This is a genomic window from Kaistia nematophila (assembly GCF_026343855.1).
In the GTDB taxonomy this organism is placed as follows: domain Bacteria; phylum Pseudomonadota; class Alphaproteobacteria; order Rhizobiales; family Kaistiaceae; genus Kaistia; species Kaistia nematophila.
On record NZ_JAPKNK010000002.1, the window covers coordinates 339,446 to 396,137 of the forward strand.

Sequence of the window (56,692 nt, forward strand, 5' to 3'; positions counted from 1 at the left end):
TGATCGTCGCCGCCGGCCTGATCAAGCCGTTCGGACGGCTCGTCTCCTCGATTCCGACGGTGCTGGCGAGCGCGATGCTGGCCGGCATCCTGCTCGGGCTCTGCCTCGCCCCGGCCAAGGCGGTCGGCCTGGAGCCCGCGCTGGCGATTCCGGTCGTCCTCGCCTGGGCCTTCGTCGGGCGTATCCGCAAGATCTGGGCGGTGCCGGCCGCCGTCGTCACCGCGGTCGCGTTGATCATCTGGACGGCGCCCACCGGCGGCTGGTCGATCGACCACATGACGCCCGACATCACGTTTGTCTGGCCCGTGTTCACGCTGCAGGGCCTGGTGTCGCTGGCGATCCCGCTCTTCATCGTCACCATGGCGTCGCAGAACCTGCCGGGCATCGCCGTCATGAAGGCGAATGGCTACGAGCCGCCCGTGCAGATCGTCTTCGTCTCGACGGGCATCGCCAGCATCCTCGCCGCGCCCTTCGGCGGCCACACGATCAATTTCGCCGCGATCACCGCCGCCATGTGCGCGGGCCCCGACGCCCATCCCGATCCGGCGCGGCGCTGGGTCGCCCCTGTCGCCGGCGGCCTGTTCTATCTGGTACTCGGCCTCGGCGCGACGCTCGCCGCCGCCCTCCTCGCGGTGGCGCCGCCGGTGCTGATCCAGGCCGCCACCGGCCTCGCTCTGCTCGGCGCCTTCGCCGGCGCGCTCGCGGGCGCAATCAGCGTCCCCGCCCACAGGGATGCGGCAATGGTGACCTTCGTGACGGCCGCATCGGGACTTTCCTTTTTCGGGATCGGTGCTGCATTCTGGGGCCTGATCGCGGGCGGAGCATTCATGCTCCTCAACAGAAAATGGAGCCGATGAGCGTCGCAGGTGTCATTCTCGCCGGAGGCAATTCGCTCCGCATGGGCCGCGAAAAGGCCTTCGTCCGGCTCGGCGACAAGCCGTTGATCGAGCATGTGCTGGAGCGCTTCGCCCCGCAGGTCGCGCCGCTCGCGATCAATGCCAACGGCGACACCGATCGCTTCGCATCCTACGCGCTTCCCGTTCTCGTCGATGACCGGCCGGATACCGGTCCGCTCGGCGGCATCCTCGCCGGCATGCGCTGGGCGGCGGCCCTGCCGGAGCGGCCGGATTTCGTCGCCACCGTGCCGATCGACTCACCCTTCCTGCCGCGCGACCTGGTGGCGCGCCTGCTGGCGGCGCAATCCGGCCAGCCGCTGATCGCCATCGCCGCCTCGGGCGACCGTGACCACCCGGTTTTCGGTCTCTGGCCCGTCAATCTCGCCGACACGCTGGCCGAATGGCGCGAGACCGCCAGGAGCCAGGGCGTGCGCGCCTTCCTCGCCGCCTGCGGCTTCAGCGTCGTCGGCTACGACATCCCGGCCGACGGTCCGGATCCGTTCCTGAATGCGAACACGCCTTCGGAACTCGAGGCGGCGACCCGCTGGCTGCCCACGGAATAACGGCCGTTCCCCCATCTGCACGGCCAGCAGTTGCAGCCCGCCCGGAAATGGTGGGATATACGCCGAGGACGGACGCTCGCCTCTGGCGGGCAAACCGGACGCAGTAGAAAAGCGTACCTCAGAGGGAATGCACATGCGTATCGTCAAGCAGGCCGCCATTGCGGCCCTGGCCCTGATGGCCGTCACCGGCGCCGTTCAGGCCAAGGAATGGAAGAACATCCGGGTCGCCGTCGAAGGCGCCTTCCCGCCGTTCAATTTCGTCGGCGCCGACAACCAGCTCGGCGGCTTCGACGTCGATATCGCCAAGGCGATCTGCGCTCAGATGAAGGCGGAATGCACCTTCGCCGTGCAAGACTGGGACGGGCTGATCCCCGCGCTGCAGGCCGGCAAGTTCGACACCATCATCTCGTCCATGTCGATCACCGACGAGCGCAAGAAGGTCATCGACTTCTCGCGCCCCTACTACCAGTCGCCGTCCTCCTTCATCGCGCCGAAGACCGCCGGCATCAAGGACACGTCGCCCGAGGCCCTGAAGGGCAAGACGATCGGCGCGCAGTCCTCGACCGTCCAGGCGGCCGAGCTCGAGCAGAAGTACAAGGATTCCGACATCAAGCTCTACCCGACCCAGGACGAGGTCAATCTCGATCTGGTCGCCGGCCGCATCGACATGCTGTTCGTCGACAAGCTGCCGGGCCTCGACTGGCTGAAGACGGCCGACGGCGCCAATTACGAGTTCGTCGGCACGGACCTGCCCACCGATGGCGTCGGCGCCGGCGTGCGCCAGTCCGACTCCGACCTGCGCGACCAGATCTCGGCAGCCATCCTCGCCATCAAGGCGGACGGCACCTACGACAAGATCAACGCCAAGTACTTCCCCTTCTCGATCTGGAAGGACTGAGCCACGCGCCTCGCCGGGCCTCGCTGAGGTCCGGCGACCGCGCATTCTTCGCTGCACCCTTGGGGGACGGGCCGCGTGCATCTGCTGGAGTTGCTTAGTTTCGGGCCCGATGGCTGGGGCAACCAGTTGCTCGCGGGCACGTGGCTCACCATTCGCCTCGCCCTGGCGACACTCCCCTTCGGACTGGCGCTCGGCCTGCTGATGGCGCTCGCCAAGCGTAGCAGGAACCGCTGGTGGCGCGCCTTCGGCAATGCCTACACGACGGTCTTCCGCGGCCTGCCCGAACTGCTGACGATCTTCATCGTCTATTTCGGCGGCCAGATCGTCCTGCAGAAGTTCGTCAGCCTGTTCAGCGACGCGCCGGTCGAGATCAACGGCTTCGTCGCCGGCATGGTGGCGCTCGGCGTCGTGTTTTCCGCCTATGCGTCGGAGGTCTTCCTCGGCGCCTTCAACAATATCACCCGCGGCCAGTACGAGGCGGCCTATGCGCTCGGCCTGCGGCCCGGCGCGACGCTGCGCCTCGTCATCGTGCCGCAGCTCGTCCGGCTCGCCCTGCCCGGCCTCGCCAATCTCTGGCTGATCCTGCTCAAGGACACGGCGCTGGTCTCGGTGATCGCGCTCGAGGATCTCCTGCGCAAGACTCAAATCGCCGTCCGTGTCACCAAGGAGCCGTTCCTGTTCTTCGGCGTCGCCTGCCTCATCTATCTCGCGCTCTCCATGGTGTCGTCGATCGGCATCGCGGCGATCGAGCGCTGGGCCAATCGCGGCGTCAGGAGAGCGTCATGAACTGGGACGCGCTCGCCACCTACGGCCCGCGCATGCTGCAGGGCCTCGTCGTCACGCTGCAGCTGGTCGTGATCTCGATCACGCTCGGCGCGCTGCTGGCCTGGCCGGTGGCGCTGGCCCGGATGAGCCGCAGCCGTATCCTGCGCGGCCTCTCGTTCGGCTACATGTATTTCTTCCGCGGCACGCCGCTGCTGGCGCAGACCTTCCTCGTCTATTACGGCGCGGGACAGTTCCGGCCGCAGCTCGAGGCGATCGGGCTCTGGTGGCTGTTCCGCGACGCGTTCTTCTGCTGCGTGCTAACCTTCACGCTGAACACCGGCGCCTATCAGGCCGAGATCCTGCGCGGCGCCATCCGCGCCGTGCCGATCGGGCAGAGCGAAGCGGCGATGTCGCTCGGTCTGTCGCCGGGCCTCATTTTCCGCAAGATCATCGTGCCGCAGGCGCTGCTGATCGCGCTGCGCCCGCTCGGCAACGAAGTGATCCTGATGGTGAAGGGCTCGTCGGTGGCGGCGATCGTCACGGTGTTCGACCTGATGGGCGTCACCCGCCTCGCCTATTCCCGCACCTTCGATTTCCAGGTCTATCTCTGGGCGGCGGTGCTCTATCTCATCGTCGTCGAGACGATCCGGCGGGTCTGGGACAAGCTCGAGCACCGGCTGACCCGACACCTGCGCTCCGCATAGAAAACGCGACAGGCGGAGGCCGCCCGTCGCGTTCGAAAGGCCCGCGAAGACGGTCGACAGCGACCTATGCCGTGCCCTTGTCCTTTTCGAGCGGGATGTAGTTCAAGGGCAGCGCGGTCGCATACTTGATCTGCTCCATTGCGAAGGCCGACGACACGTCGGCGATGTCGATGCGCGAGATCAGCCGCTTGTAGAACAGGTCATAGGCCTCGATATCAGGCACGACGACGCGCAGCAGATAATCGACCTGACCGCTCATCCGATAGAATTCGACCACCTCGGGAACGTCGCGGATGACCTCCGCGAACCGTTTGAGCCATTCCTCGTTGTGCTGGCTCGTGGTGATCGAGACGAACACCGTGACCTTGGCATTCACCTTCTTAGGGTCGAGGACCGCGACCCGCTTGGTGATGACGCCGTCTTCTTCCAGCTTCTGGATACGTCGCCAGCAGGGCGTCGTCGAAAGTCCGACTCGCCGACCGATTTCCGCGACAGGGATGGTGGCGTCTTCCTGCAGGATTTGCAGGATTTTTCGGTCGAGCCGATCGATCATTCGGGAATCCTCTGCCTTGGAACTCGGCGACGGAGGCAATCTTTTCTAACCAAGACTGATACCGTTGCTGAATTGAGAAAATTATTCTTCGATCAATGCTCAGATCGGCCGAGTTTGTCAACTGTGGCCGCTCAGGCGCCCGGCCACAAGGCGCCGCAAGGTCGGGATCAGATCTGCTTCGAACCACGGATGCCGCTTGATCCAGCCTGAGTTGCGCCACGAAGGATGCGGGAGCGGCAGCACCGGCAGCGGCGACGTCTCGTCGAGGATGGCACGCCAGTCGGCGACGGTCTCCGTCAGGCCGCGTCGCACGCGGCTACCGAGATGGAACTTCTGGGCGTGCAGCCCGACGGCCAGCACCAGATCGATCGCGGGCAGTTCCGCCAGCAGCGCGCTGCGCCAGGCCGGCGCGCATTCGCGGCGCGGCGGCAGGTCGCCGCCCTTGGCGTCCAGTCCCGGAAAACAGAACCCCATCGGCGCAATGGCAATCCGGCTCTCGTCATAGAATTCTGCGGAGCCGATCCCCATCCAGGCGCGAAGCCGATCACCCGACGGATCGGTGAACGGCATGCCGGAGGCATGGACGCGCGTACCAGGCGCCTGGCCGGCGATCAGGATCCGCGCCGTCGCCGAGGCGCGCACGACCGGCCGCGGCTCATGCGGCAGGGGCCGACCGAGCGGATGGTCGACGCAGATGCGACAGGCGCGGATATCCGCGAGCAGCCTATCGAGTTCCGATTTCGACGCGGCGGCAGAATTCAGCATCGGCTTAACCATGTTCATCAAGCCGGCATTAAGCATTCGAAACCCAAATTCGACAACAACCTAGAGTGCTTCCTTCCAGGAAGTCGAGAGATGCAGGGCCTGACCACAGCGACATTCGAACAGGAAGATCTGCCGCATCCGTCCGGCTGCCACGAGCGGCGGCGCGCGGCCGCTTCGGCCTGCCCGGAAGTCGCATTCAAGACCGGTGCTCCGGCCCCAGACTCGTCCGCCATCAATCGAATCCTGCTCGCCGGCTATGCCCGCACCCGGCTCCTCTGCGGCCTTGTCGGCATCGGCGCCACCCTGCTGGCCGGTTTCCTTGTCTCCGCCTGGCTACCGCCGGCTTCCACCGTAGTCTGGACGGCAGTCGCGCTCTGCGCCCAGACTTTGCTGACCGTTCTCTGCCTGTGCTTCCGCAAGCCGAACGGGCTCTCGTCGCGGCTCTGGACGAGCCTGTTCGTCTTCGCCGAGTGGCTCTGCGGCCTGAGCTGGGCCTGGCTGCTGGTTCTGCTCGTTCCCGAGCAGCGCGTCGACCCCGCCGTCCTTCAGCTTGGCGTCATGCTGGCGGTGATATCGGCGGGAACTACGTTCGCCGCGGCGCTTCCCGCCGCCGCGACCGCTGCGACGGCGCCGGTGGCGCTCACCATGGTCGTGCTGTTCGCCGCGCGCCAGGCGCCGCTCTATCTGGTGCTAGCCTTCCTCGCGATCGCCACCGAAATCCTGTTCCTGTCGCTGTCGCAGCGCCTGCATCGCTCGCTCCGCAACGGCGTCGCCGATCGCACCGAACGCGCGCGGCTGACCGGCGAACTGACGGCGGCACGGGCTGCCGCAGCGCATTCGCTGCGGATCGCCGACGAGGCCAACCGGGTTCGATCCCGCTTCCTGGCGACCGTCAATCACGAACTACGCACGCCGCTCAACGCCATTCTCGGCTTCTCCGAGGTGATGAAGAACGAAGTGCTCGGGCCGATGCAGAACGGCACCTATCGCGACTATGCCGCAGACATCCACGCAAGCGGCAGCCATCTGCTGGCGCTGATCGACGAGGTCCTCGACTTTTCCGGGATCGAGGCCGGTCGCTACGAGCGGGAGGAGATCCCGGTTGATCTCGCCGAAATCGCTGCCTCCTGCGAAGCGACGGTCGCGGCCCGCGCTCTCGAGCGAGGCCAGAGGCTCACCGTCGAGGCCGAACCCGATCTGCCGAAGCTCCGCGCGGATCCGCGCGGCCTCCGACAGATTCTGCTTCACCTGCTTTCTAACGCCGTGAAGTTCGCGCCGGCGGATGGCGAAATCACCGTTCGCGTCGGCTGGACGGCGGGCGGCGGCCAGTATGTTTCGGTCAGCGATAACGGCCCCGGCATCCCGGCAGCCGAGCTCGCCACCGTGCTCTCGCCGTTCGGCCGGGGCGACCACCCGGTGCGGATGGCAACGCCGGGATTGGGGATGGGCCTGCCGATCGCCGCCGCGATCACCGCGCTGCATGGCGGCAGGTTCGAGCTCCGCTCGGTCCTAGGCGAGGGCACGACGGCCCTTGCCACCTTCCCACGCTCGCGCGTCCTCGTGCCGGAACCGATGGCAGCGGCCGAGCGCGAGGGCAATGTGCTCCTCTGGCGCTCGGCGAGCTGAGCCTCAGCCCTTCTCGGATACGCCGGCCTGGGCGAAGGTCGCCATGCCGGTGTGGATCTCCGCCGCCGCCTTGACCAGGCCAGCCGCCATCGCGGCGCCGGTGCCCTCGCCGAGCCGCATGCCGAGATCGAGCAGCGGGGTCTTGCCCATCGCCGCCAGAAGCTTCGCATGCGGCGGCTCCGCCGAGACATGGCCGAACTGGCAATGGTCCAGCGACGCCGGATCCATCTTGTAGAGCACCGCGGCAGCAGCCGTCGCGACATAGCCATCGACGATCACCGGGATGCGGCTCATGCGGGCGGCGAGGATGGCGCCGGCCATGGCGGCGAGCTCGCGGCCGCCGAGACGGCGCAGCACTTCGAGCGGATCGCCGAGATGGGACGCATGCAGCTCCAGAGCCGCGTCGATCGCGGCGGCCTTGCGCGCCAGTCCCTCGGAGTCGACGCCGGTTCCCGGTCCGACCCAGTCGCGGCCCGTGCCGCCGAACAGGCCGGCGGCAACGGCGCCGGCGACCGTCGTGTTGCCGATGCCCATCTCACCGATCGCCAGGAGATCGATGCCGCCGGCCGTCGCCTCCATGCCGAACGCCATGGTGGCGGCGCAGCCGGCCTCGTCGAGCGCCGGTTCGACCGTTATGTCGCCGGTCGGAATGTCTAGGGCGAGGTCGAACACCTTCAGCCCGAGATCGTAGACGATGCAGATCTGGTTGATCGCGGCGCCACCGGCAGCGAAATTCTCGACCATCTGCTGGGTGACGCTGGCGGGATAGGCGGAGACGCCACGCGCGGCAACACCGTGATTGCCGGCGAAGATCGCCACGAGCGGCCGCGTGACGGCGGGGCGCGCCCTGCCCTGCCAGCCGCCGAGCCATTCCGCCAGTTCCTCGAGCCGGCCGAGGGAACCCGCCGGCTTGGTCAGCTGCGCGTCACGGGCTCGAATGGCGAGCACCGCCGCTTCATCGCGTCCCGGCATCTCGTCGAAGAGAGCGCGGATGTCGTCGAAGGGAAGTCCGGAGGCAGAGCGGGCCATGCGTATCTCGGCTTTTGGTGCGGGGTGGGAGGAAGCGGCACGCCTGGCGAGACGCACACCGGGTGAGACTCTTGGCGGCCGGCCGCGCGGCGATCTATAACCCTCCACCAGCGTACCGCAAGCACCGATGAGGCTGAGTCGGTGCGGCTATCCGCCGACCCGAGGGCAATTCCCATGACGGACGACCCGTATCCGACCCTGTTTCGCGCGTCCCTCTCCGAACTCGCGGCGGCGACAGCCTTCCTGACGCGCCTGCCGGCGACCTGGCTCGGGGTAGCGTCGGACCGTCGACCCGATTTCACGGTCGCGGCCCGCGCCTTCCCCGGTGTCGGGCTCATCGTCGGACTGGTCGGCGCCATTGCCCTGCTGCTCGCCCACGCGCTCGGCCTGCCGCTCCTGGCATCGGCTGCGGTCTCCCTGGCGGCGACCATCGCGCTCACCGGCGCGCTGCATGAGGACGGTCTCGCGGATACGGCAGACGGCTTCGGCGGTGGCACGACGGCGACCCGCAAGCTCGAGATCATGCGCGACAGCCGGATCGGCACCTTCGGCGCCGTCGCCCTCGTCCTGTCGCTGCTGCTGCGTGCCACCCTGCTCGCCAATCTGCTTCCCTACGGCGCCTGGCCCGTCGCCACCGCGCTCGTTGGAGCCGAAATCGTTAGCCGCGCAGCCATCGTCCACCTCTGGGCGGCGCTGCCACCGGCACGCTTCGAGGGTCTCGCCAGCGCCACCGGAAGGCCGTCGCGCGACACCAGCCTGACCGCAATCGCCATCGCCGTGGTAGCCGCTCTGGTCTGCGGCGCCATCGGCACCGGCATCTTTCCGGTCGTCGTCGCTCTCGTCGTCGCCGGGCTCGTGACCTATGCCTTCCAGTTCCTCTGCGCCTCGCAGATCGCCGGCCAGACGGGCGACACGCTCGGCGCCGCGCAGCAGATCGCGCTCGTCGCCTATCTGATGGCGATCGTCGCGGCGACATGATCTCGCCCTGCATCAGCGTCTGCGTTCTCGATCCGCAATCCGAGCTCTGCGAGGGCTGCGGCCGCTCGCTTGACGAGATCAGCCAGTGGTCGCGGATGACGGAGGATGAGCGCCGGGCTGTGATGGAGCGGCTGGCCGACAGGCCGGAAAGGCACGCCAGGGCGGACGCCTGACGCGCAGGCCCTGCCCCTCAGGATGCCCCCAAAAAAACGGCCGCCAATGGCGGCCGTTTCGTATTCTTAACCCCAAAGGACCGCCATTAAGCCGTGGCGTGCGCCTCGGCAGCGGCGCGGCGGCCTTCCCGATTGGCCAGCACGCTGACGATCAGCAGCTGGAAGAAGTGGTAGAGCATGATCGGCGCGATGATCAGGCCGAGCGCCGGCGAGCCGGAGAACATCAGCTTGGCCAGAGGCACGCCGGTTGCCAGTGACTTCTTAGAGGCGCAGTAGAGACAGGCAATGGTGTCGGCGCGGTTCAGGCCCATCATGCGGCACGGGATCATCATCAGGCCGTAGATGATGAAGAACAGCGCGATCACGCCGACGATGATCGCGACGATCAGGCTGACGTCATGGCCGGCCCAGACCCCTTCAACGATCGAGTCGGAGAAGGAGTTGTAGACGATCGCCAGGATGATGGCGCGGTCGGCGAGACGGATCGCCTTGATGTTGCGCGTCGCCCAGGCATAGAGCCAATGACGGGCGATCTGGCCTATGATGATCGGCAGCAGCACCAGCAGCACGATCTTGCCAATAACCGGCAGAAGCGGCATGCCGACGCCGGTCGACGACAGGAACCATGCCATCAGGAGCGGCGTCGCGAACACGCCGATCAGGCTCGACAGCGTCGCGTTGAAGATCGCGACCGGGACGTTGCCGCGCGCCAGCGACGTCATGGCAACGGAGGACGACACGGTCGACGGCAGCGCCGCGAGATAGAAGAAGCCGATCCACACCTCCTCGGGAACAAAGCCCTTGAGCGGCGTACCGAGCACCAGGACGACGATCGGGAACAGCACGAAGGTACAGAGCTGGACGGCGATGTGGACCCGCCAGTGGCGGATGCCGGCGTGCATGCGCTCGGGCGCAAGGGTCAGGCCGTAGAGGAAGAAGATCACCGCCACGCCGTAGGTCGCGATGGCATCCATGTGCAGGACGCCACCGGACTCGCCGGGCCCGGGAACGGCGATCGCTGCGAGGACCACGAGGACCAACGCAATCAGAAAGCCGTCGATCGTGAAACCGCGGATCGTCATATCGGGAGTGCTTTCATTGCAGGCGAGAATCCGCCGGAGCGGATGGGTATGCCATCCATACCGAGCCGTGCCGCCGCGATAAAGACACTTGGTGACACAGCACTTTCGCCTCAGGCGGCCGCATTGGCCGCGACCGAGGCAGCAATGTCGTCGACCGCATCCATGGCGCGATGGAACACGTCGATGCCGGCATGGCGCCCGGCACCTTCGACCGTCAGGATCTGGCGGAAACGCCGCGCACCCGGCCGGCCGTGATAGAGCCCAAGCATGTGCCGGGCCATGTGGCTGACCGGCGTCCCGGCCGCGATCTGCGCCTCGATATAGGGCAGCATCGCCTCCAGGATCGCGCGCGGCTCAGGATCGACCCGATCGATGCCGTAGATCCGGCGATCGGCGGCTGCGAGCATCTCGGGTTCCTGATAGGCGGCGCGGCCGATCATGACGCCGTCGACATGGACGAGATGCCGCTCGGCCTCGTCGAGCGTCTTGATGCCGCCATTGATGCCGATGAAGAGATCCGGCAACCGCGCCTTCAACCGATAGACCCGGTCATAATCAAGCGGGGGGATATCGCGGTTTTCCTTCGGCGACAGGCCCTGCAGCCAGGCCTTGCGCGCATGCACCCAGAGCGCATCGACCCCGGCCGCGACCACGTGATCTGCGAGCGTATCGAGCGCGATCTCCGGATTCTGATCGTCCACGCCGATGCGGCACTTGACGGTAACCGGGATTGAGACGGCCGCCTTCATCGCGGCGACGCAATCGGCGACCCGCTGCGGCTCGCGCATGAGGCAGGCGCCGAACGTTCCGGACTGGACCCGGTCCGACGGGCAGCCGACATTCAGGTTGATCTCGGCATAGCCGTATTCGGCGCCGATCCGCGCCGCCTCCGCGACCTTTGCCGGATCTGAGCCGCCGATCTGCAGCGCGACCGGCTGTTCGGCCGGATCGAACCCGAGCAGCCTCTGCCGGTCGCCATGCAGGATCGCCTCGGCGACGACCATCTCCGAATAGAGCAGCGCTTCCTTCGACAGCAGCCGGTGGAAATAGCGGCAATGCCGATCCGTCCAATCCAGCATCGGCGCCACGGAAAGCTTATGTCTTTGATATTGCGTCATGTTTATGAGTCTTGCCGAAAATCGGGCGTGCTTGTCCCTCTCTATAGGCGATCTCGGCACCGTTTGGCCAATTGGCGCAGCGGTCGCCCTGCCCGGCCGTGACCCGGACCGGCGCCGATGCTATGCCTCGACATTCATGCATCAGGAAGGTTTCCCGCTATGACGCTGCGCGTCGTTTCGCTGAATGCCTGGGGCGGCAAGTTGCATGCGCCGCTCATGCGCTATCTCGCGAACGTCGAGGCCGACATACTCTGCCTGCAGGAGATAGTCCGCACGCCGGCCGCGCATTCCGACTGGCTCGAATATCGCGACGGCGAACACATCCTGCCGCAGCGAACCCATCTGTTCGAGGAAATCCAAGCGATCCTGCCGCATCATGACGGCATGTTCTCGCCGACCGCGCGCGGCGAACTGTTCGACGGCGCCGGCACCGTGCCGTCGGAATTCGGGCTGGCGACCTTCGTCCGCGCCTCGCTGCCGATCATCGGCCAGGCAATGGACTTCATCCACGGCGCCTTCTCGCCCCATGGCTGGGGACCGCATCCAAGGGGCCGCAACGCGCATGGCGTGCGGCTCTACAGCTATGACGGCGACTTTCCGGTGACGATCTTCCAACTGCACGGGCTGCGCGACAGGAACGGCAAGGGCGACACGCCGGCGCGGGCGGCACAGGCCGAAGCGTTGCTGCGGCTGATCGAACGCCTCTGGCACCGCGGCGAAAGGCTGATCGTCTGCGGCGACCTCAACCTGCTCCCCGACAGCGACACCTTCGAGGTGCTGAGCCGGCTCGGGCTCGTCGACCTGGTCACGAGCCGGGGCTTCACGAGCACGCGCACGTCCCACTACGAGAAGGACGGCCGTTTCGCCGACTACATGCTGGTGACGCCGAACGTCGAGGTCGTCCGGTTCGACGTCGTCGCCGAACCGGAAGTCTCCGACCACTGCGCGCTGCGGCTCGACTTCAGATAGCGAGCGCCAGCTTGCGCGGCGCAACCGCCTGGGCGTTCTGCTGCAAGGCCAGTTCCCAGCGCAGGGCGTCGGCGACGATCTGGTCGAGTTGGTCGCGCGCCGGCTTGAAGCCGAGACGCGAGCGGATCAAGTCCGTCGCCGCCACCAGCGACGGCGGGTCGCCCGCGCGGCGGGGCGCCAGGCGAACGTCGAACTCGACGCCCGAGACACGCTTGACCGCCTCGATCACCTCCAGCACCGAGAAGCCGCGGCTATAGCCGCAGTTCAGCGTCAGGCTCTCACCGCCCGCCTCCAGGTGATCGAGCGCCAGCATGTGGGCGGCGGCGAGATCGCTGACGTGAATGTAGTCGCGCACGCAGGTGCCGTCCGGCGTCGGGTAGTCCTGGCCGAAGACGTCGAGGTGGCTGCGCTGGCCGAGCGCCGCCTGGCAGGCGAGCTTGATCAGATGCGTGGCGCGTGGGAAGGACTGGCCCGAGCGGCCCTGCGGATCGGCGCCGGCGACATTGAAATAGCGCAGCACGACCGAGCGGATGTCATGCGCCGCCACCGTGTCGCGCAGCATCCATTCCGTCATCAGCTTCGAGGCGCCATAGGGCGAGATCGGCTGCATCGCCGACGTCTCGCTGATCGGGCTCACCGCCGGTTCTCCATAGACCGCGGCGGTCGACGAGAAGATGAAGTTACGAACCCCACCTTCGACGGCGGCCGCGATCAGGGCCCGCGACTTGACCGTGTTGTTGAAGTAGTAGCCGAGCGGATTGGTGACCGAATCCGGCACGACGATCGAGCCGGCGAAATGCACGATCGCGGTGACGTCGAATTCGCGGATGAGGCGCTTCAGCAGCGCCTCGTCGCCGCAATCGCCCCGCACCAGCGGCACGCCGTCCGGCACCTGGCCGACGAAGCCGGTCGAGAGATCATCGAGGACAAGAGTATCGCGCCCCGCGTCGGCGAGCGCCAAGACCATGTGACTGCCGATATATCCGGCGCCACCGGTGACGAGAACGGTCATTCGGTGTTCCTGCTGTTGGGCTTGAGGGTGATCATGAATAGAAGCTCATCTGGTCCGGCCCGATCTCGGCGAGGGTGACGTTCTCGATCAGGAAGCCGCTGCCGAAGCCGAAATCGACATGCACGCCCTCGGCCGTGTCGTAGGCATGGGCGAGGAAGCCGGAATAGTTGGCGAAGGCGCGCCCCGAGACCGGCTGGAAATAGAGGTGATCGCCCTCGGCGACGCTGAAGTCGGTGATGCGGTCGAACCCTTCGTCATACTGGCCGTCGAAGATGAAGGTATCCGCGCCGGCGCCGCCGGTGAGCGTGTCGTCGCCGCGCGCGCCGCGCAGCCGGTCGTCGCCATCGTCGCCGAACAGCTGGTCGCTGGCGCGGCCGCCGTGCACCGTGTCGTTGCCGGTGCCGCCATGGAAGGTGACGACGCCCGCCGTCGACAGCATCTGCACATAGTCGTCGCCGCTGCCGCCGACGATGTCGAAATCAACGACGTGCAGGGTGCCGTTGGGCCCGTAATCCGGCCCGAAAAGCGTCAGCTTCTCGATGTTCTGGAACGTGCCCCCGGTCGAGGTCGTGCCGGCCTGCATGTCGATCCAATACGAACCGGAGCTCGGCGTCTTGATCTGCAGCGTGTCGACGCCGTCGCCGCCATCGATCCAGTCCGGATTCATGTCGTTCATGTAGATCGTGTCGTTGCCGGCCCCGGCATTGATGCGGTCATAGCCGCCGCGCCCATTGATGAGGTCGTCGCCGGCACCACCATGAATGACATTCGAGCCGGAATCGCCGGCAAGCACGTCGTTGTAGTTGCTGCCCCAGATGTCTTCGATAGAGACCAGCACGTCGCCATGGGCGAAGCCGCCGACCTGGCTCGCCCGCTCGAGACTGACGTCGACGCCGGCGGTCGAGCCGCCATAGTCGACGCGGTCGCGCCCCTCGCCGCCATCCAGCCGATCGGCTCCCGCGCCGCCATCCAGCACGTCGTTGCCGTCGCCGCCCATCAGCCAGTCGGCGCCCTTGCCGCCATGCAGAACGTCATTGCCGCCATAGCCGCGCAGCTCATCATCGCCGCTGCCGCCAAGCAGAAGGTCGTTGCCCGAGGCGCCCGAGACGTAGAACTTCTCGACATTGACGATCTTGCTGCCGATCTCGCCCCAGGGCCGAACATCGATGGTCACGTCGCCGTCGGAATCGACGGCGTCGATCGAAACGGCGTCGTAACCATCGCCACCATCGATCCAGGCGAAATCGATCCGCGCCGAAAAGGTATCGTCCCCCGCGCCCCCGAGCATCACGGTGCCCGAGTTGGCCGGCCCGGCCAGATTGTAGAGGACGTCCTGCCAGAGATGGTCGTTGCCGTCGCCACCATCCATGAAGTCCGCGCCACCAAAGCCGCCGAGATCGTCATTGCCCGCCCCGCCGATCAGGATGTCGTCGCCAGCCGTTCCGAAGGCGATGTCGTCATGGATCGAGCCCATGAACTCCAACCGCTCGAAGCCAGTAGCCAGTTCGCCATCGAGCGCGACATAGTCGCCATCGTCGACGAGCGACAGATCTCCATTCGGCTGATGCCAGACGATGAAGCCGGGGCCGTCGCCCGCATCGGCGCGAAAGTCCGTCGCGTCGACGACGAGCGTGTCGAAGCCGCCGCCTCCGAGCGCGGAGGAGACGCTCGACACGACGATGCGATCGTCGCCGGCGCCACCCTCGATGTGGTCGAGCCCGCCATTGCCGTGGATGATGTCGTCGCCGTCCTCACCGAAGAGACTGTCGGCCCCGGCGGTGCCGTAGATCGTATCGTTGCCGGGTGTTCCGTGAACATCGACCATGACTAGATCCTCCCCTCGCCTGTCCTCGTCAGGCAACCCTGAGCATGCCGGCGTCCGTCTTCTTCGCGGACCGGTCGACCAGCTTGTTGTCGATCCTGTTCTCGATCAGGAATCTGCGTGTTTCGTCATAGACGTTGCCCCAGGCCGCGTTGAACGCGTCGAAGCGCCATTGCTCCCAATAGTCCTCGAGCACGAAAGCGCTGTTGCCGAAGACGTCGTAACTCGGGATCCGGTAGGTCTCGGCGAACTCGGCGGTACGGCTGTCATAGGTGAAGTAGATCGACGGCACGCCGTTCGCGAGCGCCATCAAATTGCCGTGCAGCCGGTAGCCGAGCACCAGGTCCTGCTGGCGGACGAGCGCTTCATAGTCGGCGACGACATCCGAATAGAACAGCCGCTCGCGATAGAGCCGCTCCATCGCCTCGTCGAAATACCATCGCGACGCCCAGCCGTCCGCGCGAAGCGAGGCGATCGCCTCCTCCTTCTGCGCGTCCGTCCCGAAGACGAGCTTCTTCTCCTCCACCTCGCCCTGCGCCATCAGCACGGAATCGAAACGGCCGGCGAGCGACTTCACCAGGTCGCGATGGAACGTCAGATAGCGCTCGATATTCTGCGCATAGGCCGGCGAAACCTCGCGTCGGAGCGTGATGCCGATCTTCTGGATGTCGGCGAGCGGCCCCAGCTTGATGCTGAGGTTCGGATCGAGCCGTCGGAAGGCCGTCGGGCAACCGACGATCCGGACATTGTCGATGCCGAGGTCGCCGAGAACTTCCGCAGAGAATGCACCGCGCACGCCGATCGACGTGCTCAGGTCGGCAATGACCCGCAGCACCTCCTTGGTCGCCTCGGAAAGTTCCATCCGCCCCTTGACCGGAGCCTGTGCGCCGATGCCGAAAGCAAGGACCGGCAGGCCCAGCTTCTTCAGCACGGCGGCGGCATCGTGCCATTCCATCTCGCCGTGAATGTAGTTCGAGCCGCGCAGCAGGACGTAATCGTATTCGTCGCGCAGCCGATCAAGACTGGACCAGTCCGGATTGTCGATCTCGAGAACGCCGATCTTGTCGAAGCTCAGCACCTTCAGCGAGGAATCGAAGACGAACGCGTCTCCGATGTTGTGATAGCGATCGATGGAGCGCTGTATGTTCTGGTACTGGTACCAGCGTACCGAGTCGTGATCATAGATCTCACCGGATGGGATCATTACCAGCAATCGTGCCATATCGGCCTCCTCCTTATCCCCCCAGGGATATTCCGCGCCTGTCTCGGGCGGTTTGCGCGCGATCGCTCACGCGCGTTCGAGTTGGCCGGCCTCGGCGTCATGCGCATGGGCATGGCGATCGAGAACGGCGCGATAGAGAGCGAGATGCTGCTCGGCGCAATCGACATGGCCGAGCGGGCGACGCATCGTGCCGCGCAGGCTCTCCCACACCTGACCGTTTGACAGCACGTCGACGAACCGATCGGCGAGGTCCTCGGGCGAGCCGACGCGGAAGTGCAGTCCGTCCTGCCCGTTCCGCACCTTCTCGGCCATGCCGCCGATGTTGCTGCAGAGCAGCGGGCGGCCGTGGAACAGCGCCTCCTGGATGACGACCGGCGAGTTCTCCCACCAGATCGACGGCACGACGACCCAGTCGACCGTCTGCATCAACTCGGGGAGCTCGCTGTTCTGGTAGGAGCCGTAGAAGCGAACCCGGCTGCCGGCGTCCTCGATCAGCTTCCGCATGCGCGCCTGGAACTCGGGCGGCTGGAATTCGAGGTTGGCGCCGAAAATCATCAGGCGGGAATCTTCGCCCCAGACCCGTTCGGGCACGCGCGCGACCGCGTCGATCAGCACGTCGACGCCCTTGAATGGCGTCATCTGGCCGAAAAACGCGAAACGGCTGCGGCGCTGCTCCGCACCGGGCAGGACCCGCGGCGGCGCCGGCTCGGTCATGGCCAGGCCATTCTCGATGACGAAGAGCTTGTCCGGCGACAGGCCCCAGGCGGCGTAGCGCTCGGCGAGAAAGCGGCTCGGCGAGACATAGACATCTGCAAGCTCAAGCATCGAGCGCACGAAGCGCTCTCGCTTCAGGAAGCCGGCCGGCGCGATGTCCGGAAAGCAGCTGTGGCAATCGGTCGGCGACGCGCGTCGGCAGAGCTGGTTGCTCCTGGTCTTCACCATCTGGCCGTGATGGTGGCAGATCGACAGGAACTCATGGAAGGTGACGATGATCGCCGCATCGGGAAGCGCCTCGCGCACCGCATAGAGCGCTTCGAGGCCGAGCCCGAGGATGTGGTGGAAGTGCACAACGTGCGGATTTATGTCGCGAACGAAACGCACGAGGTCGCGACGGATATCATCGGTGTTGCGGTTCGACAGATAGAAATGATCGAAATCGTCGCTGTGGAACAGGATGTCCGACGCGCTCTGGCGCAGGCTCATCAGCGCCGTGCCGGAATGGCGCGGCGTGGGTGAACCGACCCGCGCAAGATAGACGGATTTGACCCCCGCCAGCGCGTTCAGGCCCTTGTGCAGGTTATGCGAGGCGATCTCGCCGCCACCGAGCGACAGGCTCGGATGACCGTGGCTGATGACGAGGACACGAAGATTCTCGGTCATGCCGCCTCCGCATGCGCCATGGCGGTGAGAGTTTCCGCCCAGCGGGCATTGAAGACAGCCCTGTCGACGCTACGGGCATGCATCTCCCAGGGATTGACGCTGTCGGCCGGCGCCTCGGCGCCCAGCACGCGCACGCCGGGCAGCCACCAGGCCTTCAGCCCGGCCTTGGCGAGGCGCAGTGCGAGGTCGAGGCCTTTCTCGCGATTGCCAAGATAGCCGTAGCCCTCCTGGCCGAGGCTCGCCATCGCCGCCTTTGACAGGATGCAGCATTCGAGATTGGCGGCCGGCGTCGCGGCGGGGGTGATCGCGTCGAGCGTCGCGGCCGGGTAGCCGACATAGTTCTCGGCGAGGCCGCCCTCCTCGCTTGACAGCCGATAGCCGGCCCAGCGGATGGAGTCGTCCTCGTAGATCAGGGCGGGCGAGATGATCGAGAAGGCGTCATGCTCCAGATGCGCGGCGCGCAGACGTCCGAGCCAGCCGCGCTCGGCCGGCACCAGCGCGGCCGAGAACAGCACCACGCGATCGGTCCTGGCGACATCGGCGCCGACGATCAGGGCATCGAATACATCCGAGAAGGCGCTGACCCCCACCAGATCGATCGACAGGCCGTAGAAGTCAGCGAGCCGGCGGATTTCGCCGCGCAGTTCGGCGATCGTCTGCTCGGGACCGGCGAGCACGATTGGTGCCGTCCGGATCTGTGGGTCGAGCGCCATCAGGGCGATCAGCGTCGTGGCATCCGCCGTTTGTCCGTCGAGCCCGATCACCAGCGTCGTGTCCGCGCCGCCCGGGCTCGGCACGCCGACATGCTCGATGCCCTCGACTCCGGCCGGTTTGGTCGCCGCCGACGCCACCAACGGAATGAGCTGCCGCTCGACGATCTCCGAGACGGAGATGGCGCGGGCGCTGATCGACTTCAGCTGGCGGGTGACAGCTTCGCGATAGGAAACCCGCTTCGGTACGACCGGCAGGTAGGCCGGCGGCGCGTGCGGAATGACGAACTCGATGTAAACGGGAGCGCTGCCGTCGGGATCGAAATCCGGCACGAACGCCACGAAGCCATGACCGTGCCGATCGGGGTCGAGCTGCGACAGGAAGGGCGCCTTGCCATCGAAAGCGCGCGTGACATCCGGCCGATCCGTCCGGCTCCAGACCGGCTTCAGGTCGACGGAAGCCTGCCGGCGGCGCAGCCTGATCGCACCGACGCGATGGTCGGGATCGAGCAGCCAGCCGCTGATCAGCAGGCCGCCCTGTTCGATGCGCAGCGCGTGATCGATCGCCATCCTCACAGGAAGGGCGAGAGAGGAAACCGTGTCGAGGCCTTCGTAACGATAGGCCGCATCCCGCAAACGGCCGATGACCTCGGCCGGACCGCGCAGTTTTGGCAGGATGGCGCGGGCGTAGCCGGGCGTATCGCGGGGCGAAGCCAGAAGCCGCTGTTCATAGACATCGGCATAGCGCCAGCCGTCGCGGCTGCGCACATAGACGCGCTGCATGCCGAAGGGATCGATCGGCTCAGGCGCGACCAGCACGGCCGCGAAGCCCTTGCCGCTATTGTTCAGATCCTGGCGGTCAAAGGCGGCGGCGGTGCACTCGGCGATCTGCGGCGTGGCTCCGCCGATCAGCACGCGGCTGACGCCCGGCATCATCTCCTGCGACCATCCCTGCAGATAGACGTCGCCATCCTCGAAAGCGCCGATGATCTCGATGAAGCCGTCCGCCTTGGCGCCGGCCTCGACGAGCGCGGTCATCGCCGCAAGTTTGCGCCGGCTCATCGGCCCCTGACTCAGCATGCCGACGATGGCATCGACCACCGCCGGCGTGCCGGGTCCGGCAAGATCGCCGATGGTGGCAGCGAGCGCGGCCGGCCGCATCAGGTCCGGCAGCACGCGGTAGGAAAGGGCGCGCCCCTGCCCGCGAAACGTCACGGCGTTCAGCCGCTGCCCCTTCAGCGGACCGGTGAAGACGAGCGCCACGAAACCATGCGAGGCCCGCCCCTTGCTGTCGACGAGAGGCCAGCTCACGACCGGCGCCTTGCCCGGCAGAGTCGGATCGGCGTTGAGCATGATCGGCTGCGCGCCGCTCAACGACGGGCCGGAGCCGAGGATGAGGACGAGCGTCTCGTTGATCGGGCATGCGATCGCGGTCTCGACCTTCGGCTGGGCGGTCGCCTCCCGGCGGTGCGATCCGCCCGGCGTCCCCTTGGTCGTGGCGCCCGGCTCCTTGGGAGTTGCCTCCACCGAGCCGGGTTCTTCATCGCCGCGATAGATCATTCGCTTCCGGTCCTGGTCGTGTCAGTTGAGAAAGGCGATCAGCGCCACGCCTGCGCCCACCGCCGCCCCGATCAATCCCGCGAGCAGCAGCAACAGCGGCTTGGCTTCGCCACGGCCCCGCCGCGCCAGCGCGTCGATACGCCCCTCCAGGCCGGCGACGATGCCGTCGAAGCGCATCAGAAACACCTCCAACTCGGAGAGGCGGCTGACGATCTCGGTCTGCGTGGTCTCGATGTGCTCGAGCTGGGCGGGCGGGGCCTCGCCTGTCGCGGCGCCCTCGGCATTGCGCTGGATGCCGCGCTGGTTGAGCTGAAGCTGGCGCTGAGCCGCCATCAGCACTTCGAGCTTTTCCAGCACGCGCGTCAGCGGCGCCGCGATCAACGCCTCCGCCGCCTGCTCATCCAGCGTCGGCGCGTAGAGGACGCGCTCCTCGCCCGTGGGCGAGATCGCCACGATCGAGAGATCGCGCTGGCGGTTGATGACGCCTTCCGGCAACGGAATGTCGAAGGCATGCTGGCCGTCGCCGACGCCGTTGCGGCGCAGGTCGGAGCGCAGCTTGTCGGCTGTCGCCTCCACGAGCTTCTCGGAGCCGAGCGAGACAACGATCTGCATCCGCGCGCTCGGCTGGCTGCGATCGAACGCCCAGCCATAGAGGCGGCCATTGTCGATCGCATCGACCCGGCCTGTCAGGCCGACCGGAACCTCGGTGGCCTTCGGTTTCTGCTGCAGGGGAATGGCTTCCGCGGCGGATGGCATGGCGAGCTCCTTCAAGCCGGGATGTTGGCGTGCGAGAGCGCGCCGAAGAGGGTGAGATAGTCGCGCGCGACGTCATCGACGGTTGGCGGCGACACGGCGTTGGCGGAGAGCCGCCGCCAGAGATCGGGATCAGCGGCCGCCTGGCGCAGGGTCCGCGCGAGGTCGATCGGATCATCGGGCGCAACGGTCAGGCCGTTGACGCCATGCTTTATCATCTCGGCCATGCCGCCAATGCCGCTGACGATGACCGGCCGCCCCTGCTGCTGCGCCTCCTGGATGACGAGCGGGGCGTTTTCCCACCAGATCGACGGCACAACGACCCAGTCCACGGCCGCCATCAGGCTCGGTACGTCCTGCCGACGATAGGGACCACGCCGCACGACATGCGACGACGTCCGCGCGAAGCGCTCGTCGAGCTCGGTCTTGAACGCATCGGCCTGGAACGGCGTACCGCCATGGATACGGAGCTCGAAATCCGTGCCCGACCCGATCAGCCTCTCTGCCGCGTCGAGCAGCACAGTGCCGCCCTTCCACGGGTTGAGATTGCCGAAATAGCCGAAGATGTTGCGAGGAGCACCGTCCTCGCGCAGCGACGGCACCCTGCCACCGTCCGGCTGGCCGTTTGAAATGACGTCGATCTTGTCGGCGTCCAGGCCCCAGGCGATGAAGCGATCCCGCAGGAAGGCGCTCGGCGAGACAAAGCGGTCGACCGTCGTCAGCAGCGTCTTCAGGTAGCGCTCGCGCAGCAGGAACTGATCGGCGGCGACCTCGGGAAAACAGCCATGGCAGCGGTCGGGCGACGCGCCATGGCAGCGCTCGCGCCCGGTGGTGCGCATCATCAACCCATCATGGGCGCAGATCAGGTAATAATCGTGCAACGTCATGACGATTTGTGCTTCCGGCAGGACCCGGCGCACGAGTGCCGGGAACTCCGCGCCGATCAGCAGCAAATGATGGATATGCACAACGTCGGGCCGGAACTCGCGCAGAAGTTCCTCAAGGTCGGGAATCACGCCGTAGAGATCGACCTGGCTCATGAAGAAGCGGTCGAAATGTCCCGCCCAGAGCAGCATCTCGTCGGCACCGCTGCCGATGCCCTGGAAGCTGGTGCCCGGCTTCTCGTCACGATGGATCCGGTTTGTGGCGCCGAGAAAGAGAGCCTCGTGCCCCGCGCGCTGATAGGCGCGGAACAGGTCGTGCGCGAATATCTCCGTGCCGCCCGGATGCAGGTCGGGATGGTTGTGCGCGACGACCAGAATGCGTTCGGCCATGCTCACCCCTTCTTCTCGACCACGAGGATGTCCTGGTAGTGGGCCGCCTTCTGGCCGCGCCAATGCCCAAGGCTCTTCAGGCAGAGCGAAAGGCCCAGTCCCTGTATGACCCGCTCGAAGAAGCCATCATCGAAGCCGACCGCGGAAAGCGGCGCGGTCCGGTCCACCAGCCAGGCCGGCCCCTCGCCCTCACGCTTGAAAGCAAGGCGCGGATCGCGCTGCGGCAACGCGCGCTGCGCCACCTCGTCGAGGATGAAGGCGGTGATGAAAAGACGGCCGCCCGGCACCAGCAGGCGGCGCGCCTCGCGGATATAGGCGGCGATCTCGCGAGGCGGCAGATGGGTCGCCACCGAGACCATGAAGATGAACTCGAAGCTCTCCGGCTCGAAGGAGAGGCGCAGGGCCTCGCCCTTGATGGCGCCCTTGGGGTTGTAAATGTGATGGGCGACATCGATGTGGTCGAAGCGGAAATTGTCGTAGACGGGCGTGATGTGCTGCTTGCACCATGCGACGCCGTCGGCGACCGGATCCACGCCCCAATAGGCGCCCGCCGGCGTCAGGTATTGCGTCAGCGGCACGGCGATGCGGCCGATGCCGCTGCCAATATCGAGCACGCGATCGTCCGGCAGGAGACCACCGAGCCGCACGAGATGGCCCAGGAATTCGGACCCGATCGCCCGGTAGTCGCCATCGCCGACGAAAATGCTGTCGATGGTCGGTTCCGGCAGAAAGCGGTTTGCCTGGACGCCCTGCATCAGCCAGGCAAGCCGGGTCTCGTCGAAATCCGGCCGCAGGGGAGCGTCGCCGACGGATTTCAACACGGTCACGGCGGCGGTCATGCGGCGCTCCTGCGTCCGGCGAACGCCGTTTCCGCGCCTTCCGGCGAAGCACCCGCCTCGCCCATCAGCGCACCAATGACAGCGTCCCAGCGCTGGGTGTGGAGCCAGGAATTGTAGCGCGAGGCGATGCCGCGCACGTAGTCGCCATTGCGGCGCATCGAACGGCGCTCCAGATGGTAGAGCGCGACGCCCGGCTCATAGGCGATGTTCTGGCCGGAGGCCCGGATCTTCAGGCAGATGTCGCTGTCCTCGTAGTCGCCGATCACATAGTCCTCGGTGAAGCCACCAGCCTCGACGAAGGTCTCCCGCATCATGACGAGGCAAGCCCCCGTCACGGCCGGAACCAGGCGGGATCGGTTGGCCGGCGCATGGGCGCCCGGCATTCCCTTGAAGAAATGATGGTTGAGCCAGGTCCCGCGCGCGTCGCGCTGGAAATAGAGGCCTGCATGCTGCAGTGAGCCGTCCTCGAACAGGAGCTTCGGACCGACCGCGCCGATGCGGGCAGAGCCGCCGAGCCTGTCCGCAAGACGGGCGAGCCAGTTGCCGTCGGTCGGGATCACGTCGGAGTTCAGGAGATTCACCACCAGCCCGCGTGCGAGTTCCACTCCGGCATTGTTGGCGCGGGCATAGCCGGCATTGGCATTCATGACCGCCAGCGTCATCGGCATCTTGTAGAGCCGGTAGAGCCCGCCGAGCAGGTGACTGACATCGTCGGCCTGCTCGGGCGAATCGAGCACGAAGATGATCTCGGCCTGGTCGCGCAGGCCAGGGTCTGTGGCGAATGCGGCAATCTGGAAGCGCAGGTAATCGAGCACGCGATAGAGCGGGATCACGATCGAGAAGACGGGCTCGGCGAGCACCGGACCAAAGTGCTCGACCTTGGCGATCGCCGCGGACTTCACGACGCGGCGCTGGATTTCGGCCAACGCCGGGCCCAGCGTCGTCGCCAGCAGGTCACCGGTCGCATGCTGCAGCGGAACCGAGCGGAGCGCCCCTGCCCGCATCGTGGCGGCGTCGATCGGCTGCGGCTTCGGAATGAGCTTGGTTTCGGTGCCGGAGCGCAACCGCATGCGGAAACGCGGCTGCAGGATCGGACCGGCCGGCTTGTCATGCGGCAGATAGGCGATGAAGCCCGTCGCGTCGTCGCGGCCGGCACCTTCCGCCGTGCCGACCCGGCCGGGAAATTTATGCCAGACCGCGTCGAGCGGACGCGTTGCCTCGGCGGTCACATGGTCGATGCCGGCGATCAGCGCCTGGGGATCGCGAAACCAGCCGCCGACGAGCAGGCCACCATCCAGCGAAAGGGCGAGATCGACTTCGGCGCCCGGCTGAAATGGCGCCAGTTCCACCGCCTTGGGCGGCAGCGCGGCACGCGCCTGCATGTCGATGACGGCAAGCCGTGCCTCTTCCGATTTCAGCGACAGCGAACGGACGAGAAATTCGGTGAGAGCGCCGTCATTGCGCCGCGTCCCCCACCAGCGAAGGAAATTGGTCGGTCGCGCCCCCGCCTTGGCGAGGGCACGGATCGCGGTGCCGTTTTCGCCGACGAGAACCAGCGTACCGGATGCGAGCGTGGTCTCGTTGCCCTCGACGAGCAGCGTCAGGCCGAGCCGGCCGCTGCGGTCGGGCTTGCGGGCATAGACCTCGCAGGCCAGGCGGCGAACGCCATGCTCGGTCACGAGATGAGCCGACGAGATCGCGCCTAGATCGGCGCTCGTGCTGAACTCGACCAGGGCGGTGTCGCGCGTCGGCATGCAGGCGAGCGCCGCCGGAGCGTTGCCCGGCTGCAGTTCCTGCGTCACGAACTGCACGGCCTCGGCAAAGGCCGGCGAGCGCGACAGGCGGAAAGCGCCGCACCAGGACGTCAGCAAGGCGGTCAGCAGGGAAACGCGGGCGCGACCATCGAGATCGTCGATAAGGGCGGCGATGTCCGATCCGATGAACGGATCCGCGGGATCGACGTCGATCGTGTCGGACGGACCCAACGTGCCAGCGGAAACGATCAGCCTCAGGGGCGTGCGGGCGCGCAGCGCCCAGAGGATGCGGGTGCCACCATCGACGCGGCCCAGCCGAAGGCTGGCGAGCGGCGCGATGATCTCGCCATCCTGCCGGACGCAGCGTGGCGGAACCGAACAGGGTCCAGGAATGTCCCAAACTATCAGCGACACGTCCGAGGCCAGCTTGATGCTGCGGATCGCGTCGGCATGACCACCGGAAGGCGACAGCGGGACGATTTCCAGCATGCCGGGCACCTCGATATCGCAAAACGCAGGGGAACACTCCTACGGCGTCCGGTGGGAGGGAACCGGACGCCGCAGGCGATCGGCCGACTAGTGTCAGCCGATGACGAAATAGCTGCTCGGATGGTTCTGGACGTCGTGGACATCAACGTTGGCCAGCGTGATCGAGTCGCCGTGGCCAAGATCAATGACAGTGCTCGTGCCGACCTGGGTCGCGCGAGCGGCCAGATCATCTGCGGACGTGATGTCGGTGCCGTTGATGTTCTTCTGGATCTGAAGAATATCTTCACCGGCCTGGAAGTCGAGAACGACGTCGTTGCCGCCACCACCGGTGAATACGAACACGTCCTGGCCATTACCGCCGGTCAGGATGTCGTTGCCGGCGCCGCCGATCAGGATGTCGTTGCCATTGCCGCCATCCAGGATGTCGGCGCCATCGCCGCCCGAAAGGACGTCGTTGCCGTTGCCGCCAAGCAGGATGTCGTTGCCGGCGCCGCCATCGAGGATGTCGTTGCCGTTGCCGCCGTCGAGGATGTCGTTGCCCTCGCCGCCGTAGAGCTGATCGTTGCCGTTGCCGCCGAACAGCTGGTCATGGCCTTCGCCGCCGAAGAGCGTGTCGTTGCCATTGCCGCCGAACAGCAGATCGTTGCCGGCATCGCCGTAGAGCGTGTCATCACCCGCTTCACCGAAGATCGTATCATCGCCGTCGCCGCCGAATACGAAGTCGTCACCGGCATGAGCGAAGATGATGTCGCTGAAGCGCGAGCCGAATAGGACGTCGTCATACGCCCCGCCTTCTAGTGTGGCCATTGAGGTCTCCTATGTCAGTCGCATCTCGCCGCCCAGATCGAAGTATCTCCGCGGCCGTCATATCTGCCGCGACCGCTTCGAGTCCCGAAAGATATGACGCACTGCACTATAAGCGAACGGTAGAGACATTCAACGCCAAAGACAAGGATTCTACTCTCTAGATCGCAATTAAACTAGCGCAATTAAGGTCTTATAGCCGTTTATTTGCACGTTTACTTGTATGTCTATAGAACTAATTTGATTCTAAATTTGAACTATATTCAACGCCAAATTGCTGCGCCGCAGCATTGCGGCACAGTCTCACTCCTCGTGGAAGGCGCTGTTCAGGCTGTCGGTGATCGGCGACAGCAGGTAGTCGATGGCGCGGCGCGGCTTGTTGATGATCATCATGTCCGCCGGCATCCCGGGATAGAGCCGCACATCGGGGGCCGAGGCGAGCGATTCCGGCAGGACCTCGGCGCGCGCGACGAAATAGGCGGAGTTCGTCCGCTCATCGACCTCATGATCGGCGGCGATATAGGTCAGCTTCCCCTCCAGCGGGGCGTGGTTGCGCTGGTTATAGGCTGTAAGGCGGATGCGGACCGGCGCACCGACGCGGATCGTGTCGATATCGGTCGGGCTCACACGCGTCTCGATGATGAGCGGCTCGTTCTCGGGCACGATGTCCATCAGCGGCGCTCCGGCACTGATGGCGGCGCCGATCGTGCGCACCTGCGCGTTGACGATTACGCCGGCCTCCGGCGAGCGCACCTCCAGGCGGCGGAGCACGTCGCGCGAGGCGACGATCTTCTCGTCGACATCGGCCAGCTCGCCACGCGTCGTGGCGATATCCCCCGACACCTGCTGCAGCCAGTCCGAGGCCAGCGCCAGCAGCTCCAGCTTGGCGCCGGCCTTGGCCTGCTCGGCCTTTGCCTTGTTCGCAACGAGCTCGCCGCTGTTGCCGACGAGCTGACTGGCGCGCGAATCGATCTCCAGGAGTTGCGAACGCTTCGACAGCCCCTTGGCCACGAGCCCCGCGATCGTGTCGCGCTGCTCCTGCAGCAGCTCGCTCTGCCGCTTGGTCGCCACGATCTGAGCCGTCAACGCGGCCGTCTCGGCGTCATGCTGCTCGATCGCCTTGCGCTGGACATCGAGGCGGCCGGCCTTGGCGGCGCTGCGGGTCATGAAGAATTTCCGCTCCGCCTCGACCGCATCGCGGGCGGCCGGGTCCGTCGAATCGAGCAGTTCACGCGGGAAATCGACCTGGTCGGCATCTGCCTGCTCGCTGCGCAGCCGCGCCAGCTTCGCGATGAGGGCGAAGCGGCGCGCGGTCAGCTGCTGCAGCTCGGAGCGGGCGCGCGTGTCGTCGAGCAGGATCAGGGGCTGGCCGACCTTGACCACGTCCCCTTCCCGCACCAGCAGCTTCTTCAGTATGCCGCCCTCGTAGTGACTGATCGTCTTGCGCTTGGTGTCGACGATGACGGAACCGGAGGAGACGGAGGCGCTGTCGAGATTGGCGGAATAGGCCCAGCCGGCGAAGCCGCCAAAGCCGATCAGCACCGCCGCGACGCCGGCGATGACCGGCATCCGGAAGTTCGGCTCCTTTTCCAGCATCTCGGTGCGCGCCTGGCGGATCGTCGAGGGATAGACGATCGCCGGAACGGCTTCGCGCCGCGCCCGTTCGAGCTCGGTTCTGGTCTGCTTGGGCAATGTCATCGACGATCTCCGCCTTGCGCGATAGCCGGGCTGGACTTGGGCGGCGCCGGGCGCTCGCCGGTCATCGGCGCGACGATATCCGTGCGCGGGCCATACTGGGAAACCCGGCCGTTCTCGAGAACGAGCAGCTTGTCGGCCACCTCCATGATGGCGGGACGATGTGCGATCATGATGACGATCGCGCCGTCCGCCTTGGCCGTGCGGATGGCGCGGATCAGCGCCGCCTCGCCGGTGGCGTCGAGATTGGCGTTCGGCTCGTCCAGAACGATGAGACGCGGGTGGCCATAAAGGCAGCGCGCCAGGGCCACGCGCTGGCGCTGGCCGCCCGAAAGCGTCAGGCGTGCGTCACCGACCGGCGTGTCGTAGCCGAGAGGCAGGCGCCCGATCATCTCATGCACATCGGCGATGCGGGCGGCCTCGATCACGGCGCGCGGATCGCCCTCGTCCATGCGGGCGATGTTCTCGCGGATCGTACCGTCCAGCAGCGAAACCGATTGCGGCAGGTAGCCGACCAGCTGGCCGAACGAGGACCGCTCCCAGAGATAGACGCTGTTACCGTCGAGATAGACGCCGCCGGCGGTCGGCTTGATGATGCCGACGAGCAGGCGCGCGAGCGTCGACTTGCCCGCAGCGGAAGGCCCGATCACGCCCAGCACCTCGCCGGGCGACAGGCTGAAGGAGATGCCCTTGATGATGGGGACATCCTGTCCCTGCGCCGCGTAGATGAGGCGATCGACAACGAGGTCGCCCTCGGCGACCGTGGTAGGCATGGTCTGGCGTTCGGAACCCTCGCTTTCAAGCAGTTCGCGCACCCGCTTCCAGGCGCCGCTCGCCATGATCCATTGGCGGCTGTTCTCGACGACGCTGTCGAAGGGCAGCAGCAGGCGGCCCATGACGATCGTCGCGGCGATCATCGCGCCGCTCGTGATCTCCTGCCGGATCGCCAGGATGCAACCAAGCGCCAGCACAAAGAGTTGCATTCCGTATCGCAAGGTGCGCGTCACGGTCGAAATGATCTTGCCGCGCCGGTTGCCCGTCTCGAGAAGCTGGAGGGCGCTCAGTTGGGCCATACGCCACTTCGAAGCCAGGGCCGACAACATGCCCATGCTCTCGATCGCCTCGGCGTGACGGATCTGGCCGGCGATGTTGGTGATCGCCTCCACATTCGCCTTGTTCGCCTCGCTCAGCAGGCCGCGCGTGAAGATGTCCATCGCCACGCTGGATATGATCAGGATGAGCACGGAAACGATTCCGGCGATGCCGAAACCGGGATGCAGCATGAACAGCACGGTGAGGAAGATCGGGCTCCACGCCGCCTCGAGCGGCGCGCTGACCGCATGACTGGTCAGGAAGTTGCGGATGTCGGAGAGATCCCGAAGCGCCTGCGCGGCCTTGCCGGCCCCTTCCCGCGCCGAGGCCCGGATAGACGCCGTCAGCACCGGCTCGTTCAGGCGGCGCACCAGCCTTCCGCCCATCACGAGGAAGACCTGCGAGCGGATGAAATCGAGAATTCCGTAGAGAAGCAGCGCGCCGCCCGCCAGAACCGACAGCATCGCCAGCGTGTCCATGCTACGACTGTTCAGAACGCGGTCGTGCACCTGAAGCATGTAGAGCGGGACAGTAAGTTGCAGAACATTGATGAATGCACTCAGGATTGCAGCATAACCCAATCCCGCCATGAAGGAGCGCCGTGCTTCTATAGCCACAGCCTGGGGAACAGTTGCCTTCCCCGACACCTTCGCCGCCGAAACATTTGGCGACGTTGCTTCAATTTTCGGCATAATATTGTATTGCCTTGAAATTGTCATTTCCGAACTTTATCGTTCAGCTTCAAGGGTGTCCAGAACATACATTTAGTCGAATTTTCGGACAAACTTACTGAGTTCTTGATTCGGTATCGTCTATAAGGGTGGGAGATTCCAATCCGATGATGCGGCAATCTAGAATAGTTGGAATTTTGAACTAAATTCAGCAATGCGGGGTCATAATGACGCGAGAGCTTCTGCAAGCGGCGGTAGAAGTTGAAGAGTCGGAGGGCAGCTACTCATCCGGCAATCCGGCCTCCAGCGTGATCACCGTGGTCACCGAGCATGATCGGGGCCATGTCACGCATTTCGAACTGGCAAGGACGATCGAGCGGGTAAACCGCCGCTTCACCGACCTGCTCCGGATCGAAATGGGCAAGCTCGGCGTCGGCGACATCGGTCCTGCCCAGGTCATGGTGCTGTTCACCATCGGCAATGGTGAGCTCTCGGTGCGCGATCTGCTCGATAAGGGCCACTATCTCGGCTCGAACGTCTCCTACTACCTGAAGCAACTCGTCGACCTTGGCTATATCGACCGCGCCGCCTCGCAGCGCGACCGGCGCTCCGCGCGTATCAGCCTGTCGCAGAAGGGCCACGACCTCTGCAACGCGCTTCGCACGGCGGACGACACCTATCACCGCCTGCTTGTTCGCGATGAGGACGAATCGCGCGAGCTCGACAACGCGTATCGCCTTCTCCAGAAGCTGGAGCTGGTCTGGACGAATGCCACCCGCTACGGCGCCTGACGGTCGGCGTCGATCGATGCGTTCGCCACGAGGCCTCCCGGCGTGAGGGTGCTGTTCATTCACCGGCGCGGCGTGGGGCAGTTCGAACACCTCGCCGCCAACCTCGCCGCCAGCGGCAGCGAGGTGACCCTGATCACCGAGAGTGTCGACCGTCGCCTGCCGGGCGTACGGATCGTGCGGCACCGGGCCGAGCCGCCGCCGAGGCCCGGGGTCGTGCAGAGCAGCCCGCTGGCGACGACCGAACACCACGTGCGCATCGGCATGCGTGTCGCGGAGACCCTCGAAGCGCTGGTGCGCGCCGAGGGTGCACCCGACATCATCCTCGGCCACATAGGCTGGGGCAGCATGATGTTCGTAAAAGACGTCGTGCCCCGCAGCCCGGCGCTCGGCTACTGCGAATTCTTCTACAGCGCCGAGGGCGCCGATGTGGGGTTCGACCCGGCCGACGTCATCGATCTCGACGTCCGCCAGCGGCTTCGCCTGCGCAACGCGGCCCAGCTCGTCACCCTCGACGCGATCGAGGCGGGACTGAGCCCGACCGGCTGGCAGCGCAGCCGCTATCCCGAAAGCACCCAGCGCCGGATCGCGATCTGCCATGACGGCATCGACGTGCGCCGGTTCCGCCCCGACACCGGGCGCGGCATCGCCCTCCCGGACGGACGCGTCATCAAGGCCGGCGATCCGATCGTCACCTTCGCGGCGCGCGACCTCGAGCCCTATCGCGGCTTCCCGCAGGCCGTGAAGGCGGCGGCGCGGGTACTGGAGCGCAACAAGGACGCCATCTTCGTCTTCGTCGGCGGCAATTCCAACAGCTACGGCGCCTCCCGCCGTGACGGAAAAACCTGGAAAGACGCGATCCTGGAAGAAACGCCGCTCGATCCACAGCGTGTATTCTTTCCAGGTCAGGTTCCGCACGCAATATTGACGCGTCTATTCCAGATCTCGACGGCGCACATCTATCTCACCTATCCGTTCGTCCTGTCCTGGTCGGTGCTGGAGGCGATGTCCTGCGGCGCGCTGGTGATCGGCTCGGCGACTCCACCCGTGCAGGAGGTGATCCGCCACGGGCAGAACGGCCTGCTGGTGCCGTTCTTCGAACCCGAAGCGCTCGCCGAGACGATTCTGGACGTACTGGCGCGGCCGAAGGCCTTCGTGGACCTCCGGCGCAATGCGCGCCAAACCATCATCGAGCGCTATGCGCTCGACAAGTGCCTGACGCGGCAGCGCTCGCTGATGGCTCAGTTGCTGGGGGCTTCGATGCGCTCGGTAGCCGCGGCCGGCTGAGGCCGGAGATCGGCGACCGGCTCGGCGACGCAGGATTTCAGCGTACCCGTATAGAGCATACCGAGCAGCGGCATCACGCGCGGCCGGGAACCGTCCCCGTCGGCATGGGCGACATTGTCCTTCGGCACATGCCTGGTCACGCCCGGCACGTTCTGCGAGGCCTGCAGGGAGCAGGTGAAACTCGCCGGTTCCTGCAGCAGCGCCGGACCGGGATACAGGAAGTCGCAGCTTAGCATCGACAGCAGGAACTTGAAGGCGCCGTCGCGGACGCCGCCCTTCAGCATGGCCGCCTCGACGGTATCGCTCGCCATCGCGATTTCCAGCGGCGAAATGTCCGGAGCGCAGACATAGGACAGGGCGAGCGGCCGCCCCTTGTCGAAGGTCAGCTTGAGGCGGAAATCGCCGAGATCAGCGGTTGTCGCGGCAAAGCGGCGGTTGCTGTAGACGCGGGGCGGCAGCCCGCAGGTCTCGATCAGCGTCTTGGCGTCGATGATCCGCGCATCGGCGAAATGATAGGGATCGACCGGCAATGGCATGCCGCGCGGCCGGAACGGCGCCGCAAGGATCCGCTCGAGATCATCGGCGATGATGTCGGCAACGATCGTCGTGGCGATCGGCCGGGAATAGTGCCCCTGATCGGCATAGAAGCTCGGATCGGTCACGACCTCGCGGCCGAAGCGGCGCATCAGCTGACGCGACACGTTGACGATCGCGGTGTCATACCAGTCGGAGAGGTAGTGCATGCCCGCGTCGATCGACGGAACCGAGCTGATATAGGAACCGCCGCGCTGGCCGAACACCAGCGATACGATGCGCAGGTCGGGATTGATCGACAGCGCATGGCGGATTACGCCCTCGTAGAAGCGGGCCCAGTGCCGGAACGGCCGGCGCTCGTCGCCATAGACGAAGGCGTCGTTCAGCGCATATTCGATGATCAGAACCTCGGCATTGGCGAGATGATGCTCGTTCGCCTTCAGCTGGAACAGGCCGAAGCCGGAGGTCGTGCCGCCGACGGAGAGATCGGCGATGACATCAAGCGGCAGGCCGCGATGCGCCATCCGCGCCAGCAGCGTCGGCCAATAGCCGGGCTGCATGACCGTGTTTGAGCCGCCGATAACGATAGTCCGGAGCGCCATGCGCGCATTCCTCCCTGCAACTTCCAAACGCGACGAGGACCTCAGTCCGTCACCGGCCTTACGGCGGCGCGGCCGGCCGAAGACAGCCCTCCGCAGCGCCAGACGCTGTAGGGCGTCTTGCTGTCCCAATCGAAATAATAGGCGGCCTCGACCCGGCCGGCCGTGATATCCCGGTCGATGATGGCGCGCAGCTGGTCGACCAGGACGGCGCGCTTCTCGTCGGAGATCGGACAAGTTGGCGAGGTGTTCGCGACACCCCATTCGGTGATCCAGCACGGCTTGCCGGCCCGGTCGACGCCGCAGAAAGAAAGCGCATCGCGCACGAGCGCATCGCGGCGCGCCCGCGTGCCGCCGCTGCCGGGATAGACGTGGATGCCATAGGCGTCGACGAGCGTGTCGAGGCCGCTCGCCTGCATGCGGGCCGTCCATTCCGCCGGCGGGATGATCTCCAGCCCGACGCGCCGCGAAAATGGTAGCGGCATGTCCGAAAGACCGGCCGAGATCAGCTTCGCATCGCGGTTCAGCTTCGAGGCCCGCATCTCCTCGCCGGTCACACGGACGATCGCGACATAGCGGTCGATGCCCTGCGCGACCTTGGCCGGGTCGCCCGGCGTGATGGCGGAGTCGGATTTCGGCTTTCGCACGGTAAGATCGCCGTTGTAGCCGGCCCAGTTGATCTCGTTGCCGGGCTCCACCGCGACGACTGGAATGCCCATGACATCCAGCTTGGCCAAGGCATCGCGGATCACGACGCGATAGCGCTCGGGATCGAGATCGGACAGCCGGTAGGCATCATGGCTGCGGCCCATGGCCGAGCGGCGCTTGGTGCCCTCGGGATAGAAATCGGGATTGTTCAGCGAGATTTCGAGCAGGATGCGCAGTCCGGCCTCATGCGCGATGCGGACCGCATCCAGGCTCGGATCGACCGGCGCGCTCAGCGACAGGCGCACCGAAACGACATCGCTCTTCTTCATCGCGTCGATGATCGCCTGCCGCTCGGCCGGTTTTGCCCAGCCAAGATTGACCCGGTTGAAGCCGAGTTCGGCAGCATCGGCCGGCACACCGAGAACCGCGCCGAGCCACGCCATCGCCCCGGCAAAGGCCGGAGCGATGCGCGACAGAGGACGTGGATCAGGCCGGCTCATGCGCGCGGACCGCCGCGACCGGGGGCTTGGCGACGAGCGACGCCGGCGCCTGCTTGATGCCGATATCGTTCAGCGCGGTTCGGAAATTGGTCTCGCAGGCGTTGTATCGGTCGATTACCGCCGGCGCGTCGATGGTCGACAGGAACTCCTTCAGATAGGCCTTTTTCTGCGGCTCGCGGTTCCAGATCCCTGCCTCGATATGCGGGAAGCCGATGAATTCCAGCATCTCGCGCATGCGATCGTCGACGGCGATCATCAGCGACGGGATGCCGGCCTGCATGGTGATAATGCAGCCGTGGAAGCGGCGACCGAAGGAAAGATCCAGCTGCGACGCCCAGGTGCGCCAGCGATTGGTGTCGAAGAAGACGTGCAGCTCGTTCTTCCGCTGCCACTTCTCCTGGTGCTTGTATTCGAGCGGCGCGACGATGCGGCCCGAGGGCGCGTCATAGGCGGCCGTGGTGTCGTCGCCGACGATGTTCATGTTGTAGACGACGACTTCGTCCTGGATGACGTAGTGCGCGGTGCTGTCGGGCTTCAGCAGCACATGCGCGTCGACGATGGTGTCGGCCACGCTGCCAAGATAGCCGCCGAAGGCGATCTTCTGGGATTCGACCAGGCCGGGATTGGCAATTCCGTTGAGCGCCTGGCGCATGCCATCCGGATTGAAATAGAGCGACGGGCAGCCGGTCGGCCGCACGAACTTCATCCCTTGTTCCTTCAGGAACTCGGAGGTGAAGTAGCCGCGGGTCAGGAAATAGCTCTCCTTGGCGCGCAGCACCTCGAGGAACTTCTGCGTGCCGGCCGGCAGGTCGTCGCGCAGATTGGCCTTGCGCTGGATGCCGATGCCCATGACGACGACCGGCATCTTCAGCTTCTCGAACACCTGCGCTTCCAGATCGGCCGAATAGCCGGGGCGGAGCAGATTGGCCGAGGCGAACACGCAGATGTCGAAGGACCGGCTGATCTCGTCATAGACCTCCTGCGACGCCAGGCTGTTTGCGAGGTGCCAGAACGGCATGTAGACGACGTCATGACCCCGGAGCGCGTGGCCGGCGCCCTCGCCGATCAGGTAGTTGCCGGTGTTGGCGATCTTCTTGACCTGGTCGATGACGTCCTTCTTGGAGCGGATGTCGTCGAAATACGGCCGGTGGCGCACCGTCGCGCCGGTCACGCCGGCCACGGTTCTCTGCAGGTAGGAAGGGATGCCGGTCAGCAAGATGCGCATGACGCTCGTCCTCTGAATGATTGCGTATCCGAAACGGGGCGCCGCCCTGCCCGGCCCGGATGGGCGCGGGCGGGCGGGAAGCGTGCGAACTAGTTCAGGCCGATATCGCGAAGCGCCGTCCGGAAGTTGCTTTCCCGGTCGTTGTACTTCTCCACTACCTGCGGAACGTTCAGATCCGCCAGGTGATCGGACACGAATTCGGCGCGGTCGTTGGCGGCTTCGAGCGCAGACGCCTCGACCGCCGGCAGCCCGGTGAAATTGAGCATCTCGCGCATGCGGTCATCGACGGCGACCATCAGGCCGGGCACGCCGGACTGCAGCGCGATGATGTTGCCGTGGAACCGGCGACCGATGGAGAAGTCCATCGACGAGGTCCAGGCGCGCCACTGATTGGTGTCGAAGAAGGTGTGCAGCTTCAGCTTGCGCTGCAGCTGGTCGGAATGCTTGTAGCTGAGGTCGCCAATCATCCGGCCCGAGGTCGAGTCAAAGACACGACCGTCCTTGTTGGGCTCGACCTTCATGTCGAAGTGCAGGAACTCGTCCTGCACCACATAGAAGTTCTCGCTCTCCGGCTTGCTCAGCATGTTGACGTCGCGGACCGCTTCTTCCGTCGCGCCGAGATAGCCCGAGAAGACGGTACGGCCGCTGCCGACCTTGACCTCCGGCAGCCGCTTCAGCGCCGTGCGCATGTTGTCCGGAAGGAAGTAGACCGACGGACAGCCGGTCGGACGAACGAAGGAGAAGCCGCGCGACTTCAGGAACTCGGCCGTCTCATAGCCGCGCGTCAGGAAGTAGTGCTCCTTGCCCTTCAGCACGTCGAGCAATTGCTGGGTGCCGGCGGGCAGGCCGGACTCGAGATCGGCGCGGTTCTGGATTCCGATGCCGAGCATGACGATCGGCATGTTGAGGTTCTTCAGCACGAGCGCCTCGGCGTCGGCCGACAGCCCCTTGCGCAGCAGGTTGGCGCAGGTGAAGACGCAGATGTCGAAATTGGAGTTGATCTCGTCGAGGCCAGTGCCGTTCACGCAGGCATTATGCAGATGCCAGAACGGAACCTGCGTGGCGCTCGACGGCATGGCGCGCAGAGCGCCCTCACCGATCAGATAGTTGCCGGTGTTGGAGATGTTGCTCAGTTCGCGGAGGAAAGCTTCCTTGCTCTCGGGCTGAAGCTGCTGCTCGCCGTAGTTGACGGTCGCGCCCTTCGCGCTCCGGACGAGCCTCGTATAGTGACCGGGAATGCCTGTGATCAGGATTCTCGAACGCATGCAGACGTACCTTTCCTCAGATTCCGGAGCTGTCAGGCGACGGCCGGAACGTCAATCTCGACGATGGGTTGATCGACCGGGCGGCGCGGCGCACGCGCTTCGATCCGGGGGGTAGACGAAACGGTCCGGTCGCACCATTCGACGAACGGACCGAAGGAAGCCGCCCAGGAACGCCCGGAAGCGGTGAACAGGCCGCCTTCGCGCAGGCGGGCGAGGCGCGTGCGATCGCGCGCCAGAGATTCCACGGCGGCGGCGAGGTCGGCGACGATTTTCAGGTCCGCCTCACCCTCGATGAGCAAGCCGTCGCGGCCGTTGGTGACGAGCTCGTCGACGGCGCCGACGGCGGTCGCCACCGGCACGCAGCCGACCAGTTGCGCCTCCGCGATCATCAGCGGTGCGCCTTCCCAGCGCGACGGCATGATAAGGATGTCACCCCAGGCGAGGATCGCCGCGATCTCGCGACCGCCGAAGATCGGCGGACGGACGGTGACGCCGAGTTCGCGCAGCTTGCCGGTCCATGAACTTGGCTGCTCGGCGAGGATCTCGCCACCGACCGCCAGCGCCTCGAACGGGATATTGCGCGAGCGCAGGTCCTGCAGCGCCGCATGGATGCGGTCGATACCCTTCTGCGGCTCGAAGCGACCCATGTAGAGGATACGGAGAGGCGCATCGGCGGGGCGCGCCAGCCGGCTTTCGACGATCTCGGTCAGGGCCTTCGGCTTGACCGAGATGCTCGGGGCGTTGGCGACCGCGAAGATCTTTTCCAGCGGCACGCCATAGCTGTGCAGGTAGACCTTGAGCTGCTCGGAGCAGGTCAGGAAGGCGTCGTAGCAATGCTCGTGCGCGATGGCGGCGAAGGGCTGGCCGGCCGGACGGCGCAGCGGCGTCTCGTCAACGACATGCAGGTAACATGCGGTGCGCGCGCCCTCCGAGCGCAGCCGCGCCATCAGCGGATGCACTGCCATGACGTGATTGTTAATGATCAGGTCAAAGCCCGAGAGCTGGCCCTTGAGCGCGTTCCAGTCGACGTCGTGATATTCGGCGATGAAGTCCTGGCCAAGAAAGCGGTTGGTGCCGCCCCAGGCAGGGATGCCGTTCTTCCAGAAATGGATGAAGTCGAACGAGTCATCGAACTCGTCGAGCACGTCCATGCGGGCATTGCCGAGCACGAACAGATGCGTTTCGAAGCCTTCGGCCTTGAGCTCGCGCGCTGCCGCGAAGGCGACCTTCTCGGCGCCGCCAAACGAGGCATTGGGCACCAGCAGCGCCAGGGTACGCTTGCTAGACTGCGCGTGACCGAGCGGCAGCACGGGCGAGCCCCCCACCTCGGTGCGAAGCTGCTTGTAGAGCTCCGACAGCGCCGGCAGCCGCGAGCCGCGCCAGGTCCAGCGCTTCGCCGCGACCGCCTGCAGCGGGCTGGTGGCGATCGTGTGGACGAGGTTGATCAGCGACTGCTCCGGCGTTGCGGAGGCGCGCTTCGGCGCCTCGGCCGGAAACGGGAAGCGTACCTTCACCACCGCCACCGTTGGCCAGACCTGGTCGGCCGCGATCGAACCGAGCCATTCGAGAGCGTTGTTGCGGATGGCATCGCGAACGATGGCGGAGGACATGAACACCAGGTCGGCGCGTCCCTTGCGGACATGGCCGGAAGGCTGGATCTCGATATCGATGCCGCGCTCGGCGGCGACGTTGCGGATCTGCACGAAGCAGACATTCGCCGCCTCGGTCGCCCGCTCCAGATGCATGAGCAGGTTGGGCCAGAGCCGCGACTGCTTGAGGAGCTTCAGCGTCTCGACGCTGCCGGCCGCCAGGAAGGGCGGGAAATGGAAATTGTCCGGCTCGGCGGCGCTGCCCCAGAAGGCGCGGATCGCCTCGTCGAAATCGAGCTTGGTCGGCTCCATCGTCGGATCGGTGAAGCAGGCGATGGTGCCGTCGCCCGTGCGCAGCATGGCGTAGCGCGGGGCTTCCTCATGCTCGAAATCGACCAGCGTCGAACGGCGGAACAAAGTCTTGTGGCGGCGGCGCAGGAAGCTCAGGGAGGCGGCGCGGTCGCGGTTCGCTTCCTTGAACCGACTTTCGGCCCTGAGGCGATATTCGAACGCCGTATCGTGGCACGGCACGCCGACGAAACCCGCCTCGATGCAGGACAGCCAGAACTCCCAATCCTCGAAGCCGTTCTGCCGATCGGCGTCGAAGCGCACGCCGGCATGGAATACGTCGATCGAGATCATCGAGCCGGTGTCGCAGATATTGTCGGAGACGCAGTGCGTCAGCCGCGAATAGCCGTCGCCGTAGTGGGCGCCCCAGCGCACCGAAAAGGTGTCGATATTGGTGTAGACCCAGCCGCACTGCTCCGCCTTCAAGCGAGCATAGAGCGTCTCGATGGTCGTCGGCAGAACCCGGTTGTCGGCGTCGAGGAAGTAGACCGCCTTCGCATCCGGCAGGTTCTCGACGATGAAGTCGATCGCGCGGTTGCGCGCCCCGCCCGGGCCGGCGTTCGGCCCGAAGATGACGTGCAGTTCCGGACGCGTCGCCGCATAGAGGGTCAGCGCATCGAACACCTCGCGGCGGGGATCGCCATCGACGGAGACCACCACCTCGACGCGGCATTCGGTGGTCGAGGCGAATGCGGTCTCGAGAGCCTCGACGGCGAGCGCCGCGTGACCATAGAGCGGCATCGCGATGACGACGAGATCCGCAGCCTCACTGCGCATGGGCAGCCTCCCCGCGCGCCTCGACGTCGAAATGACGGACCAGCCGGAAGTCGAACACCTTCAGCCAGGAGAAGTCGACCGAGTCGCCCTTGGCGCGGCTCAGGATGACGAGGTTCATCATCCGCTGCGTCGGGCTGTCGAGCATGATGTTGATGCTGACCGGCTCGCCGGCCGAAACATCGCGCCAGCCGCTGAAATAGGCCGAGCGGCGCGCCGCCCCCTCCCGTTCGAGGACCGCGATCTCGGATCGCAGATTGGCGGCGCTCGGCGCCAGCAGGAAGCCGACGAAGGCTGGCTTGCCCTCGGCATGGTCGATGACCGCCCGCGCGGAGAAGCGAACCGTTCCCGGGGCCACGACATTCGCGACCGCGCCTGCCGAGATTCCCGCCGGCAACGGGTGGCAGACGATCGCATCCTCGTGCTCGAGGAAGCGGATGGTCTGGAAATCCGGCACGATCGGGCTGACCGAAACGTCGGCCACGGCGCGCAATGCGTCGAGCGGCAGGCGATAGTCCTCGATCCGCCGCCCACCGATCAGCGCACTCGGCGCGATCGAGTTCGGCAGCGCCGTCGGGCGGACGCCCGGTACGCCGGAATAGATCTTGAGCGCCAGCGGCCGGTGATCGAGATCGCCATGCGGCGAGCGAGCGCGTGCGGCATAGCGGCGGCTGGCGATCGGATGCCCCAGCGACGGCGCCGGCGGCTCGGCGCCATTGGCCGAAATGCGCAGCCGCAACGTGCGGGGGCTGCCATCGCAGGCCTTCGGCAGCGAGAAGTAGTTCCAGTCCGCCGCGAGCGCCGAGAAGGGCACTACCCACTCGGCGACGCCCTCGCCATTCTCGAGATAGTCGAGCGTGACGATGACTTCGCCGCTGCCGGCGGCCTGATGGCGGAAATGCAGGGCAAAGCCGCTGACGCCGAAGCTGGAGACGGGGAACAATTGCTCGACCCACCCCTCGCGCATCAGCCTGCCGACGCCCTCGTCCTTCGGATCGACGAAGACGTCATGGGCGAAGATCTCGCTCGCCGCTTCCCAGTTGCGGGCGCGGAACGCATCTTCCAGCACGCGGAAATTCTCGAACAGCGTTTCTCGCTCGCGCCGCAGCATGACGAGTTCCGACGCCATGGTCTGGGCATAGCTCGAAATGCGGCCGAGGCCGGATTCGAGCACTGTCCGCACCAGCGAAGCGACGCCATCGACATCGCGGTCGATGCGAATGACCGGCGGAGCGGGAATGGTCGCCATCTTGGCGAGAGCCGCCGAGGCCACCTCGATCTCGGCCGCGCCGGCCGGCGACGCGACGACCGCGAGCACCGGATAGACGTCCCGCATCGTCCCGTCGCTGCGGAAGAGCTCGTCCGTGAAAGTGACGAGATGGGCCAGCGGACCGGCGGCCAGTTCGGCCCGATCGCTGGCACCCGCCAGCACCATCCGCAGGGTAGCCTTGGCCTGCGTGGAGAAGGCCGGCTCGAACTGGCTCTTGATAGGTTTGTTCACGTCGCAGCGTCCGCTCATGCAGAGCAATCCGGTCGGAATCGTTCTAAATACGATCAGACAAGCTTGCTTGTTCTTCAGCTATAGAGATTAGTACCGGCTCATTTTGCGGCGCACAACCGGGATGTAAATAAATATTCAATTCTATTCTTGGGAAGTATTGTTTCAAAATTCGAATAGAATTTCATGCCTTTTCCGGGGCAAATGCCTGCACAATAGCGACATGACGATACGGGATGAGACGACCGGAGATCGGAAGGTGATCCGTGAGGTCATCGCGATCGCATTTTGCAGCGCAGCACACAGCAGTCAGCGCGAAGGCGAGCTGGTCGATGCCTTGCGCGCCGCGGGGGCACTTGCGGTTTCGCTGGTGGCGGAGGAAGACGGAAAGGTAGTTGGCCACATCGCCTTCTCCCCGGTCACGATCAACGGGGTCAATGAAGGCTGGTACGGGCTGGGACCTGTCGCGGTGCTGCCTGCCCTGCAGGGGCGCGGCCTAGGCCGGGCCCTGATCGAAGCGGGACTGGAGCGGATCCGATCCCTGGGTGCTGGCGGATGCGTGCTGCTCGGCGAGCCCGAATTCTACCAGCGGTTCGGCTTTCGCGCTGATCCGCGGTTGAAGCTCTCAGGCCCGCCGCCCGAATATTTCATGGCGCTCCCGCTGGCGACCGGCAGGGCAGCGCCAGAGGGCGAGGTCCGCTATCACACGGCCTTCGACGACGTCTGAGGATTCGACTACTGATGACGCGGCAGGCTGGCGCGCATGTCCTCGCGGGTCAGGACACCGGCGAGGATGGCGCCGAGCAGCGCACAGATCACCAGACCGAGACCGGCCCAGAAGATCACGAAATAGGCACACCCGCCATCGCTGCAGCCGACATTGACGATCCTCTGCAGCAACATGCCGATGCCCACACCGGTGCCAACCCCGACGATGCCGCCGAAGATCAGGCCGAAAAAGGCCGCGAATGCGATACGCATGGTTTTGTCCTGAAACTGGAATCAATTCGCCGGGAGGGATTAGCACCATTCCGGGGCGGTGCCTGTGTCCTCAGTCACGCAGTCTTGTTATAGCTGACGTTCATTTCCGATTGGTTGACGCGACCTTTACGCGCGACGGGAGTTTGTCCATGTCCGAGATCCAGATTGACGTCGTCACCGACATCGTCTGCCCCTGGTGCTTCATCGGAGTCGTCCGACTGCACAAGGTGTTGGCCGAAAACGGAATCGCGGCGCGGGTGGTGCATCATCCCTTCTTCCTGGATCCGAGCGTGCCCCCGGAAGGCATCGACGTCGCAGAAAAGCTGCGCAAGCGATTCGGCGGCGACCCGTCCGCGATGTTCGCCCGGGTCGAGGCGGAAGCCCGCAAGAGCGGCATCGCGCTCGATCTTTCCAAGCAGCCGCGCCAACGCCCGACCGCCGCCGCGCACACGCTGATCCGCCATGCCCTCGAGAAGGGGACGCAGGACGCCCTGGCGACCGCCCTGTTCGAGGCGCATTTCATGGACGCCCGCAACGTCGCCGACCCGGACGTGCTCGCCGAGATCGGCGCGCGGTTCGGTTTCTCCGCGGAGGAAGCGCGCCGGATCGCCACCGACCCTGCCGAACTGGAGATCACCCGCCAGGAAGCGGCGGCCGCGGCCGAGGGCGGCATCAGCGGCGTCCCCTTCTTCGTCTTCAACCGCCAGCTTGCGCTGTCGGGCTGCCAGCCGGAGGATGTGTTCGAGCAGGCGCTCGCCCAGGCGACCGGCGCGAGCGCCGCGGCCGACGCCTGAGCGAACCCGCCATACCGAAGAGGCTCGCATGGTCCGCACGTCCCACATCTTCCCCGTCCTGCGCTATCGCGATCCCAGGGCGGCGATCGCCTTCCTGGTCAAGGGCTTCGGCTTCGAGGTCTTCGCCCTGCACGAGGGACCGGATGGCGAGGTGGCGCACGCCGAACTTCGTCTCGGCCAGAACCTGATCATGCTGGGCGGCTTCAGTCCGGAGCTCGTCGCCAGCGGCCGCACGGCGAGCGGCGGCACCGGCGCCGTCTATGTCTCGGTCCGCTTCGTCGACGGCCATCACGACATGGCCGTCGCCGCAGGCGCCAAGATCACCCGCCCGCTCGAGGACATGGAATATGGTTCGCGGGAGTATTCCTGCCGCGATACCGAAGGCTATGAGTGGTCGTTTGGCACCTACGATCCGCTCGGTGTGGACGGCAAGGTGGCGGACGCCTGATCAACGACGGAAATACTCCGTTCAAACGACCCGGCAGGTCTCGTCGCCGGGCGGCCGACTCCTATTTTCGAAGACATGACTGAATTTCGTGCCCTCCGGCCTGACAGGCAAAAGGAGATCAGCATGACTTCGTACACGCGACTGCCATCCGTCCTATTTGCAGCAACCCTGGTGACAACCGGCCTCCCCTTGGCCCACGCGGTCAACCCGGTATTCCTGAAGGTAACGATCCACGATCTCGACGCCGACGGCGACCTGCCGGACGACGCGGCGCTCTGTCTCCCGGCCGTCAACGGGCTGCCGGTACGGGGCCGCGACCGGAGTCCGGCCGTCGAATGGTCAAACGCACCGGCGGAGACCAGATCCTTCGTCCTGATCATGACCGACCCGGACGTTCCGCTCGACGTGACGCTGCTGCGCGGACCGCGCCCCATTCCCGTCGAAGCGGCACGCGACACCCACTATCACTGGGTGCTCTACGACATACCGGCGACGACGACCTCCCTGCCGGCGGGCGCCGACGGCGACGGCTTCTCCCCGCACGGCAAGCCGGCGACCAGGACCCAATGGGGACAGCGCGGCGTCAACGCCAATACCTGGCTGATGGCCGGCAATCCGCGGCTGAAGGGCACCTATGCCGGCTATGACGGCCCCTGCCCGCCGGAGAACGACCTGAAGCCGCATGGCTATACGATCACCATCTACGCGCTCGACATCGACCACCTGGCCGCCAAGCCGCTGATGGACGGACCGGATGTGCAGAAGGCGATCGAAGGACATGTACTGGCCAAGGGCGAAGCCGTCGGCCACTACAGCCTCAATCCGGCGCTGCGCAAGGCGGTCGCCGAGTAGGGCGCCTCCCGGCAGGCTCAGGGCACGCGGCGGAAGAGACCGGGATAGAGGGCGACGAGCCCGCCCTCCTCCGTCTCGATCTCGGTGCGGAAGGTGCCGTCGACCGCCTCGTAGAGATAGCGGCGCCCGGCCTGCAAACAGGTGTAGCGCTGGCGGTCGAGGGTGATTTCCAGGTCCGGGAAGCGAACATAGACGGCGGTGATCTCCTGCGATTGTCCTTCCGCAAGATTCAGGCGCCGGATCGCCAGCATGTTGGTGACCGGGCTCGCCGAGAGATCGACGTCGCTGGCGCCGACCAGGGCCGGGACCCGCTTGCCGTCGCTGTTGCGCCAGAGGCCGTCGCCATCCGATTGCAGGGTGATCGACGGACCGCCGACCACAGCCACATGCGCTTCGGCGACACGTCCGTCCGGATGACAGGTCAGTTCATAGCGCGCGGCGAAACGCGCATCGCCGCCCGAGAGCAGGGCGCCCTCCGCCACTGCCCCTTTCGGCCGATCACTGAACACCATGTGCTCCAGCCCCTCGCCGTCCCAGCTCTGCCAGCGAACCGCCTTCGACATATTGCCCTGCCTATCGCGCTATTCCGCGCCTTGGTTTGGCCTACCGGTCGATGCCGGCCAAGAGAAGATACTTCTTCTCGACGAATTCATCGATGCCGTGATGCGAGCCCTCGCGGCCATTGCCGCTTTCCTTGACGCCGCCGAAGGGTGCCAGCTCGGTCGAGATCAGGCCGGAGTTGATGCCGACCATCCCGTATTCCAGCCCCTCGCCGACCCGGAAGATGCGGCCGATGTCGCGGGAATAGAAATAGGCGGCGAGGCCGAACTCGGTGTCGTTTGCGGCCCTGATGACCTCTTCTTCGGTCTCGAACTTGAACACCGGCGCGATCGGTCCGAACGTCTCCTCGCGCGAAAGCTGCATGTCGCGGGTCGCCCCTGTCAGCACGGTGGGCTCGAAGAACGAGCCGCCGAGCGCGTGCCGATGGCCGCCGAGCACGATCCTGGCGCCCTTCCCCGTCGCGTCCTTCAGGTGCTCCTCGACCTTGAGGATCGCCTTGTCGTTGATCAGCGGCCCCTGCGAGACGCCGGCCTCGACGCCGTTGCCGACCTTGAGCTTGTCGACGGCGGCCGTCAGCTTCTCGACGAAAGCGTCGTGGATGCCCGCCTGTGCATAGATGCGATTGGCGCAGACGCAGGTCTGGCCCATGTTGCGGAACTTCGAGATCATCGCGCCTTCGACCGCCGCATCAAGATCCGCGTCGTCGAAGACGATGAAGGGCGCGTTGCCGCCAAGCTCCAGCGCCATCTTCTTCACGGTCGTCGAAGCCTGCCGCATCAGCAGCTTGCCGACCTCGGTCGAGCCGGTGAAGTTCACCAGCCGGATCGCCGGGTGGGAAGTCAGCACGCCGCCGATTTCCGACGCACTACCGGTGACGACGTTGATGACACCAGGCGGAATACCGGCGCGGTCGGCGAGCTCGGCCAGCGCCAGCGCCGTCAGCGGCGTCTCGCCAGCCGGCTTCAACACCACGGTGCAGCCGGCCGCCAGTGCCGGCGCCACCTTGCGCGTGATCATCGCGGCAGGGAAATTCCACGGCGTGATCGCGGCGACGACGCCGGTCGGCTGGCGCAGCACGAGGATGCGCGCATCAGCGCGATGGCTCGGCAGCGTCTCGCCGGCGATGCGCTTCGCCTCCTCGGCGTAAAATTCGATGTAGGAATTGGCGTATTCGATCTCGCCCCTGGCCTCGGCGAGCGGCTTGCCCTGCTCCGAGGTCAGGATCATCGCCAGATCGTCCTGATGGGCCCGGATGCGCTCGAACCACTGGCGGATCAGCTTGGACCGCTCCTTGGCGGTCCTGGCGGCCCAGCTCCTGAACGCAACGGCGGCGGCATCGACGGCCTTCGTCGTCTCCTCGGCGCCGAAGCGCGGCACATGGCCGATTACGGCGCCGGTGGCGGGGTTGGTGACCTCGATCGACGGCTCGCCGATCCAAGCCCCATCGACATAGCACTGGTCCTTCACGAGCGTCGGATCGATCAGCTTCAAGGTCTTGACGGTCGACTTGTCCATGGTGCTACTCCCTTACGACGTTTTGCCAATGACCACGGCCGGCAACCGTTCCATCCGCGTTGCGACGATAGCGCGGCAGAGCCGGGACCGCCATGGAACTGTCGCCCCGCCGGACGGAAGCGGGAGCGAGACGGAGGGGCCATTGCCTTCGATCCGATTTGCCGTGACGGCCGCCATGCTGGCCGCCGTCCTGTTCACCGCGATGCCGGCGAGGGCTGAAGCCATGACTCCGGAAGCCACGCTGGAAGCCCTGATGAGCCCGCAAGGGTTGGGACCGGAGCATTTCGGCGCCGCCTTCCTGGCCGCGCTGCCGCTCCCGCAGCTCCAGCCCATCCTTGCCGGCATCCGCCAGGCGAACGGCCCGCTTGAGGGCGTCGATCGCGTCGGCTCCAGCTTCCGCCTGCGCTTCGCCGACGCAACCATCCCGACCACGATCGCCCTCGACGGCGAAGGCCGGATCATCGGCCTGTGGTTCGGCCCGGCGGAGCCGCTCGGCTCGATCGAAAGTCTGGCGGCCGCCATCCATGCCCTGCCCGGCTCGACGGCCCTCCTCGTCGTCAGCGACGGCAAGGACGTGATCGCGCAGGATGCCGACCGGCCGCTGGCCATCGGCTCCGCCGCGAAGCTTGCCGTCCTTGTGGCGCTCCGCGACGCGGTCGCTGCCGGGCGCCTCGCCTGGGACCAGGTCGTACCGCTCGCCCCGTCATGGAGATCCCTGCCATCCGGCCAATTGCAGGACTGGCCGGACGGCACGCCACTGACGATCGCGACCCTCGCCAATCTGATGATTTCGGTCAGCGACAACACCGCGACCGACGCCCTGATCCGCCTCGTCGGCCGGGGGGCGGTCGAGGCGGTCGCGCCCGCCAATACCCCGTTTCTCACGACGCGCGAGCTCTTCACGCTGAAGACAAACGAGAACGCGCCATTGCGGACCGCATGGATCGAGGGCGACGCGGGCGCGCGACGCGCCCTCCTGGCAGAGATTGCGGACAGGCCGCTGCCAAAAATCACCGACCTCAGCGCCGCCGCCACGCACGCGGTCGAGTGGTTCCTGTCGGCCCGCGAAGTCTGCCGTCTGCTCGACGCCACCGCCGAACTCGGCAGCGTCGGCATCAATCCGGGCGTCGCCGAACGCGAGCCATGGAAATCCGTCGCCTACAAGGGCGGCTCGGAGCTGGGCGTCCTCAACCTCTCCACCCGCGTCGTCGGCCATGACGGCCGCGTTCATTGCGTCGTCGCAAGCTGGAACCATGATGCAGCGCTTGACGACCAAAGATTGATCGCGCCCTATCGAGGCATCCTCAATCGCCTTGCCGAGCGGGAGTAGAACGATGCGCCAAGTCACCGTCGCGGCCACGCAGATGGAGTGCGACTGGGATCGCGCCGGCAATGTCGCGCGGGCCGAACGACTGGTGCGGCAAGCGGCGGCCGATGGCGCCAACATCGTCCTGATCCAGGAATTGTTCGAGACGCCCTATTTCTGCCAGGACCAGTTCCACGACCATTTCAACCTGGCCCAGCCCTTCGAGGGAAATCCGCTGATCGCGCATTTCGCGGCGCTCGCGGCCGAACTCTCCGTCGTGCTGCCCGTCAGCTATTTCGAACGCGCCGGCCAGACCGCCTATAACAGCATCGCCATCGTCGATGCCGACGGCAGCGTGCTCGGCAATTATCGCAAGAGCCATATTCCGGACGGCCCGGGCTATACGGAGAAGTTCTATTTCTCGCCCGGCGACACCGGCTTCCGCGTCTGGCCGACCCGCTTCGGCACCATCGGCGTCGGCATCTGCTGGGACCAGTGGTTTCCGGAGACGGCGCGCGCCATGGCGCTGGCAGGCGCCGAGATCCTGTTCTATCCGACGGCGATCGGCTCCGAGCCGCAGGATCCCTCGCTTGATTCCGCCGCCCACTGGCAGCGCGTGATGCAGGGACATGCCGGCGCAAATCTGATGCCGCTGGTCGCCTCCAACCGCATCGGGCTGGAGCGCGGCCTCAACGCCACCGAGATCACCTTCTACGGCTCGTCCTTCATTGCCGACCAGACCGGCGCCAAGCTGGTCGAGGCGGACAGGATCAGCGAAAGCGTGCTGACCGCGACCTTCGACCTCGACGCGATCGCGCATCAGCGCCGCTCCTGGGGCGTCTTCCGCGACCGGCGGCCGGAGCTCTATGGCGCCCTGACCACGCTGGACGGCCGCAATCCCCACGCGGCGGGACGCTGACTGCCTTCGCTTCATTCGACGGCACGGCTTCGCAGGACGGCATTCCACCGCGTCGCCCTGAAATGGCATGCCGTTGCTTAACTTGCCGGCGCCAATGTTCAATATTTTGAAGAGAATATTGACGCCCGGCCTGTTTCAGCCACTCCGAAGCAAAGGATGAATTCATCCTCTATTTCGGATTGAAAGCAAAAATCGCCCTCCTCCGGGAAGACGATCACTGCGGATTTGGAACTTGCTCCAGGCTCCGATCCATATTGATCCATGACCTTCGCGGTCACACCGGAGTTCCAACAGAATGAAGCTTCGTCCTGCGCTCGCCTTGGCGGCGACCCTTCTGCTTGCGCCCAATTTCGCCCAGGCCGGCGAGACGCTGGACCGGGTGTTGTCCACCAAGGTGCTCAACAACGTCGTCGTCGACGACTATCCGCCCTTCACCTTCATCGACAAGGACAACAAGCTCGCGGGCTTCGACATCGACGTCGCGCAGGCCGTCGCCGACAAGCTCGGCGTCAAGGCCGTCAACTCGGTGCCGGGCTGGGAGGTGATCACGGCCGGCCGCTGGGCGGGACGCTGGGACATCTGCATCTGCTCGATCACGCCGACGACCGACCGCGCCACCGTGCTCGACTTCATCGTCCAGTACTACAGCTCGCCGGCGGTCCTCGTGGTCCACAAGGACGAGACATCCATCCACTCGATCGCCGACATTTCCGGCAAGCGCGTCGGCGTCGGCACCGGCTCGAGCTACGAGGCCTATCTCGACAAGACGATCCAGATCCCGGGCGAGAAGGCCATCGCCTTCCCGTTCGAGAATCCGGTGAAGGTGCCCTCGGACGAGACCGTCAACTTCCAGAACCTGGCGCTCGGCGCCGGCGTCCGGCTCGACGCCATCGTCGCCAACATCGCCACCGCCAAGGGGCATATCGATGCGGGCGCCCCGCTCAAGGTGGTCGGCCAGCCGCTGTTCGGCGAGCCGAACTGGATCGCGGTCGACAAGGGCGACGCCGAATGGAATGCCAAGATCGTCGAGATCATCGAGGGCCTGCGTGCCGACGGAACGCTGAAGGCGATCTCGGAGAAATGGCTCGGCACCGACATCACGCGCAATGACGTTTGAGCTCAGAAGCGAGTCGGTCCGGCTCGGCCGCGATCTCCGTCCAGTCGTGGCGGCGCGGCCGTCGCGGCTCTCGGAAGCGCGCCTGTTCGGCATCAAGGTCGGCCTGGTCTGGGCCGGCCTTTTCGCCGTGTTGCTGGTCGGTTTCGTTCAGTTCGGCCTCGACGGCGGCGCCATCGCCGAACGGCTTCCCTTCATGCTCGGCATCCGCCTGACCCCGACGGGCATGATCCAGGGCGCCGCGATGACCCTGTTCGTCACGGCGAGTTCGGTCGGCTTCGCGGCGTTTCTGGGTGTCGTGACAGCCATGGGGCGGATGTCGTCCAACCCGTTCTGCTTCGCCATCGCCACCTTCTACGGATCATTGTTTCGCGGCACGCCGCTGCTGATTCAAGTCCTGCTGATCTACCTGGCGCTGCCCCAGATCGGCATCATCCTCGGCCCCCTCACCTCCGGCATCCTGGCGTTGTCGCTCAACTATGGCGCCTATAATGCCGAGATCGTCCGCAGCGGCGTCCGCTCGGTTCCGGCCGGCCAGTGGGAGGCGGCGATGTCGCTCGGCCTGCCGCGCTGGCGGATCGCGTGGAAGGTCATCGCACCGCAGGCACTGCGCGTCATCATCCCCCCCGCCGGCACGCAGGTTGTGTCGATGCTGAAGGATTCTGCGCTGGTTTCGCTGATGGGCGTCTGGGAACTGAACTTCCTGGCGCAGTCCTACGGGCGCTCTACCTACAAATACATGGAAATGCTGACCACGGCGGCGGCCATCTACTGGGTGATGTCGATCATCCTCGAATTCTGCCAGGCCAAGCTCGAGCGGCGCTTCGGGCGCGGCTACCCCGGCGTACAGACAAACGCAAACCGGTCCTGAACAGCGCCCATGGCGGCCGCGGATCCAAGCACGACAAGGAAGATCCATCATGACGACGCATCAACACGTGACGCTGCTCGACGGCGGCATGGGCCGGCAGCTCGAGCGCATCGGCGCACCGTTCCGCTTGCCGGAATGGTCGGCGCTCGCCCTGATCGAGACGCCGCATCTGGTGCAGAAGGCGCATGAGCAGTTCATCGAGAGCGGCGCGGAGATCGTCACCACCAATACCTACGCGATCAAGCCGCACCAGATCGGCGCCGAGCATTTCGAGACGGATGGCCTGCGGCTTGCCGGCCTCGCCGGCCAGGTCGCGCGCGCGGCGGCGGATCAGGCCGGGCGCCCCGTCAAGGTCGCCGGATCGCTGCCGCCCGTTTTCGAATCCTACCGGCCGGAGCTCTTCGACGCCGCCCGGGCGCCGGAAATCTTCCGGGTCCTGGTCAAGGGCCTCGCGCCGCATGTCGACCTCTGGCTGATCGAAACCCAGAGCTCCACCGTCGAGGCACTGGCGGCGATTTCCGCCGCGGCGCTGCACCCGAAGCCGATCTGGGTCTCCTACACGTTGAAGGACGAGGCGGGCCGCACCGGGCCGCCGGAACTCCGCTCCGGCGAGACGGTCGCCACCGGCGTCGAAAAGGCGGTCGAGGCCGGCGCCGTCTCGATCCTGTTCAACTGCAGCCAGCCGGAGGTGATGGAAGCGGCGATCCGCGAGGCACGCGCCACCCTCGACGCGGCCGGACGCCCCGACGTGAGCATCGGCGTCTATGCCAATGCCTTCGCCGCCGAGGAAGAGAGCGACGAGCCCTATGCCGGCATCTCCGATATCCGCGCCGACATCACGCCGGCGCGCTATCTGGTCTGGGCCGAGCGCTGGATCGATGCCGGCGCCTCGATCGTCGGCGGCTGCTGCGGCATCGGCCCGGAGCACATCACCGAAATCCGCCAGCACTTCGACTCGAAGTGAGCGGAATCCGGCTAGTTCATCTTCTGAAGAAGATCAGACAACTTGCTGATATCGCTTATGATATAATCTGCCTCCGGCGCAAGCTGCTCGGCCGACATGAAGCCGCTCTCGACACCAATGGCGACCACACCGGCGGCGCGCGCGGCATGCAGATCGTGCAGCGTGTCGCCGATCATCGCCGCCTCGCCCGGCTGGAAGCCGAACTGATCCAGAAAGGCGCGGATCTGTCCGGCCTCGGGCTTGCGGCCATGACCTGAATCATAGCCGAAGATGGCGTCGAACCACGAGACAAGACCAAGCCGCTCGCATTGCGACCGCGCGCCGCGCTCAGAATCATTGGTGACGACGCCGAGCCGGTAGCCGGCCTGCTGCAGGGTCGCGAACACCGCCGCCGGCTCGCCGATCGGCGTCGCGGCATTCAGCGTCGCGTCATGGAACAGGTCGCGCAGGATCTGCTCGAAGCTCGCGTCGCCGGGCCGTCCCAGCGCTTCGGCCCAGAGCGGGATCAACTCGCCGACAGAGCTGGCGATGAAGGGCGACGTCGGCAGCAGCACGCGCGCCTCGAGATCGTAGTGGACGATCTCGGCCAGCCGCTCCGCCAGCACCCCGTCGCCTTCGGCCAGCGTGTTGATGACCGAGCCCGTCGCGGCGTCCCAGGTCTTGGCGAAATCGAGAAAGGTCCCGTCCTTGTCGAACAGGAGCGCGCGCAGCTGCATGGCGTAATCCGTTGGAAGTCGTCGATGGCTTGCTCTAGCACGCTTGCCTTCGCCTGGCATTCCCGCTTCGATCACAGGCCCCGACGATCAGCGAACGAGCACCATGTCCGCAACGCTCCAGAGCCTCCCCCGCGACGACGGTTTCCGCATGCCGGCCGAATGGGAGCCGCATGCCGGCACCTGGATGATCTGGCCCGAGCGGCCGGACAACTGGCGGCTGGGCGGCAAGCCGGCGCAACAGGCCTTCGCGGCGGTGGCGACCGCCATCGCCGAAGCGGAGCCGGTGACCATGCTGGTCTCGGCCGGCCAGTGGGAAAACGCGCGCCAGCGCCTGCCCGCCCATGTCCGGCTGGTCGAGGCCACGACCAACGACGCCTGGTGCCGCGATACCGGCCCGAGCTTCGTCGTCAGCGCCGACGGCCGCCTACGCGGCAATGACTGGCGCTTCAACGCCTGGGGCGGCTTCAATGGCGGCCTCTATTCGCCCTGGGACCAGGACGACCGCGCTGCCGCCAAGATCCTCGAAATCGAAGGCGCGCCGCGCTATCGCGCCCCCTTCGTCCTCGAGGGCGGCGCGATCCATGTCGATGGCGAGGGCACGCTGCTGACGACGCAGGAATGCCTGCTGAACCCCAATCGCAATCCCTATCTCGACCGCAGCGAGATCGAGGAGCATCTCGCCGCCCGCCTCGGCGTCAGCAAGACCATCTGGCTCGGTCCCGGCCTCTTCCACGACGAGACCGACGGCCACATCGACAACCTCGCCTGCTTCGTCCGGCCCGGCGTCGTGGCGCTGACCTGGTGCGAGGACCCAGACGATCCGCAATACGCGATCTCGCATGACGCCCATGAGCGGCTTGCCGCCGCCACGGACGCGCAGGGGCGCAGGCTGCAGATCGTCAAGCTGCCGATGCCGGGACCGCTCTACATGACCGACGCGGAGGCGGCCGGCATCGACGTTTCCGAGGGCAGCGCCGAGCGGCGCGGCGGCGCGCGGCTCGCGGCATCCTACGCCAATTATTACATCGCCAATGGCCTGGTGGTGATGCCGTTGCTCGACGCGAAGACGGATCAGGCCGCGATGGAAATCATCGCCGCCCTGCATCCCGACCGCCGCATCGTCGGCATCGAGGCGCGGGAAATCCTGCTCGGCGGCGGCAACATCCACTGCATCACGCAGCAGCAGCCGGTCGGCCGGCCGGGCTGAGACGGCAAACAAAAGCTCCCGGCGCATGTCCTGCGCCGGGAGCTCGATGAATACGCCTGCGCATAGCGCGGGCGAGAAGAGTTCGTCAGCCCTTCAGGATGCTGCGGCCGGCATACTCGGCCTGCACGCCGAGCTGCTCCTCGATGCGGATCAGCTGGTTGTACTTGGCGGTCCGGTCCGAACGGGCCAGCGAGCCGGTCTTGATCTGGCCGCAGTTGGTGGCGACCGCGAGATCGGCAATGGTCGAATCCTCGGTCTCGCCCGAACGATGCGACATCACTGCGGTGTAGCCGGCGCGGTGCGCCATCGACACGGCGTCGAGCGTCTCGGTCAGCGAGCCGATCTGGTTGACCTTGACGAGGATCGAGTTGGCGGTGCCGGACTTGATGCCCTGCGACAGGCGCTTGGTGTTGGTGACGAAGAGGTCGTCACCGACGAGCTGCACCTTGTTGCCGATCTTGTCGGTCAGGCCCTTCCAGCCAGCCCAGTCGTCCTCGCTCATGCCGTCCTCGATCGAGATGATCGGGAACTTGGAGGCGAGATCGGCCAGGTAGTCGATCTGCTGCTCGATGGTGCGGACGACGCCCTCACCCTCATAGTTGTACTTGCCGTCCTTGAAGAACTCGGTCGCGGCGCAATCGAGGCCGAGATAGATGTCCTCACCGAGGCGGAAACCGGCCTTCTCGATCGACTTGGCGACGAAATCGAGCGCAGCCGTCGCCGAAGGCAGGTTCGGGGCGAAGCCGCCCTCGTCGCCGACATTGGTGTTGTGGCCAGCGTCCTTGAGCGCCTTCTTCAGCGTGTGGAACACTTCCGAGCCCCAACGGACGGCCTCGGCCAGCGTCGGCGCGCCGACCGGCAGAATCATGAATTCCTGGAAATCGATCGGATTGTCGGCATGGGCGCCGCCATTGATGATGTTCATCATCGGCACTGGCAGGACCTTGGCGTTGACGCCGCCGACATAGCGATAGAGCGGCTGGTCGGCAGCGGAGGCCGCCGCCTTGGCGAGCGCCAGCGAAACGCCGAGGATGGCGTTGGCGCCGAGGCGGGCCTTGTTCGGCGTGCCGTCGAGCTCGATCATCGTGCCGTCGATCATCGCCTGGTCTTCGGCTTCCATGCCGCCGATCGCGTCGAAGATCTCGCCGTTGACGGCCTCGACCGCCTTCAGCACGCCCTTGCCCTGATACTTGGACTTGTCGCCGTCGCGCAGCTCGACGGCCTCATGCGCGCCGGTCGAGGCGCCCGAGGGAACCGCGGCGCGGCCAAGCGAGCCATCCTCCAGCAAAACGTCGACTTCGACCGTCGGATTGCCACGGCTGTCGAGGATCTGGCGGGCAGTGATATCGATGATGGCGGTCATGCGGAAATCCTTGTTCTCGGACGGGACGCGAAGGTCTCGCAGCTTCTAGCCTGCCGCGCATGAAGGCGGAAGAGGAAGTGCGCGAAACTGTCGAGTTCCGATGCGGAAGTGCGCGGTCGAGCCGCGAAAGCGCGCGGACCGCGCAGTTTCGATTGCCTTCCGTCTCGCATCGGATGATGAAGACGGAATGACGACGCTTCTCATCACCGACGGCGACCAGACCGTCGACCTCCTCACCGCCGCCGGCAGCCGCGCCATCATCATGCCGTGGCGCGATGCGCTGCATGACGGTCCGATCCCGCCGCTCGATACGCTGGAAGCCGTCTCTGCCGTCCGGGCCGAGCATCTTGCCGAAGCGTTCAACTTCGATCCCGAGACGGTGGCCGCGACATTCGCCGAGCGAGACGCCGTCATGCGCCGCCATGCCGAATTCGACCGCGTCGAGCTCTGGTTCGAGCACGACCTCTACGATCAGCTGCAATTGCTGCAGATCCTCGATTTCTTCGCCAAGGAAGGGCGCACGCAGGGGATCGTCATCGTCCAGGCCGACAGCTTCTTCGCGATGGAGCGGCCCGATACGGTAATGCGCTTCGCGATCGACGGCGTGCGCGTCAACCAGGCGATGCTGGACATGGCGGCGACCGTCTGGAGCGAGCTGACGGCGCCAACGCCGGAGTTGATCGCCAAGCGGGCATTGCGGCCGATCAAGGGCTTCCCGTTTCTGCGGCAGGCGCTGGCGCGCTTCCTCGAGGAACTGCCGCAGCCGAAGACCGGCCTCAACCGCACCGAAATGCGCCTGCTCGATTCGCTCGGGCTCGAAGACATGTCGGCCGCAGCCCTGTTCCACCAGGCGCGAACCGCCGAGGAAGCTGCCTTCATGGGAACGTGGCCGTTCTACGCGGTGATCGATTCACTCGCCTTCTGCGACTTCCCGCTGATCGAAGGGCTGCACGCGCCTTATTCGCACGCCGATTCGGAAATACACGCCGAATATGTCACCGCGCCGCTGCGGCTGACCCTGGTCGGCGAGGACATCCTTTCCGGCGAGCAGGACCATATATCGACCAATGGCATCAGGCGCTGGTGGGGCGGCACGGAGATGAGCGGCTTCTCCGCCTGGCGCTTCAACCGCGACACGCGCGAGCTTCTGGCGCCCTGCTGACGCCAGGCCCGGTCTGGAGAGATGATGATGACCGAACAGGAACTGCAACTCGGCCGAAGCGTCGGCGCGGCGGCGACCCCGGAAACAGCGGTCCTCGACCGCGTGCCCAATCCGCATCCGGACACCCTCTATGTCGCTCGCTTCACCGCGCCCGAATTCACCTCGCTCTGCCCGGTCACCGGCCAGCCCGATTTCGCGCACCTCGTCATCGACTACGTGCCGAAGGACTGGCTGGTCGAATCGAAGTCGCTGAAGCTCTATCTGCACGCCTTCCGCAATCACGGCGCCTTCCATGAAGGCTGCACGATCGACATCGCCAAGCGCCTCGTCGATCTGCTCGACCCGCACTGGCTGCGCATCGGCGGCTATTGGTATCCGCGCGGCGGCATCCCGATCGACGTCTTCTGGCAGAGCGGCCCGGTGCCGGCGAACATCTGGCTACCGGACCAGGGCGTCGCGCCCTATCGCGGCCGCGGCTGACACGCGGCCGAGGCGTCAGATGCAGGCGCCGCCGTGGAGCGCCTCGTCGATCGCCGGGCTCGCGCCGCTCAGCGACACCGTGCCGGCAACCGAATCGCCGATCGAGATCTCGATCTCCTTGCCGGAGCGCAGCGTCTCGACATTCTCCGGCGCGAGGCGAATGCCCCATGTGTGGTTCGTCAGGGCCAGGAAGTCGCCGGCGAAGCCTTCATTGCGATCCGTCTTTACCTGGATCCGCTGGCGCTGGATGCCGTCCATGCTGCCGCGCTCGCCGATCTCCTGCCGGAGCGTGCCCGTATCGGTACCATAGGCGACGCGGAACACGGTGAGTTCCGGCGTATCGCAATAGACCGACACCATCAGCGGCTTGTCGCGGTCCTGCGCGATCGCCATCATCGGCGGCCCGCTCGGCTTGTCCTCGTAGCCTGTCAGCCGCTCGGTCCGCCATTCCGAGGCGCCGTTCATGATCGAGACTTTGACGTCGGTCACGCGCGGAACGCCGGGTTGCGCCGGCATGGGCGCGAAAGCGGTGGTGTTGTCGGTCGGCGGACTGTCGGATCCGGGCGCCGGCTCGCTCGGCGCCGGACGATCCTCGGCGACCACGGGCGGCTGCGGTGCCGGCGCTCCGGCAAAGGGATCGGCCGGAGGCTCGCTGGCGGCAGGCGCCGGAGTCGGCTCGTTTGCGGCAGGCGGTGCGCTGGAACTGGTGCTCGATAGCAGGCTGCGCAGCGGACCACCCGGCAAGGCGGCGATCACGACGCCGAGCGCTACCGCAGTCACGGCTGCGCCAATGCCGATCCGCTTCAGCCAGCGCGGCGAAGCGCCGTCGTCCTCGGCATCGGGCTCGACCAGTTCTTCGGGAGGCGCCGGAGCGACGGAAATGGAGACCTCATGGCTGAGGCTTGCAGCTGGGTGGCTGGCGGCCGCGCGGAGCGCCGAAGCCGGAGCCGGACGCGCCTCGGCCGGAGCTGGCTTCGCGGCAGCGGGACGGCCCGAAGCGGCCGGACTTGCCGGAGCCATTGAACTTGCCGGCGTGGTGGAACCGGACGGCGGTGGCGGCGGCGCAGCCGCAGCAGCAGGAGGGACGACGCTCGCTGGAGCGGCCGACCGCGTCGTCGGTCGCTTGAGCGAGGGGCTGCGCCGCTGCTGCTCTATGATAGCGATCGCGGCGCCGAGATCCCGCCGAAG

The 56,692-nt window shown here is 66.0% G+C and carries 52 protein-coding genes (1 of these 52 only partly in view); 23 read left to right on the forward strand and 29 right to left on the reverse strand.

Features of this window, described 5'->3' with window-relative positions; genetic code table 11:
- From OSH07_RS05885 to OSH07_RS05905, 5 genes are all read left to right on the forward strand, one after another.
- Positions 1-857 carry the 3' portion of a benzoate/H(+) symporter BenE family transporter gene (locus OSH07_RS05885; protein WP_266337682.1) on the forward strand. The gene continues 310 nt to the left of window position 1, outside the view, so the window shows 857 of its 1,167 coding nt (coding positions 311-1,167); the start codon falls outside the window, past its left edge; the stop codon is at positions 855-857.
- Positions 854-1,459 carry a molybdenum cofactor guanylyltransferase MobA gene (mobA, locus tag OSH07_RS05890; protein WP_266337683.1) on the forward strand — a complete coding sequence of 202 codons (606 nt, stop codon included), beginning with the start codon at positions 854-856 and terminating at the stop codon, positions 1,457-1,459. The genes OSH07_RS05885 and mobA overlap by 4 nt, the downstream gene beginning before the upstream one ends.
- A gap of 133 nt (positions 1,460-1,592) precedes the next feature.
- Positions 1,593-2,357, forward strand: a complete 765-nt coding sequence (locus tag OSH07_RS05895; RefSeq protein WP_266337684.1) for a transporter substrate-binding domain-containing protein — start codon at positions 1,593-1,595, stop codon at positions 2,355-2,357.
- Between the two features lie 75 nt (positions 2,358-2,432).
- Positions 2,433-3,143 carry an ABC transporter permease gene (locus tag OSH07_RS05900; protein ID WP_266337685.1) on the forward strand — a complete coding sequence of 237 codons (711 nt, stop codon included), beginning with the start codon at positions 2,433-2,435 and terminating at the stop codon, positions 3,141-3,143.
- Positions 3,140-3,826, forward strand: a complete 687-nt coding sequence (locus OSH07_RS05905) for an ABC transporter permease (protein WP_266337686.1) — start codon at positions 3,140-3,142, stop codon at positions 3,824-3,826. The genes OSH07_RS05900 and OSH07_RS05905 overlap by 4 nt, the downstream gene beginning before the upstream one ends.
- 64 nt (positions 3,827-3,890) lie before the next feature.
- On the opposite strand, the gene OSH07_RS05910 is transcribed toward OSH07_RS05905, so the two are convergent.
- Together OSH07_RS05910 and OSH07_RS05915 are read right to left on the reverse strand one after the other, a co-directional pair.
- Positions 3,891-4,376 carry an Lrp/AsnC family transcriptional regulator gene (locus OSH07_RS05910; protein ID WP_478293584.1) on the reverse strand — a complete coding sequence of 162 codons (486 nt, stop codon included), beginning with the start codon at positions 4,374-4,376 and terminating at the stop codon, positions 3,891-3,893.
- 120 nt (positions 4,377-4,496) lie between these two features.
- The gene (locus OSH07_RS05915; RefSeq protein ID WP_266337688.1) at positions 4,497-5,144 is read right to left on the reverse strand and encodes a uracil-DNA glycosylase family protein; all 648 of its coding nucleotides are present in this window, start codon (positions 5,142-5,144) and stop codon (positions 4,497-4,499) included.
- A 90-nt stretch (positions 5,145-5,234) separates the two neighbouring features.
- Between OSH07_RS05915 and OSH07_RS05920 the strand changes: the two genes are divergently transcribed.
- Entirely contained in the window at positions 5,235-6,770 is a 1,536-nt protein-coding gene (locus tag OSH07_RS05920; RefSeq protein WP_266337689.1) for a sensor histidine kinase, read from the forward strand.
- A 3-nt stretch (positions 6,771-6,773) separates the two neighbouring features.
- Here the strand turns inward: OSH07_RS05920 and cobT are convergent, their stop codons facing one another.
- A complete protein-coding gene (gene cobT / locus OSH07_RS05925; protein ID WP_266337690.1) occupies positions 6,774-7,799 on the reverse strand; it encodes a nicotinate-nucleotide--dimethylbenzimidazole phosphoribosyltransferase in 1,026 nt (341 codons plus the stop codon).
- 174 nt (positions 7,800-7,973) lie between these two features.
- On the opposite strand from cobT, the gene cobS reads away from it, so the two are divergent.
- Positions 7,974-8,777, forward strand: coding sequence for an adenosylcobinamide-GDP ribazoletransferase (gene cobS, locus OSH07_RS05930; RefSeq protein ID WP_266337691.1), 804 nt, complete (start codon positions 7,974-7,976; stop codon positions 8,775-8,777).
- Positions 8,774-8,950 (forward strand): DUF1289 domain-containing protein, encoded by a 177-nt coding sequence (locus OSH07_RS05935; protein WP_266337692.1) that lies wholly within the window; start codon positions 8,774-8,776, stop codon positions 8,948-8,950. The genes cobS and OSH07_RS05935 overlap by 4 nt, the downstream gene beginning before the upstream one ends.
- Before the next feature lie 86 nt (positions 8,951-9,036).
- Here the strand turns inward: OSH07_RS05935 and OSH07_RS05940 are convergent, their stop codons facing one another.
- Both OSH07_RS05940 and dusA read right to left on the reverse strand, forming a co-directional pair.
- Complete coding sequence (locus OSH07_RS05940) at positions 9,037-10,032, reverse strand: bile acid:sodium symporter family protein (protein WP_266337693.1); 996 nt, start codon at positions 10,030-10,032, stop codon at positions 9,037-9,039.
- Between the two features lie 110 nt (positions 10,033-10,142).
- Positions 10,143-11,150, reverse strand: coding sequence for a tRNA dihydrouridine(20/20a) synthase DusA (dusA, locus tag OSH07_RS05945; protein WP_266337694.1), 1,008 nt, complete (start codon positions 11,148-11,150; stop codon positions 10,143-10,145).
- 159 nt (positions 11,151-11,309) lie between these two features.
- On the opposite strand from dusA, the gene OSH07_RS05950 reads away from it, so the two are divergent.
- Complete coding sequence (locus OSH07_RS05950; RefSeq protein WP_266337695.1) at positions 11,310-12,119, forward strand: endonuclease/exonuclease/phosphatase family protein; 810 nt, start codon at positions 11,310-11,312, stop codon at positions 12,117-12,119.
- On the opposite strand, the gene galE is transcribed toward OSH07_RS05950, so the two are convergent.
- From galE to OSH07_RS06010, 12 genes are all read right to left on the reverse strand, one after another.
- Positions 12,112-13,131, reverse strand: coding sequence for a UDP-glucose 4-epimerase GalE (gene galE, locus OSH07_RS05955; protein ID WP_266337696.1), 1,020 nt, complete (start codon positions 13,129-13,131; stop codon positions 12,112-12,114). The two genes, OSH07_RS05950 and galE, sit on opposite strands and share 8 nt — an antisense overlap.
- A gap of 31 nt (positions 13,132-13,162) precedes the next feature.
- The gene (locus tag OSH07_RS05960) at positions 13,163-14,956 is read right to left on the reverse strand and encodes a calcium-binding protein (RefSeq protein ID WP_266337697.1); all 1,794 of its coding nucleotides are present in this window, start codon (positions 14,954-14,956) and stop codon (positions 13,163-13,165) included.
- 28 nt (positions 14,957-14,984) lie between these two features.
- Positions 14,985-16,175, reverse strand: a complete 1,191-nt coding sequence (locus tag OSH07_RS05965) for a polysaccharide pyruvyl transferase family protein (RefSeq protein ID WP_266337698.1) — start codon at positions 16,173-16,175, stop codon at positions 14,985-14,987.
- A 66-nt stretch (positions 16,176-16,241) separates the two neighbouring features.
- Positions 16,242-17,555 carry a glycosyltransferase family 4 protein gene (locus OSH07_RS05970; RefSeq protein ID WP_266337699.1) on the reverse strand — a complete coding sequence of 438 codons (1,314 nt, stop codon included), beginning with the start codon at positions 17,553-17,555 and terminating at the stop codon, positions 16,242-16,244.
- Positions 17,552-19,825 (reverse strand): hypothetical protein, encoded by a 2,274-nt coding sequence (locus tag OSH07_RS05975; RefSeq protein ID WP_266337700.1) that lies wholly within the window; start codon positions 19,823-19,825, stop codon positions 17,552-17,554. The genes OSH07_RS05970 and OSH07_RS05975 overlap by 4 nt, the downstream gene beginning before the upstream one ends.
- Positions 19,826-19,846: 21 nt before the next feature.
- Complete coding sequence (locus OSH07_RS05980) at positions 19,847-20,581, reverse strand: hypothetical protein (protein WP_266337701.1); 735 nt, start codon at positions 20,579-20,581, stop codon at positions 19,847-19,849.
- A gap of 11 nt (positions 20,582-20,592) precedes the next feature.
- Complete coding sequence (locus OSH07_RS05985) at positions 20,593-21,852, reverse strand: glycosyltransferase family 4 protein (RefSeq protein ID WP_266337702.1); 1,260 nt, start codon at positions 21,850-21,852, stop codon at positions 20,593-20,595.
- A 2-nt stretch (positions 21,853-21,854) separates the two neighbouring features.
- Positions 21,855-22,691: a class I SAM-dependent methyltransferase gene (locus OSH07_RS05990; RefSeq protein WP_266337703.1), complete on the reverse strand. Its 837-nt coding sequence runs from the start codon at positions 22,689-22,691 to the stop codon at positions 21,855-21,857.
- Positions 22,688-24,934, reverse strand: a complete 2,247-nt coding sequence (locus OSH07_RS05995; protein WP_266337704.1) for a glycosyltransferase — start codon at positions 24,932-24,934, stop codon at positions 22,688-22,690. Before OSH07_RS05995 ends, OSH07_RS05990 begins: the two co-directional genes overlap by 4 nt.
- 93 nt (positions 24,935-25,027) lie before the next feature.
- Entirely contained in the window at positions 25,028-25,741 is a 714-nt protein-coding gene (locus tag OSH07_RS06000; RefSeq protein WP_266337705.1) for a calcium-binding protein, read from the reverse strand.
- 300 nt (positions 25,742-26,041) lie between these two features.
- A complete protein-coding gene (locus OSH07_RS06005; RefSeq protein WP_266337706.1) occupies positions 26,042-27,436 on the reverse strand; it encodes an HlyD family type I secretion periplasmic adaptor subunit in 1,395 nt (464 codons plus the stop codon).
- Positions 27,433-29,115 carry a type I secretion system permease/ATPase gene (locus OSH07_RS06010; protein WP_266337707.1) on the reverse strand — a complete coding sequence of 561 codons (1,683 nt, stop codon included), beginning with the start codon at positions 29,113-29,115 and terminating at the stop codon, positions 27,433-27,435. The genes OSH07_RS06005 and OSH07_RS06010 overlap by 4 nt, the downstream gene beginning before the upstream one ends.
- Before the next feature lie 308 nt (positions 29,116-29,423).
- On the opposite strand from OSH07_RS06010, the gene OSH07_RS06015 reads away from it, so the two are divergent.
- Both OSH07_RS06015 and OSH07_RS06020 read left to right on the forward strand, forming a co-directional pair.
- A complete protein-coding gene (locus OSH07_RS06015; RefSeq protein WP_266337708.1) occupies positions 29,424-29,987 on the forward strand; it encodes a MarR family transcriptional regulator in 564 nt (187 codons plus the stop codon).
- 42 nt (positions 29,988-30,029) lie between these two features.
- On the forward strand, positions 30,030-31,271 hold the full coding sequence (locus OSH07_RS06020; RefSeq protein WP_266337709.1) for a glycosyltransferase family 4 protein: 1,242 nt from the start codon (positions 30,030-30,032) through the stop codon (positions 31,269-31,271).
- Here the strand turns inward: OSH07_RS06020 and OSH07_RS06025 are convergent.
- The 6 genes from OSH07_RS06025 to OSH07_RS06050 form a co-directional block, all read right to left on the reverse strand.
- Positions 31,226-32,407, reverse strand: a complete 1,182-nt coding sequence (locus tag OSH07_RS06025; protein ID WP_266337710.1) for an SGNH/GDSL hydrolase family protein — start codon at positions 32,405-32,407, stop codon at positions 31,226-31,228. The two genes, OSH07_RS06020 and OSH07_RS06025, sit on opposite strands and share 46 nt — an antisense overlap.
- Positions 32,408-32,448: 41 nt before the next feature.
- Positions 32,449-33,552: a glycoside hydrolase gene (locus OSH07_RS06030; RefSeq protein WP_266337711.1), complete on the reverse strand. Its 1,104-nt coding sequence runs from the start codon at positions 33,550-33,552 to the stop codon at positions 32,449-32,451.
- The gene (locus OSH07_RS06035) at positions 33,539-34,777 is read right to left on the reverse strand and encodes a polysaccharide pyruvyl transferase family protein (RefSeq protein WP_266337712.1); all 1,239 of its coding nucleotides are present in this window, start codon (positions 34,775-34,777) and stop codon (positions 33,539-33,541) included. The genes OSH07_RS06030 and OSH07_RS06035 overlap by 14 nt, the downstream gene beginning before the upstream one ends.
- A gap of 89 nt (positions 34,778-34,866) precedes the next feature.
- A complete protein-coding gene (locus OSH07_RS06040; RefSeq protein WP_266337713.1) occupies positions 34,867-36,042 on the reverse strand; it encodes a polysaccharide pyruvyl transferase family protein in 1,176 nt (391 codons plus the stop codon).
- 32 nt (positions 36,043-36,074) lie between these two features.
- The gene (locus tag OSH07_RS06045) at positions 36,075-38,756 is read right to left on the reverse strand and encodes a glycosyltransferase (protein ID WP_266337714.1); all 2,682 of its coding nucleotides are present in this window, start codon (positions 38,754-38,756) and stop codon (positions 36,075-36,077) included.
- Entirely contained in the window at positions 38,746-40,188 is a 1,443-nt protein-coding gene (locus OSH07_RS06050) for a DUF6212 domain-containing protein (RefSeq protein WP_277614196.1), read from the reverse strand. Before OSH07_RS06050 ends, OSH07_RS06045 begins: the two co-directional genes overlap by 11 nt.
- Before the next feature lie 286 nt (positions 40,189-40,474).
- On the opposite strand from OSH07_RS06050, the gene OSH07_RS06055 reads away from it, so the two are divergent.
- A complete protein-coding gene (locus OSH07_RS06055; RefSeq protein ID WP_266337716.1) occupies positions 40,475-40,978 on the forward strand; it encodes a GNAT family N-acetyltransferase in 504 nt (167 codons plus the stop codon).
- 8 nt (positions 40,979-40,986) lie between these two features.
- Here OSH07_RS06055 and OSH07_RS06060 read toward each other — a convergent pair whose 3' ends face one another.
- Positions 40,987-41,232, reverse strand: a complete 246-nt coding sequence (locus OSH07_RS06060) for a hypothetical protein (RefSeq protein ID WP_266337717.1) — start codon at positions 41,230-41,232, stop codon at positions 40,987-40,989.
- A 149-nt stretch (positions 41,233-41,381) separates the two neighbouring features.
- On the opposite strand from OSH07_RS06060, the gene OSH07_RS06065 reads away from it, so the two are divergent.
- From OSH07_RS06065 to OSH07_RS06075, 3 genes are all read left to right on the forward strand, one after another.
- Positions 41,382-42,026 carry a DsbA family oxidoreductase gene (locus OSH07_RS06065; protein ID WP_266337718.1) on the forward strand — a complete coding sequence of 215 codons (645 nt, stop codon included), beginning with the start codon at positions 41,382-41,384 and terminating at the stop codon, positions 42,024-42,026.
- 28 nt (positions 42,027-42,054) lie between these two features.
- Positions 42,055-42,474, forward strand: coding sequence for a VOC family protein (locus tag OSH07_RS06070; RefSeq protein WP_266337719.1), 420 nt, complete (start codon positions 42,055-42,057; stop codon positions 42,472-42,474).
- Positions 42,475-42,597: 123 nt separating this feature from the next.
- Positions 42,598-43,326, forward strand: a complete 729-nt coding sequence (locus tag OSH07_RS06075; RefSeq protein WP_266337720.1) for a YbhB/YbcL family Raf kinase inhibitor-like protein — start codon at positions 42,598-42,600, stop codon at positions 43,324-43,326.
- A gap of 17 nt (positions 43,327-43,343) precedes the next feature.
- Here the strand turns inward: OSH07_RS06075 and OSH07_RS06080 are convergent, their stop codons facing one another.
- Together OSH07_RS06080 and OSH07_RS06085 are read right to left on the reverse strand one after the other, a co-directional pair.
- Positions 43,344-43,889, reverse strand: a complete 546-nt coding sequence (locus OSH07_RS06080) for a putative glycolipid-binding domain-containing protein (RefSeq protein ID WP_266337721.1) — start codon at positions 43,887-43,889, stop codon at positions 43,344-43,346.
- Positions 43,890-43,929: 40 nt separating this feature from the next.
- Positions 43,930-45,402 (reverse strand): NAD-dependent succinate-semialdehyde dehydrogenase, encoded by a 1,473-nt coding sequence (locus OSH07_RS06085; RefSeq protein WP_266337722.1) that lies wholly within the window; start codon positions 45,400-45,402, stop codon positions 43,930-43,932.
- 142 nt (positions 45,403-45,544) lie between these two features.
- Here OSH07_RS06085 and OSH07_RS06090 point away from each other — a divergent pair, with 142 nt between their 5' ends.
- The 5 genes from OSH07_RS06090 (at position 45,545) to OSH07_RS06110 (ending at position 50,576) form a co-directional block, all read left to right on the forward strand.
- The gene (locus tag OSH07_RS06090) at positions 45,545-46,732 is read left to right on the forward strand and encodes a serine hydrolase (RefSeq protein ID WP_266337723.1); all 1,188 of its coding nucleotides are present in this window, start codon (positions 45,545-45,547) and stop codon (positions 46,730-46,732) included.
- 4 nt (positions 46,733-46,736) lie between these two features.
- A complete protein-coding gene (gene aguB / locus OSH07_RS06095; RefSeq protein ID WP_266337724.1) occupies positions 46,737-47,627 on the forward strand; it encodes an N-carbamoylputrescine amidase in 891 nt (296 codons plus the stop codon).
- Positions 47,628-47,922: 295 nt separating this feature from the next.
- Positions 47,923-48,744 (forward strand): transporter substrate-binding domain-containing protein, encoded by an 822-nt coding sequence (locus OSH07_RS06100; protein WP_266337725.1) that lies wholly within the window; start codon positions 47,923-47,925, stop codon positions 48,742-48,744.
- Complete coding sequence (locus tag OSH07_RS06105; RefSeq protein ID WP_266337726.1) at positions 48,734-49,612, forward strand: amino acid ABC transporter permease; 879 nt, start codon at positions 48,734-48,736, stop codon at positions 49,610-49,612. The genes OSH07_RS06100 and OSH07_RS06105 overlap by 11 nt, the downstream gene beginning before the upstream one ends.
- 49 nt (positions 49,613-49,661) lie before the next feature.
- A complete protein-coding gene (locus OSH07_RS06110) occupies positions 49,662-50,576 on the forward strand; it encodes a homocysteine S-methyltransferase family protein (RefSeq protein ID WP_266337727.1) in 915 nt (304 codons plus the stop codon).
- An 11-nt stretch (positions 50,577-50,587) separates the two neighbouring features.
- Here the strand turns inward: OSH07_RS06110 and OSH07_RS06115 are convergent, their stop codons facing one another.
- On the reverse strand, positions 50,588-51,292 hold the full coding sequence (locus tag OSH07_RS06115) for an HAD family hydrolase (RefSeq protein WP_266337728.1): 705 nt from the start codon (positions 51,290-51,292) through the stop codon (positions 50,588-50,590).
- 103 nt (positions 51,293-51,395) lie between these two features.
- Here OSH07_RS06115 and aguA point away from each other — a divergent pair, with 103 nt between their 5' ends.
- Positions 51,396-52,499 (forward strand): agmatine deiminase, encoded by a 1,104-nt coding sequence (gene aguA, locus OSH07_RS06120; RefSeq protein WP_266337729.1) that lies wholly within the window; start codon positions 51,396-51,398, stop codon positions 52,497-52,499.
- Between the two features lie 85 nt (positions 52,500-52,584).
- Here aguA and eno read toward each other — a convergent pair whose 3' ends face one another.
- Positions 52,585-53,862, reverse strand: a complete 1,278-nt coding sequence (gene eno, locus OSH07_RS06125; protein ID WP_266337730.1) for a phosphopyruvate hydratase — start codon at positions 53,860-53,862, stop codon at positions 52,585-52,587.
- 187 nt (positions 53,863-54,049) lie between these two features.
- On the opposite strand from eno, the gene OSH07_RS06130 reads away from it, so the two are divergent.
- Together OSH07_RS06130 and queF are read left to right on the forward strand one after the other, a co-directional pair.
- Positions 54,050-55,024 (forward strand): hypothetical protein, encoded by a 975-nt coding sequence (locus OSH07_RS06130; protein WP_266337731.1) that lies wholly within the window; start codon positions 54,050-54,052, stop codon positions 55,022-55,024.
- 27 nt (positions 55,025-55,051) lie between these two features.
- On the forward strand, positions 55,052-55,504 hold the full coding sequence (gene queF, locus OSH07_RS06135) for a preQ(1) synthase (RefSeq protein WP_266337732.1): 453 nt from the start codon (positions 55,052-55,054) through the stop codon (positions 55,502-55,504).
- A 15-nt stretch (positions 55,505-55,519) separates the two neighbouring features.
- On the opposite strand, the gene OSH07_RS06140 is transcribed toward queF, so the two are convergent.
- On the reverse strand, positions 55,520-56,524 hold the full coding sequence (locus OSH07_RS06140; protein ID WP_266337733.1) for a hypothetical protein: 1,005 nt from the start codon (positions 56,522-56,524) through the stop codon (positions 55,520-55,522).
- Positions 56,525-56,692: the final 168 nt, after the last annotated feature.

Bases quoted from the DNA above. Each gene is read 5' to 3' on its own strand.
- mobA (WP_266337683.1), top strand. From the start codon at position 854: ATGAGCGTCGCAGGTGTCATTCTCGCCGGAGGCAATTCGCTCCGCATG.
- OSH07_RS05895 (WP_266337684.1), top strand. From the start codon at position 1,593: ATGCGTATCGTCAAGCAGGCCGCCATTGCGGCCCTGGCCCTGATGGCC.
- OSH07_RS05905 (WP_266337686.1), top strand. From the start codon at position 3,140: ATGAACTGGGACGCGCTCGCCACCTACGGCCCGCGCATGCTGCAGGGC.
- OSH07_RS05915 (WP_266337688.1), bottom strand. From the start codon at position 5,144: ATGCTGAATTCTGCCGCCGCGTCGAAATCGGAACTCGATAGGCTGCTC.
- OSH07_RS05920 (WP_266337689.1), top strand. From the start codon at position 5,235: ATGCAGGGCCTGACCACAGCGACATTCGAACAGGAAGATCTGCCGCAT.
- cobT (WP_266337690.1), bottom strand. From the start codon at position 7,799: ATGGCCCGCTCTGCCTCCGGACTTCCCTTCGACGACATCCGCGCTCTC.
- cobS (WP_266337691.1), top strand. From the start codon at position 7,974: ATGACGGACGACCCGTATCCGACCCTGTTTCGCGCGTCCCTCTCCGAA.
- OSH07_RS05935 (WP_266337692.1), top strand. From the start codon at position 8,774: ATGATCTCGCCCTGCATCAGCGTCTGCGTTCTCGATCCGCAATCCGAG.
- OSH07_RS05940 (WP_266337693.1), bottom strand. From the start codon at position 10,032: ATGACGATCCGCGGTTTCACGATCGACGGCTTTCTGATTGCGTTGGTC.
- dusA (WP_266337694.1), bottom strand. From the start codon at position 11,150: ATGACGCAATATCAAAGACATAAGCTTTCCGTGGCGCCGATGCTGGAT.
- OSH07_RS05950 (WP_266337695.1), top strand. From the start codon at position 11,310: ATGACGCTGCGCGTCGTTTCGCTGAATGCCTGGGGCGGCAAGTTGCAT.
- galE (WP_266337696.1), bottom strand. From the start codon at position 13,131: ATGACCGTTCTCGTCACCGGTGGCGCCGGATATATCGGCAGTCACATG.
- OSH07_RS05960 (WP_266337697.1), bottom strand. From the start codon at position 14,956: ATGGTCGATGTTCACGGAACACCCGGCAACGATACGATCTACGGCACC.
- OSH07_RS05965 (WP_266337698.1), bottom strand. From the start codon at position 16,175: ATGGCACGATTGCTGGTAATGATCCCATCCGGTGAGATCTATGATCAC.
- OSH07_RS05970 (WP_266337699.1), bottom strand. From the start codon at position 17,555: ATGACCGAGAATCTTCGTGTCCTCGTCATCAGCCACGGTCATCCGAGC.
- OSH07_RS05975 (WP_266337700.1), bottom strand. From the start codon at position 19,825: ATGATCTATCGCGGCGATGAAGAACCCGGCTCGGTGGAGGCAACTCCC.
- OSH07_RS05980 (WP_266337701.1), bottom strand. From the start codon at position 20,581: ATGCCATCCGCCGCGGAAGCCATTCCCCTGCAGCAGAAACCGAAGGCC.
- OSH07_RS05985 (WP_266337702.1), bottom strand. From the start codon at position 21,852: ATGGCCGAACGCATTCTGGTCGTCGCGCACAACCATCCCGACCTGCAT.
- OSH07_RS05990 (WP_266337703.1), bottom strand. From the start codon at position 22,691: ATGACCGCCGCCGTGACCGTGTTGAAATCCGTCGGCGACGCTCCCCTG.
- OSH07_RS05995 (WP_266337704.1), bottom strand. From the start codon at position 24,934: ATGCTGGAAATCGTCCCGCTGTCGCCTTCCGGTGGTCATGCCGACGCG.
- OSH07_RS06000 (WP_266337705.1), bottom strand. From the start codon at position 25,741: ATGGCCACACTAGAAGGCGGGGCGTATGACGACGTCCTATTCGGCTCG.
- OSH07_RS06005 (WP_266337706.1), bottom strand. From the start codon at position 27,436: ATGACATTGCCCAAGCAGACCAGAACCGAGCTCGAACGGGCGCGGCGC.
- OSH07_RS06010 (WP_266337707.1), bottom strand. From the start codon at position 29,115: ATGGCGGGATTGGGTTATGCTGCAATCCTGAGTGCATTCATCAATGTT.
- OSH07_RS06015 (WP_266337708.1), top strand. From the start codon at position 29,424: ATGACGCGAGAGCTTCTGCAAGCGGCGGTAGAAGTTGAAGAGTCGGAG.
- OSH07_RS06025 (WP_266337710.1), bottom strand. From the start codon at position 32,407: ATGGCGCTCCGGACTATCGTTATCGGCGGCTCAAACACGGTCATGCAG.
- OSH07_RS06030 (WP_266337711.1), bottom strand. From the start codon at position 33,552: ATGAGCCGGCCTGATCCACGTCCTCTGTCGCGCATCGCTCCGGCCTTT.
- OSH07_RS06035 (WP_266337712.1), bottom strand. From the start codon at position 34,777: ATGCGCATCTTGCTGACCGGCATCCCTTCCTACCTGCAGAGAACCGTG.
- OSH07_RS06040 (WP_266337713.1), bottom strand. From the start codon at position 36,042: ATGCGTTCGAGAATCCTGATCACAGGCATTCCCGGTCACTATACGAGG.
- OSH07_RS06045 (WP_266337714.1), bottom strand. From the start codon at position 38,756: ATGCGCAGTGAGGCTGCGGATCTCGTCGTCATCGCGATGCCGCTCTAT.
- OSH07_RS06050 (WP_277614196.1), bottom strand. From the start codon at position 40,188: ATGGTGCTGGCGGGTGCCAGCGATCGGGCCGAACTGGCCGCCGGTCCG.
- OSH07_RS06055 (WP_266337716.1), top strand. From the start codon at position 40,475: ATGACGATACGGGATGAGACGACCGGAGATCGGAAGGTGATCCGTGAG.
- OSH07_RS06060 (WP_266337717.1), bottom strand. From the start codon at position 41,232: ATGCGTATCGCATTCGCGGCCTTTTTCGGCCTGATCTTCGGCGGCATC.
- OSH07_RS06065 (WP_266337718.1), top strand. From the start codon at position 41,382: ATGTCCGAGATCCAGATTGACGTCGTCACCGACATCGTCTGCCCCTGG.
- OSH07_RS06070 (WP_266337719.1), top strand. From the start codon at position 42,055: ATGGTCCGCACGTCCCACATCTTCCCCGTCCTGCGCTATCGCGATCCC.
- OSH07_RS06075 (WP_266337720.1), top strand. From the start codon at position 42,598: ATGACTTCGTACACGCGACTGCCATCCGTCCTATTTGCAGCAACCCTG.
- OSH07_RS06080 (WP_266337721.1), bottom strand. From the start codon at position 43,889: ATGTCGAAGGCGGTTCGCTGGCAGAGCTGGGACGGCGAGGGGCTGGAG.
- OSH07_RS06085 (WP_266337722.1), bottom strand. From the start codon at position 45,402: ATGGACAAGTCGACCGTCAAGACCTTGAAGCTGATCGATCCGACGCTC.
- aguB (WP_266337724.1), top strand. From the start codon at position 46,737: ATGCGCCAAGTCACCGTCGCGGCCACGCAGATGGAGTGCGACTGGGAT.
- OSH07_RS06100 (WP_266337725.1), top strand. From the start codon at position 47,923: ATGAAGCTTCGTCCTGCGCTCGCCTTGGCGGCGACCCTTCTGCTTGCG.
- OSH07_RS06105 (WP_266337726.1), top strand. From the start codon at position 48,734: ATGACGTTTGAGCTCAGAAGCGAGTCGGTCCGGCTCGGCCGCGATCTC.
- OSH07_RS06110 (WP_266337727.1), top strand. From the start codon at position 49,662: ATGACGACGCATCAACACGTGACGCTGCTCGACGGCGGCATGGGCCGG.
- OSH07_RS06115 (WP_266337728.1), bottom strand. From the start codon at position 51,292: ATGCAGCTGCGCGCGCTCCTGTTCGACAAGGACGGGACCTTTCTCGAT.
- aguA (WP_266337729.1), top strand. From the start codon at position 51,396: ATGTCCGCAACGCTCCAGAGCCTCCCCCGCGACGACGGTTTCCGCATG.
- eno (WP_266337730.1), bottom strand. From the start codon at position 53,862: ATGACCGCCATCATCGATATCACTGCCCGCCAGATCCTCGACAGCCGT.
- OSH07_RS06130 (WP_266337731.1), top strand. From the start codon at position 54,050: ATGACGACGCTTCTCATCACCGACGGCGACCAGACCGTCGACCTCCTC.
- queF (WP_266337732.1), top strand. From the start codon at position 55,052: ATGACCGAACAGGAACTGCAACTCGGCCGAAGCGTCGGCGCGGCGGCG.
- OSH07_RS06140 (WP_266337733.1), bottom strand. From the start codon at position 56,524: ATGGCTCCGGCAAGTCCGGCCGCTTCGGGCCGTCCCGCTGCCGCGAAG.